The sequence below is a fragment of the Paenibacillus sp. VTT E-133291 genome (assembly GCF_002264395.1).
Lineage (GTDB): Bacteria > Bacillota > Bacilli > Paenibacillales > Paenibacillaceae > Paenibacillus_AQ > Paenibacillus_AQ nitricinens.
The window spans coordinates 1-57,671 of sequence record NZ_NFVA01000033.1; the positions used below are offsets into that span (position 1 = coordinate 1).

A 57,671-nucleotide genomic window follows, 5' to 3' on the forward strand; every position below is an offset into this window, starting at 1 on the left:
CCAGGGTTCGAGCCCCTGAGAGTCCATCCTAAAGAAAACGGCAGAAATGCCGTTTTTTTTGTTGTTTAGGGACGGAGTGGCTTTTTATACTTTGGGTAGAAAAAACGTTCATTGCAAGGAGAGCCGTGCGGAAACATAGCTCTCGGTGCAAAAGCCGCTTTTATGGGAAGCGGCTTTCGCATGATCAGTCAGGAAATAGACCGTATTCATTGGACAAGGGAGGTCTATTTTTTTTGCGCTGAAGTAAGATCCAGTGCTCTCTCCCGGTACATCGACGACCTCAAGACCAGGTAATGCTTCATCAAGTCAACAATAAACTCTAGTCGGGACGAGCGACTTAGGTTATTATGAAAGCGCAAACATATTTTCTGAGAAGTCATGAAAGCTACAATTTAGCTACAGAGCATAAAGGCAATCTGAACGGAGGATACGATGGAAAACTGGTTGGGTAAATCGTTAAAGCAGAAGCTGAGCTTGTTGATTATTATTTCGGTATTGGTACCGGTGTTGTCTCTGGGACTGTTCTCCTATTATATCGCTGAAAGCTTAACGGAGGAGAAAGCGAAAAGTTCAGGCATGAACACGCTTAGGCAAATTGGGGCCTATTTGGAAAATATGGTGAGCGATGTTGAGAATCTATCACTATTCCTCATCGGCCACCCGGATGTCCAAAGCTATTTGAAAACACCGGAATATGATTTGTTAAAGCAAACCTCCATCGTTAATTTACTTACAACATTATCGATTTCCAAACCATATATCGCCAATGTCATGATCGAATCGAATAAAGATAATAAGCCGTCGGTTTCCTTCAGATCCGTGCTCGAATCAGAATGGGCCGATATTCAGAGCGAATATCCCGGTTACTATGAGGAATATCCCAAGTGGTGGTCTCCGGTGCATCATTTCGTTACGTCGGACGGTAAGGAGGATGTCATTACGATGTCGCGGCCGATTCGCAGCACATCCAAATATTACAGTATCGGCATGCTTAAAATTAGCTTGACGCAATCGGTTATCTCTAACCATTTAAAGCAAGCTGGACTAGAGGGGGAAGGCGTCGCCCTGCTGTTGGACGGACAAAATCAGATATTGGCTGGGCCGGAAGGATATTCGACTAACAAGAACTTAAACGAGTATTTCCCCGGAATAGTTGATTTCAAGGGGAAAACGGGTTCGTTCGATTACCGGGAAGCGGAGGAACGGAGTACAGTACTGTACTATCAGATGCCGAATGTTAACTGGAGGCTCGTAGGGATCATTCCGGCAAAAGCTTACAGAGCGCAGAACCAGTATTTTTTAACGTTAACTGCAATTGCAGTCAGCATTTCGATGCTCTTTGTCATCGCGTTCGTACTTGTACTTATTCAAAAGGTAACGAAACCATTGTCTGCATTAACGAAGTTTCTTAGGAATTCCAGCCCGGACGAGCCGCTGCCGACACTGCCCGTCACATCAATCGATGAGGTTGGACAACTGATTATTAGCTATAATCGGATGAGCTCGCGAATTATTAATTTAACCGATGAGGTGAAGCTGAGCGAAGCGTTGAAGAAGGAAGCAGATATGTCGGCGCTTCAAGCGCAGATCAATCCGCATTTTCTATATAATACGTTGTCGTCAGTCCACTGGATGGCGCTAATGAAGGGAGAAGAAAGAATCGCGGATATGGTTGGCTCATTGAGTGATTTTCTTCGGTTCAGTTTAAATAAGGGACAGGAATATTGTGCAATCAGCCAAGAAATTCTGCATGTAGATCATTATGTGAAGATTCAGTCCATTCGATATCCAGATAAATTCGATTACGAGGCGGATATTCCGGCGGAGCTGCTGGATCTGAGAATGCTGAAGCTGCTGCTCCAGCCGCTAATTGAAAATGCGATGCTTCATGGCATTTTGAAAAGAGAGGGTAAAGGAAGCATTATTGTTAAAGCGTTGTCTGCGGGAGAGCGTATAACATTTATTGTTCAGGATGATGGTGTCGGCATGAGTAAGGAAAGAGTGGAGCTGCTAAGGGAGAAGATAAGCGCAAATTTGGGCATTGATCCGCTGAAGAATAATGACTCGGCAGGCAGCAGCTACGGATTGCGTAATGTGCATAATCGGCTACAGCTTCATTATGGGCACGAAGCTGGCTTGCGGATTGAAAGTGCAGAAGGTAGCGGCACTAAAGTTAGCTTTACGATTATTCCGCTCCAATCAGAAATCAAATAGATTGCAACCTTTGTGGGGAAGAAGGAGAGTCTGCATATGAAGCTTTTAATTGTAGATGACGAAGTCATTATTAGGACCGGCATTAGCACGGTTATTAAATGGGAAGAGAATGGCATTGAGCTGCTTGTGCCGGCTGCTTCCGCAGAGGAAGCTTTGATGCGCATTCCGGTTGAGTGTCCTGACATCATTCTAACCGATATTCGGATGACGGGAATGACGGGATTGGAATTATCTCGTGAGGTTAAGCGGAATTTTCCTTACATTGAAATTGTTATATTGTCTGGATTCGATGATTTCGCATATGCACAGCAAGCGATGCGGGAAGGCATAAGTGATTATTTGCTTAAAAATAGCCGTCCTGGCGATATCATGACTGCGGTTATGCGCGTGAAGCAGCGTATCGTCAGCAGAAGGGAGGCTGATCATCAAGGCGCCATCCATCAAACGGCATTCCGTTGGAAGCAGCTAGATCGGTTTCTTCGCGGGGACAATCTCCTGACGGAGCGTGAAAGTGAGGAACTGTTGATCTATTATCCTGAGCTGAGGCTCGGATCGGATATGGAGAAGCTAGAGCTATGGCTAGTGACATCAGCGTCTCCACTGACCATGAAGGAGGAGACGGAAAGTGAAATGAATGAGGCGGCTGCGATGATTAGGGATTCACTTGGCTGTGTCATTCTGGATTGGGAATATGGATGGCTGCTTATTTTCCGCAGGGGGCAGCCGGGCGCGAAGCGATTGGTTAAGGCGTCGATGGAGCGGGCGGAGCGCGTTTATCGCCAGCCTTTTTTTGCAGCATGCGGTGTATGGGCCAGCAATGTGGCAGAATTGAGGGAGTCCCTTCGTACCGCCGAACATACCACCTCTTTCCGATGGTTAGCAGAGGAAGCAAGGCTGCTGGTTTATGAGGATATTAAAGACCGGAAAGGAATGCGGACCGTTTGTACGGAAGAAGTGGAGAGTAAGTTAACCGCCGTTCTGAGAAGCGGAAGCCGAGAAGTCGTCCAGCAGTGGATTAAAGGTGAACTGGCGGGCATTAGGCAGGATACGGAAGCGACGCCTAGTTCGGTTCAAGCGTATTTGCATTCGTTGATCGTTGGGGGATACCGCTGGTTAGAGCGTGCAGCGGCATCCGTGGGTCAATCGATGCCGAAGCTTCCGCAGCTTGAACAGCTGGATATGAAGCTGCTTTCAACGAATCCAGAAGAAATACTGCAGCAGATGCTGCTTGCAATCCATGCGCAGTATGAACGATTAAATGGGAGCAGAAATGAAGCCATAAACCGAACTGTGGCTTATATACGCGAGCATCTTGCTGACAGCTTGTCTTTGGCACAGGTAGCGGCAAGCGTACATATGAATCCAAACTATTTTAGCAAGCTGTTTAAACAGGAAACAGGTAAAAACTATATTGAGTATGTAACGGAAGCGAGAATGGAATGGGCTAGCCGTTTGTTGAAGGAAACGCCGGCGAAGGTAAGCGAGATCGCTAGGCGGGTAGGTTACGAGGATATGAAGCATTTTAACCAGCTTTTTAAGCGGTACAGTGGTGAAACACCTTCGCAATATCGATCAAGATGAATGGCCGAAGGTGAAAATATCCCCCGTAAGCGCTTAATTATCCCCCCTACGACTTATCGTCTGTCTTATCTATACTAGGGTTATCACTAAAGGGGGAATATTCGAATGAAGAAGAGATTTGCGTTTGTAACGACAATTATCTTGATGATTGCCCTTTTGGCAACCGCTTGCAACAATGGCGGAAAAACGGAGCAGGGCAATGAAGGCAACAAAGGCTCTGAAGAAAAGACGAAAATTTCAATATGGCATAACTTCGCGGGTGATGACCTTCGTGCCAAAGCGGTTAGAGACCTGATCGACAAGTATAAAGCGGAACATCCAGATGTTGAGGTAGACGCGCAAGCGATCCCGGTTGACGGTTATCGTCAACGCCTAAGCACAGTGGCTGCAGCAAATGAAATGCCAGACGTATTTTTCGTCTATGCGGGCAGCCAATCCCAAGAGTTCTATGATGCCGGGAAGCTTCAACCGATTACAGAGTTGATGGATAAATACCCAGAATGGAAGAACAATTTCTTGGCAGGGGCATTCGACCGCTATGCGTTTGAAAAAGGACAAATTTTCACAGCACCGCTCGGGATGTCAGCAACTTCGTTCATGTATTACAATAAAGATCTTTTCGAGAAGCATAGTGTAAAAGTGCCGACGACTTGGGAAGAGATGATGACTGCGATCAAAACGTTCAACGACAACGGCATTACGCCGATTGCCCTCGGCAATAAAGCGCCATGGGTTGCACAATCGACGATTATCGGTTCGTTGGCTGACCGCGTGACAGGCACGGAATGGTTTTTGAAAGCTGCAGCTCAAGATGGAGCGTCTTTTACAGATTCTGTGTTCATTGATGCATTGGGTAAGTACAAAGAGCTCGTTGACAATAAAGCGTTTCAAGATGGCGCAAACAGCATCGACAACACACAGGCAGAGCAATACTTCATTCAAGGCAAGGCAGCCATGATGATTAACGGTGCATGGTCACTTACGAATCTTGCAGCATCCTCAACACCTGAGCAATTAGCACCTATCGAAGTCACAACTATGCCTGGCATCGAAGGTGGAGCAGGCAAAGCGAATACACTTTCGGGCGGCGCTGGCGCTGGCTTCGCGCTTAACAAAAATACAAAAGGTGCACAAAAGCAGGCAGCACTTGATCTGATCTACGCAGTAAGCGGACCGGACGGCCAAAAGGCGATTGCAGAAAGCAACTCGATGGTTATGTACAAAGTAGAACTGGATAAGTCGAAAGTAAGCCCGCTTTACTTCAAAGCTTACGAATTGGCTGTGAATTCTGAAATTACACCGGTATATGACGCCTATTTATCTGCTGAAGCAGGCGAGGTGATTAACAACGGTCTTCAAGAGCTTATGATGGGTGGTAAGCCGGAGGATGTTGCTAAAAAACTGCAGGATGCGCAAGCGCGTTCGACTAAAAAGTAATCAGACAAAAGCAAGTAAAGGAGGCTGCCGCCATGCCTGCATCATTGCGCAGCAGAAGCTTCGTCATCATGGCGCTGCTTCCTGCACTACTCATTTTTATCATCTTTGCGATCGTCCCGATTTTTTGGTCAGCGTACTACGGGTTCTTTGAGTGGAAGGGACTCGGTGCTGCCAAGCTTATCGGGTTGGATAATTATCGAATGATATTAGAGGACCCTGTATTCTGGAGAGCGCTGAAAAACAATCTGATCCTTGTTGTCTCGGCAGTAATAGGTCAAGTATCGGTCGCATTGCTGCTGTCATTGCTCCTGCTTAAGAACACGATGTTCAATCGCTTGATGCGCTCCGCCGTATTTCTCCCGATGGTGCTGTCTACAGTCGTCGTCGGTCTTATCTGGGGTTATATTTATCACCCGCAAATTGGTTTACTGAATCAATTATTGGAGACGCTGGGACTGGAATCTTGGACTCGAACTTGGCTAGACGACCCTAAAATCAATATGTTTGCCGTATCGATTCCGATTAACTGGGCAAATATCGGGCCATATCTTATCATTTTCATCGCTGCACTCCAAAATATTTCTTCAGAAATTAATGATGCTTCGAAGATCGATGGGGCGATTGGTTGGAGGAAGCTATTTTTCGTAACGCTCCCGATGATTTGGGGAACGGTTGTTGTAACCATCGTACTGTGCATATCTGGGAGCTTAAAGGCATTCGACCATGTTATCGTCATGACGCGTGGCGGACCTGCACAATCTACAGAATTGCTCGCCACATATATGTACAATAACACCTTTACGGTATACCGTTACGGCTACGGCTCTGCGGTATCCACAATGATTATTCTGATTAGCGCCGTGCTCATTGGCCTAAATCACATCATCACGAAGAGACGCGGGTAATGGGCGGTCGGCTAATGTCAGCCCGGCCGATGAAGGAGTGAATCGCTATGCAAGTAATGATAAACGCTCGGTCGGAGAAGATGAGAGGCTCGCTGTTACGTAAGCCGATTTCCGGAATTGCGAAAATCATTCTGTTATTTTATGCCATAATTACATTGTATCCGCTATACTGGTTAGGAATAAGCGCATTCAAGTCGAATCAGGAATTTTTCAATCGTCCTTATTCCTGGCCGCAGCATTGGCAGCTCGACAACATAACCCGGGCATGGGATCTCGGAAATATGGGCCGGGCGTTGCTCAACTCCACAGTAGTTACTATGTCAGCGCTACTGCTAACTATTGTGCTCGGCATGCTTGCTGCTTATGTGCTTGCCCGATTCCCATTCAAGTGGAGTGGAGCTGTAAAAGGATTGTTCTTGCTCGGCATGCTCATTCCAATTCATAGCACACTCGTTCCATTGTTTATTTTCATGAACAAGCTCGGGATGCTGAATACGTACTGGTCACTCATTCTGCCTTATACGGCATTTGAATTACCAATTGCAATCTTCCTCGGAATGGCCTACATCGTATCTATTCCAAGAGAAGTAGAGGAAGCGGCGATGATCGACGGCAATGGCTGGTGGGGAATCTTCGGACGCATCATTTTCCCGCTGTCTCTGCCAATCGTGGCTACGATTACAATTCTTGCATTTTTAAGGTTTTGGAATGACTTCTCCTTCGCGCTCGTCTTTATTAATTCTCAAGCGCTGAAGACGCTGCCCCTCAGCTTGTCGCTCTTCTCCGACGGATTCGGAACGGACTACAGCTTAACAATGGGAGCGATGTTTATTGCTGCAATACCAACCATCGTCATCTTTTTGATCTTTCAAGAGCAAATTATGAAAGGTATGGTAGCAGGCTCGGTCAAAGGTTAACACCCTTGATCGAGTTTTTGGTGTAATTTTATACATATTTCATTCATGTGGAGGGATTGATAGTGAAATTACATTTTATGGGAGAATTGAGCGAGCTTCAATCAGGGCTTCAGTTGCTGCTTGCCGAACTTAAGTCAGAATCGTCGGAGGACGGAATTCCCGTGTGGATAGAATCGTCTTCAGGAAAACTGGAAGTTGGCTATGATGGTAAAAGCGCATATATTCGTTACGGCGCTAAACATCAATTTTTCCGCGGCTTGGGATTGTTGATTCAGAAGTTTAGTGGTGGAGAGAAGTTTCAAATTATAGAGCAACAACAATTCGATGCGATTGGTCCGATGTTTGATTTGTCGCGCAATGGAGTGCTGACCGTTGAAAGTTTCAAGTTTATGCTGCGCAAAATGGCGCTGATGGGCTTGAATAGCGTCATGCTCTATTTGGAAGACACTTACGAGATAGAAGATGAGCCTTATTTCGGCTATATGCGCGGCCGCTACTCTGCTGCGGAGTTGAAGGAAATCGACGATTACGCCGATCAATTCGGCATTGAAGCGTTCCCGAGCATTCAGACACTGGCTCATTTGGAGGAGTTTCTGAAATGGGAGCCGGTAAAGGAATATAAAGATACAAAAGGCGCGTTGCTAGTTGGAGCGGAGAAGACTGATCGTCTGGTCGAAAATATGATTGTCAGCATTAGCGCACCGTTCCGCAGCCGGAAAATCCACATCGGCATGGATGAAGCGGAAGAGCTTGGACGGGGTAAATTTTTGGATCGCAATGGACATATGAGCCGTTTTGATATTATGACAGGTCATCTGGAACGGGTGCTCGCAGTAACTCGACGCTTAGGGCTGAAAGCGATGATGTGGAGCGATATGTTCCTGAAGCTGGCTTCGGCGAACGGTGAAGATTATTACGGCCATGAGACGCAAATATCAGAGGACATGTCGAGCCGCATTCCGAAGGACATAGATATGGTTTACTGGGACTATAACCACGTCGAGGAGAGGGACTACGAAACATTGATCGCCAAACACCGGCCGCTCGGCAATAATCTTATTTTTGCGGGTGCGGTGTGGGTATTCAATACGTTCGGTGTCAATTACGGGCTATCCTTGCCGGCGACCGATGCAGCGCTGACGGTATGCAAGAAGGAAGGCATTCGCGAAGTTTATGCGACGATGTGGGGTGACGATGGAATGGAGAGCAATCCGTACATCGCTTTGCTCGGCTTGCAGTTTTATGCGGAGCATGCCTATTCTTCGTCCACGCCGACTGACGAGGTACTGGCTGAGCGCGTTCGGTTCTGCACCGGCATCGAGGCAGATGCTTACATGGGGCTGAAGTATTTGGACGAGACACCAGGAGCTGCACCAAATAATCAGAAGCAGAGCAATCCGTCTAAGTTTCTGTTGTATCAGGATGTACTGCTGGGGCTGTTCGACAAACAGATTGATGGGTTAGATATGACGGCACATTATGCATGGACAGAAAGTGAAATTGCAAGCCGCAGAAAGCCTGAGGCAGAGCTGGATTACTTGTTCGAGGTGCCGCAAAAGCTATGTGCGGTGCTGAAGCAGAAGAGTGAAATCGGGCTTGAGCTGAAGCGGGCTTATGACAGTGGCGACAAGGCATTGCTTAGACGGATTGCTGAGGACGTTTTGCCCGAAATCTCGCAGTCAGTACTAAAGCTTCGCGCCGCACACCGGAAGCAATGGCTATCGATGTTCAAGCCGTTTGGCTGGGAGGTGCTCGATATTCGTTACGGGGGCGTCGTAAGCCGGCTGGATACAGCGAGCATGAGGCTGTTAGAATATGCGGACGGAAAGCTCGAGCGGATCGAGGAGCTGGAGCAGGAACGATTGCTGTATAGCACGACAAACCGCTTCACCGACAAAGGTGCAGGCTGGTGCAGCTATTATTACCGCATGGCATCGCCTAACGTCTTTTTCCATGTGATCAATCCATTCTAGGTTGAAGATTTCGACTGAGAAAAAAGAAACAGACCATCCTTTAGACGGTCTGTTTCTTTTTCAGTTTACCAACCCACTAGTAGCTTGTTTTTCTTTCCATACCATTGTGATTAGAAGTCCAATAAACATAATGACAGCCGCAAAGAGATACGGATAGTTGATGTTTACATCAAATAATACTCCGCCTAATGCAGGTCCGATGATATTACCAAGGCTAGTATAGGTTGAGTTCATGCCAGCGACAAAGCCTTGCTCTTTTTCAGCCGTTTTTGATAAATAGGTCGTTAATGCTGGACGGAGTAGGTCAAAAGCGAGAAAGATGAAGCAGGTAACTAGCAGAACAGTTAAATAGTTATTGATCATGGTGGAGGCTACTGCTAAGGCTACGCCAGCAATTAAGCAGATTTGAATGAGTTTTTTTTCACCGAGCTTATCTACCATTTTACCGAATAAAAAGACCTGCACAACCACCCCGAAGATTGAGCTTATTGTAATGATGGTTGCAATATCCCGTGGAGTGAAGCCAAATTTATGATCAGAAAACAGGCTAAACACAGTTTCATATGCCGATAAACCAAAGGCGAGGACAAACACAATAATAAACGCAATAATATATACTGGGTGAAACGAGCGTTTCAGATCACTGATAAAGTTGGTGTCTTTTTTAAGTTTACTGATTTCCAAAAGCTGCTCTTTGGATAGTGGCTCTTTCAGAATAAATATCGACGAAATACAAGTGATTAAGGCGAAGCCAGCAGCAAAATAGAATGGAGCACGTATACCTAGTTCAGTAATAAATCCTCCGATTCCTGGGCCAATAATAAAACCAATACTAATGGCGGCAGAAACATAACCCATTGCCTTAGGTCTTTCCTCTACTGAGGTGATGTCCGCAACATAAGCAGTGACGGCAGGCATAATGAATGCACCAGCAATCCCTCCAAGAATTCTGGCAAAATAAAGAACGGATACATGTGTGCCTAAACCAAAGATTAATTCCGACGCGCTGAAGAGTACTAAGCCGATTACGATCATTTTTTTTCTGCCGTAAGTGTCAATCCATCGTCCAGCCAGAGGAGACATGAGTAATTGCGCGAACGCAAATGCTGCTACAAGATACCCCATCGTTTTACCTGACAAATGCATAATGTTCATAAAGGATGGCATAACAGGGACAATCAGTCCAACACCTAGAAAAACAATGAATATATTACTTAGCAAAATGAGTAAGACTGTTTTTTGTTCTTTCAATGGTTTCTTCATGAAGTAAATACCTCTCTTTGTAGAATCACAGCTGTGAAATACCTCTCCAAAATACGGTCCATGAGGCATTTAGTTTTTCATTTAAACGGATCTCATTATTGCCATACACAAGCTCTAGCATGATCGAATCAACTACACCTAAAAAGGCAAGCGTTGGGATTGAGGCTGCATCTTCCATGATGACTTTGGCATCGATCCAAGCTTGGAATTTACTTTCAAGTACAGGTTGAATCTTTTTCTCTGTGTCGATTACTTCTTCATCAATCGCTGTAGAAAGATGGGGCGGTGGAAAAAAAGAGATACGCAGCCAAAACTTTAACTGCTCATTCTTTTGAAACATATCAATGACCAATTGCAGATATCCTAATAAATCCGTTTTAGGATTCTGAGTCCCTACCTTACTCAAATATTGTAGTTTGGATGAGATTTCTGTCTCTTTGGCATCTTGTAAAACTTGCAGGAAAAGATCATCCTTCCCTTTGAAATGGGCATAAAGAGATTGTTTTTTCATCCCGACTTGCTCAGCAATTTGAGACAAAGAAGCCCCTTCATATCCATGAGTTGTGAAACATTTCAAAGCAATGTCTTTAATTTCTTTACTTTTCAAAAAAAATCACCTCGATATTAACGAACGTTCGTCAGTTATACTATCAAATTAAATTATTTTATGCAAATGAAAATTAACTCCACAATGCATAGTATGGCTAAAATCCATTGAATTCCTTAAGCATTTCGGTAAAGGTCTCAAGCTGCTGGTTATCCCATTGAGCAATACGCTCGTAAAATACGAACTCCTTATCCTGCAGCGCAGCAAAGGTTTGTTGTCGTCCAAGCTCTGTGAGCGCAAGAAGTACAGCTCGACGATCATGTGGAGAGTCTTCCCTTTTAACATACCCTAAATTCTCAAGCTGTTTGAGAAGACGACTAACCGAACTACGATCCATAGCTGTTGCTTCCGCCAAAGCAGAGGCGCTAGTCGGACCATAGGAATACAGCCAACGGACGATATGGAAAGCAGCAGGTTGTATAGAAGAATCGAAAGCGGCGGCAGTTCTGACATTCAGTGCATGTGAGGCACTAATAAGCGCATTAATTTGTTCGCCGAGCTTTAGCTCGAGTTGTCCTCTTAACGTATCTTTGCGTTCGACATTCATTGGTTGAACCACCTAACGTAGATTATTATTCAAAAATTTTATACTTTTAATTAGTTGACATATATCAATCACTTGAATATAGTTGACATATATCAATTATATGTTTTCGATAACATCCTGTCAAAATGAACTTGCAGCTGTTTTAGTCCTATATAAAGGAGAATGAAGATGACGACAAAACCGATTATTGTAATTACTGGAGCTACAAGTGGTTTGGGACAACTCGTTGCCATTGAAATGGCAAAGCGTGGTTCTCATCTTGTTCTGACTGCTAGGAGTGAAAGTCGCGCAGAAGCTACTCAGAAAATGATTAAAGAGAGCGTACCTGCTGCCGAAATAAATTTTTTCTATGGGGACTTATCCTTAATGAAGGATGTCAGTCGTTTGGGGCAAGAAATATCTGACGCATATCCGAAGATAGACGTGTTATTAAATAACGCAGGACTTCATGCGTTTGAACAGCGGATCACTTCTGAAGGAATATCAGAAATGATGGCCGTGAACTATTTTGCCCCATGGATATTGACTCATACTTTACAGCTTTCTTTGAAGGCAGCGGGAAGTGCAAGAATTATAAATGTAGCTTCTGAAGCTTCACGCAATCATGGAGAACTTAAGCTTCCTGAGGATTTGATAAATACATCTGATTTTTCGGCTAGAGGTTCGTCAGAGATATATGGAAAAACTAAGCTGCTTAATATCATGTTTACCGCTGAACTTGCTCGCCAATTCAAAGGAACCGGAGTTATTGTTCACGCATTAAATCCTGGTTTTAATGTAACGGGTTTGGGGCGTGAGTTATGGTTTGCACCTATACTTGAACGGGTATTGAAATTTCTTCATATTGGGAATCCACGTAAGGGAGCTGATATCATTACTCGTTTAATGATCGATCCAAAATATCAGGAGACCACAGGGGGATATTTTAATGTTGGAACAGGCAATCCAATAGTGCCCGTACATCCAGGTGGAGATAAGGAAATGGAAAATAAATTATGGAATGATACGCGATTAGTAATACATCAGATAACTCAATGACAAAAGGAGCTGATCCTAAAGTAGAACTTTCTACAATAGTGTCGGCTCTTTTTCATTTTGAATCAGCTCGTAAGCGATGTCGAAAGATGAAAATAAACTCGGATTTATTTGTGAAGTAAATTTGAATGTGTAATATTCTGAGTACTTTTGTCACCATGCAGGAAGTAGAACAAATTTAAGGGAATATGTTTCTTCAATATTCATGGTGAGGTGGAAGTGAGCGTTTATAAGTTATCTTTTTAAGGGGAGTGAACTTATGAGAAAAAATTGGCGGATGTCTAGCACTTTAAGGCTTTTTTTTATACTTGTAGTCATTCTGCCGATCATCTTATTCTCCATCATTATTCTAAATATTTATAAGCGAGATATTCTTCAGCAAAATACATCACGATCTCTACAAACAGCTCAAGCGATCTCCTATTCCGTTAGTCAGGAAATAAGGAGGTTGACGGGTCTATTTGCTTCCATCGGTATGGACAGGGATGTGATGGCAAAACTTTATGAAATTAATCGTAAGCGTGGAGTCGAGAAACAGCAGGCTTACTATGAACTAAAGGTCTTAATAGAGAAGTACACGGCATCTATCTCAGGACGAGTACTGTCGGTGAACTTCCTATTTAAAGACCATAAATCCTATTCGTACTTAAAGAATTTGAATTTGGATGATTCTTATTTTCGCCAAAAAACGTGGTATGGGCAGGTGCTGAATAATCCCGATAGCGTTCATTTTCTGGGGATGATGCCCAATATTTTATATGGTAACTACAATCCTTACAATATGGTTGCTGCCCTATCTCCAAGTGTAATCAATCCTTTATCCCAGCTAGAAATGATTCTTTTTACGTTTGAGAGTAGTGCCTTTGATCATATTTTGCAGTCACGTGATAATACGGAATCCAGCCTTTTCATCGTCACAGAGGAAGGTCAAATTATCTCATCCAATACCCTTGCCTCTAGAGGGGGGGAATTCCAAATGCATTGGTTTGAAAATCGTGGGCCGGAGGAAAAAGGGTACGTTGTGGATGTTCATGGTGATGATAGAAATCTGATAACCTACGCCAAGATTGATCAGACCGGATGGTGGCTAGTACAGTCTATTCCATATGCTGATCTAACAGCCAATTACCTTAGTGTGAATTATATCGTCTGGGTGTTTGCATTGATGATCATCTTAGCGTTTATTCTTGTTTCATTTTACTTTGTATCTAATGTTACTAAGCCGTTAAATGAGCTTCTCCGGCAAATGGATCTGGTGACTGAAGGTGATTTAAACGCTAAATTTATGAGAACAGGCAGCCTGGAGCTAATTAAGCTTGGGCATTCTTTTAATCATATGACGGAGCGTATTCAGGATTTACTCTATCATCATGAAAGGCAAGAGGTGGAGAAGCGAAAGGCGGAGTTTGCGGCACTTCAGTCGCAGATTAATCCACACTTTTTAATAAATACGCTCAATTCAATCAAGTTTATGGCTTTAATCAGTAAAGCAGATAACATACGGAATATGACACATGCCCTAACTCGTCTGCTGGCTTCTTCTTTTAATCGAGGTGGAATTCTGACTACGATTGATGAGGAAATAGATCATTTAAAGAATTATTTGTATATCATGGAGATTCGTTTTGGTAGACCGATTCAGACGAGATGGGAAGTCGATGAGGATTTAGCAGGTTATTATATATTGAAATTGCTACTACAACCTATTTTAGAAAATAGTATTATTCATGGACTAAAGAATGTTGACTATCCTGGTATCATCGAAATCATAGTGAGCAAACAAGCGGAAGATCTTCTTATAACCATAGCTGATAATGGGGTAGGTATGTTGGATATGAATGCTCAGGAATATGATAGCGATGGTATTCGCCATCAACATTCTTTCAGTGGTATGGGAAACAGTAACGTTAATAAGCGAATTCAGCTACATTACGGGAGGCGTTTCGGCTTAAAGTACGAGAAGAATAAACCTCAGGGAACGATAGTATCGATAAGACTACCGTTGATCGACACGCCGGAGGAAGAGATGCAGGATCAGTTGTTAGGGGAGGGAGGATGAAGAACGCTGCGGAGGAGCATAAAAGATCATAGTCCAGAGGGAAAACATCATTCATGTGTAATCTCAGAGGAGGTATGATGGTATAAACTTTTTTTCGAAGGCTGTGATTAATAGAAGTGAAAATAATACTCCGTTTGTCCTTAATAGGGATCATTTCTCTTATTTTTGTAGGTGGCTTCTTCTCTTTAAGTAAGTTCAGTTCCAAAGGAGGGGCAATAGAGCAACAACAGGAAAAGGTGAATCTGGATCAACCGATTAAAATAAAATTTGGCATGTGGGAAGCGAAAACAGATATCAAATTTTGGACGGAAAAGGTAAGAGACTACTCTAAAATTAAGCCTAATGTAACAGTTGAAGTAGAGACGATTCCTGATAATAGCGGTCAGTATTTAAAGGTTCGATTAGCAGCCAATGATTTGCCGGATATTTTTTACCTGAAGCCAGATGACCTAATCACTTACAAAGCAGTACTTCTTCCACTGGATGGATTAGCCGCAGCAAAAAACAATAAATATCCCGCTAGAATAGATCATTCCATTCTTGGTTTGCCGCTTGTATCCTTCTCTGAATATGTCTATTACCATCCAAGTATCTTTCAAGAGGTCGGCGTAGAGATACCGCAAACGATGGATGAATTTATGGATGTGATGATGAAGATCAAAGCGGATGGTAAATATATTCCGATTGCGATTGGCGGGAAAGAGAATTGGACGTTTTATCCTTTCACTGAGTTCGGGCCGCCTCTACTATCCAAGGATGAGAATTATTTATCCTCAATTGCACAAACGAAACGTCCTTTCGGAAAAGGTTCTCCCTTTGAGAAAGCAGCAGTGATGATCAAGAAAATAGCAGAGAATGAACTAGCTGGGCCCGATGCACTCAACATTGGTGTGGATCAGGCAACGCAGCTGTTTCAAAATAATGAAGCGGCCATGCTTGCACTCGGCCAGTGGTACCTTAGAGATCATTTGTCCAAAATGAAGGATGATAAAGATTTAGATGCGTTCACCTTACCCTGGAGAGAGACTGCTTCAGAACGTTTGCAGGCAATCACTATGCCAGATCAATATATGGCGATCAATAAAAATTCCAAAAATACGGAAGAGGTTAAAGCATTTTTGGAATGGGTATTTAGCCGAGACGTTTACCAAGTGTATATTAACTATTCGCAAAATTCATCGACAGTGATCAATATTGAATCATTCCTGCCGTTCTTCAACAATGTTCAAGAAAAGCACCCCTTTGAGCCGTTTATGTACCTGGGAATCGATGAGAAATTTGAAAAAGTAAAAAATGCTATACAGTTCGATGAGAAGAAGGCTGCACAAGAAATTTTTTCAGGTGCTGAGGTGTCCGATATTCAAGAAAAATTGAATGATGATTGGGAGATAGCGGTTGAGGCTTTGAGGTAATCCTATAGATCAATTATGGAGGGATTTATGATGAAATTCAAAGCTCTCATTGTTGATGATGAACCATTAGCTAGATTAGCTCTTCGGGAGTATATATCCATTGCTTCGACCGATTTTGAGATTGCAGGGGAAGCAGGAGATGGTAAGGAGGCATTAAATATGCTGAAAATCCATCAGGATGTGGATCTAGTTCTGGCGGATATTCAAATGCCAAATATGAATGGAGTAGAACTACTCGAAGCACTGAATAACACTACTTTTTCGAATCAACCGTTAACCATCATGCTTAGCGCATACGGAGATTATTCTTTTGTAAGAGATTCCTTTGTGCTCGGTGCCTTTGATTACATTGTTAAAGCCAAGTTAGATGAAACTTATATTGCACCGGTACTGACTAAGACTGTGGATGAATTGAAGCGGCGGCAAAGCTCCTCAAAGTCAGCATCAAACTTAGAGGACGTAGAAGCCTCGATCTGTTCTATTTTGCATCGACTGTGCCTATCGGATTCTTTAGAAGTGACAGACGATGATATAACGTCTTCGTTGGAGCTTGTTCGAAAGCATATGGGGGAAAAAAATCTGGAGGTTGCACTTCTTAGGCTATCAGATACCGTTCAATTTGAAGATTCACACCGTATGATCATGCAGACGATACGAACAGTAACGAATCGGAGTAGAAGTGAAGGGATCTGCAAAGTATGCAGATATGATGACAGGCATTACGTATTGTTCTTCTCTTTTCCAGAGCAATGCAGCATTATTGCCGTTCGTAGATTGACAGACATCATCTTGTCAGAAGTGAGCATGAGATTAAAGCAATTTATTAATTTGAAGCTGTCTATGGGCATCAGTGACATTGTAGATGGTCTTCACCAGTGGAACCGATTATTCCGCCAAGCGGAACGATTAGCAGGCTTGAGTTTCTACCAAGGGTACAATCGATTATATTATCCGGAAGCTGAAAGGCGTCCATCTATTAAGGAAAGTGACTGGAAAGAAGTATGGTATTTGGCTAGAACCGAAATGCTGAAGTCATTAAGTGATCCGGATTTAATGAAATGGCAGGAGGTCTATGAACACTGCTGTAACTTGTTGATTCAGCGATACCCTTGTTCACCTGAGCTTATTAAATCAGATGTAGTCGATATGACTTGGGAGGCAAGCGCATTAATTTATCAAAAAGGCGTTTCTTGGGAAAAGCTTCATGATAAGCTGCCATATCCCATCACGGATCATATTTATAAGCAGGAAACCTGGGAGACTACGGTGCATTGGTGCCGACTGTTCTTGGAACATCTGCATCAAAAGCTGCATCCGAAAGACCAACCTAAGGAATGCTTTCTCAGCCCTGTTGTTGCTAAAACGAAAGAGCTATTAGAGAAAAACTTTAACGAAGATGTCCATTTGTCAAATATTAGTCAGATCGTCGGTGTAAGCGAGAGCTATTTAAGCAAACAATTCTCCAAAGAAATAGGTGTTAATTTCATTCAATTTCTGACGAATCTGCGAATCGAAAAGGCTAAAAAGGCGCTGGAGAGCGGAATGAAAATATATGAGGTTTCTGAGCAAGTAGGATACGTGAATCCGGAACATTTCAGTCGTATTTTTAAAAAAATCACAGGAATTAGCCCCTTAGCTTATCGCAGAGAGAAAGAATAACAAAAATAATCATTTTTGAACAAAATAAATCATGTGTATCCGGTTTCAAAATCCATATGATAGGGGGGAGTTAAAATTCACGGGTGAAGGGATGTTCTTATGAGACGCAAACGATTCACGTTCGCACTAATCTGTACGTTATGTTCTTCCATGTGGTTAAGTACAGTCCATGCTGAAAAAGTCTCTGACTTCGAGATGCAGACATCAGCTACTGAATCTGCTAATTCTACGTTCACCGTTACATTAAAGGGTAAAGATATTCAAGATTTATACGCATATGAAGCTAAATTTAATTTTGACCCGAAAGTGCTTGAGATTGTAAAAGCAGAAACGAAGATCAAAGGCTTTTCTGTATCTCCAATCGTTAAAAACAATGAAATTACGATTGCCCATACCAAAATTGGAAATGTGAATGGTGATAAGGGTAATTTGGACATTGCCACGATTACCTTTAAAGCTAAAAGGGCTGGTACAACTGCAGTAAAATGGACCGCATTAAAAGTTCTTGATCGTAATTTGAAAGATCAGGAATTCACCCCGAATCAATCCTCAACCTTTACCAAGATTTTCAGCGACATCGTCTCACATTGGGCGAAGCAAGATATCATGGAAATGGTCACTAAAGGAATTGTTGAAGGCATGGATGCCGACAGCTTTGCTCCGAATAATAACATCACTCGTGCACAATTTGCAGCTCTAATAGCTAGAGCATTAGATCTTACAGAAGGTTCTGGAAGTAATCCGTTTACGGATGTGAAATCAGGGGTTTGGTACGAAGATACGGTAAAGAAGGCTTATGCGGCCGGAATTATTAGTGGTTTGTCCAAGACGAAATTTGCTCCGGAAAAAAGCATTACTCGTGAAGAAATGACAACGATGCTGATGCGAGCGAAAGCTTATGCTTCCGGCGTAAAGGTCGAAAGTATGGTCTCAGATTCCACTACTACATTTAAAGATGATAGTAAAATAAGCCCGTGGGCTAAAGCGTCGGTGGGGTTTGCCTTGAAATCTGGATTAATGAAAGGTAGGACTCAGACTACATTTGCACCAAAAGAATCTGCTACAAGAGCGGAATCAGCCGCAGTTATCAAGCGATTGTTAAATTCCAAGTAATACAAAAAAACATATAATGACGCACCTTCTTATGGAAGGAGGGCTCATTATGACCTTTCGATGTTAAAAACATACAATTAAAGGAAATATGTGAATTTAAAATGTTCATTCTACTTATATTTAAGTGAAAAGAGGTCGTAGAGATGAGAAAACGTTACAAAGCGTTTAGCTTACTATTGACGTTGTTGCTAGGGGTACAGATTGGCTTGCCATCGGCAGCCGTATTTGCAGCTCAAGAATCGGATGTGTATTTCAGAGATTATAATGATGGCAACATCAGCGGATGGACTCCAGCTAAGGGGACAACTACTTTTTCGGCGGATCAAGGTGCTGTTAAGGCGGTGACACAAGGGGTTGTTATTATAGCAGACCAAGATTCACCTCAGGTAGCTAACGCTGAATATGAGGTGAAGTTAAAGTTTAGCCAGCCTGCCACTCGATTTGGACTGGTCTACCGATTCGTCGATAGCAATAACTACAATGTTATCCAATATGATGCGGGTACTTGGGGCTGGGATGCAATGAAAGGAGGAACGGAATCGTATGGAAATATTACGGCTCCTAGTTTTACTTTTGCTGCGGACCAACAGTATACCCTCAAATTGCGATATGAGAAGGATAGCATAAGTTTATCAATCGATGGCAACAACGTGCTTACGACGAGTCTTCCCTCTTTATCGACAAGTGCAGGAAAGATTGGACTTCGCAGCTGGTTTAATAACAAGACCCTATGGATTGACGATGTGAAGGTAACTCCAATTGTATCCACGGATCCAGTACCAAGGCCGATTACGATTACAGAAACTTTAAGCTCGGATACGATGAAGGTCGAAATCGATAAAGAATTCCCACGGGTTAAACAATACACATGGTTAGACAGCGGCGCGGAAATGTATGGACAGTTAAATGGATTTAATGAAATAAAAATCAACGAGAAGTCTTATTTCGTTGTCGCTTCTGATTTTAGTAAAAAAGCAGCAGATGCCACACATGGTGAGATTGCAGCCTACACAATTCAGATTCCAGAAATTAAAGTGAACCTCAAAGTTGAAATGGAGGTTCAGGATAACATTCTTCAGTTCAAAGTGGCCAGCATCGAAGAGAATGGTACCGAAAAAGTGAAGACCATTGGCTTCCCGAATCATGACCTTGTTTCTGTCATTGGAACTCAGCCTACAGCGCAGGAAACGGCCGTTCGCATAACTGGTGGCTGGAACATTGTACAGGACGAATTTAACAACATTAAGACGCAAGTAGCAGACGTTAGTGGGAGCCGTACCTATGCCTTCGTTAACTCTGACGTCTTAGCTGCGAGTGTAATTACGAATGTAGTAAACGGCTATGATAAGGTGCGTGTTAAGGTAGGCGATGATACGGCGCTCCATACGAAAAAAGCAACAATATCGGGAGGATCATGGGTTTATCGTGGAATTGCAGTGCTCGATCCGGAACCTCTGCCTTGGGCTAAAGTTGTACTGACACCAGATGCGAATGGAGACAACGTTGTGGACTGGCAAGATGGGGCCATTGTATATCGTCAGAATACGGATGCTCCAACCGGCAGTGAAATGATAAGGGACAATATCTCTTATATCAGCATGAATATCGGATCTACTACAACTTCACCGTTCTTGCGTGCTTTTGATAATGCGAAGAAGATCTCTAATCTCACGGATGGCTTTGGACAGCTGATTCTATTCAAAGGATATCAAGCGGAAGGTCATGATGACTCTCACCCGGATTACGGCGGTCATATCGGTATTCGTCAGGGTGGAGAGAAGGATTTTAATTATATTTTGAGTGAAGGAAAGAAATACAATATCCGCGGCGGTGTACACATTAACGCAACAGAATACGCGCTGGATGCTTTCGGCACCAAAATGGAAAATATGAATCAGCCTTTGAGTAAAGGCTGGGGCTGGCTGGATCAAACATTCTATGTTAACAAAACCAAAGATGTGGAATCCGGTGAATTAAAAAGACGTCTGGATATGCTGAAAAGCGACACAGGCGACAACCTTTCCTTTGTATATGTGGATGTATATGACGGTGCCGATTATAATGCGAAGAAACTCGCAGATTATATCAACGGTAACGGCTGGATGCTCGGAACAGAATTTGCAGGACCTCTGTTTGAGCAGGCCTCTTGGGTTCACTGGGGAACAGATCCGGGGTACCCGAACCAAGGTGACGATAGTAAAGTTACCCGTTTCCTGCGGAATCAATCGCTGGATGGCTTCTTAACAACCCCTTTACTGAAAGGGAATAAGCAGGTAGGCGTGGGTTACTGGCAAAACAGTGCTCCATTCTACAGCTACCAATCAACAAGTGCGGCATTCTTCAATCACAATCTACCAACAAAATATATGCAGCATTTCCCGATTATCAAGATGACCGATAACCGCATTGACTTTGCAGAGAAGGTTGTAGTTGAACGTAAGCAGGACGGTAAGATTCATTTAAGTAAGGATGGACTTGAAATCGCTATCATGACAGATAGCAGCAACATTAGTGACAGTACGGTCTTTATTCCATGGAGTCCTGAGACAGAGGATAAAATCTATCACTGGAATCCAGCGGGTGGCCAAACGACTTGGAGTCTTCCAGAATCATGGAGTAACGTAACGTCGGCACAGTTATATAAGCTGACAGATTTGGGACGTGAGCATGTTGGCAGTGTAGAAGTAACTGGAGGTAAGGTCACACTTACAGCGCAGCCGGGGATTGGTTATGCCCTGTATAAGACAACAGCTGCTGAAGAGCCGGAAATGGTATGGGGCGAAGGGAGTTCGGTTAAAGATCCGGGCTTTGACAGCCAAACATTCGGAAACTGGAAGAAATCTTCCACAGCTGCAAGTGATGATCACATTAAATTTGTGAAGAACAGTAACGCCGATGACCAGCTTCAAGTGAAGGGTCCTGGTGATGCAGTAATTCAGCAGGAGATGACCGGACTTACACCGGGCAAGACGTATTCTGCATCAGTATGGGTGAAAGTAGATGGAAAACGCACTGTGGAAATCGCTGTGAAGCAAGGGGCTGACAAGGTTGTCAATACACTGGATAACACGGAGCATGGCTTTTTAGCCCAGCAGCATAAATATGTGAGCACGAATTTCCAGCGGATTAAGGTTACCTTTGATGCGGTAAGTGAGACCGCCAATCTCTATTTAAATGTAGAAGATGGAAGTTCGACTGTAACCTTTGACGATGTGAGAGTATGGGAGAATCCAACCAAAACTGACGCAGGTAATTCTGTATTGTTCGAGGATTTCGAGAACGTTGATGAGGGCTGGGGTCCCTTCGTTTATTCTAAAATAGGTCCGGTTCGTACGCATTTAGTTGAAAAAGGCGACAATCAGATCATGACTTATGTTCTGGATGGTAATTGGTCGCTTAAAACGAATGAAGATGCAACAGGTGAATGGCTACGTACATTGCCTCACACGCTCCGAATGAAGGAGGATAACCGCTACCATCTGACGATGGACTACAATTCAGATGAGACGGATATGTACACAGTGGCTGTTCGAGTGAAGGAGAATGGGGTAGTTCGTGATCTGGTTAGTGAGAATTTGAAAGAAGGACGCGACACGCTGGATCTATCTTTTACAACCGAAGGGGTGAAAGATGCCTATCTGGCTATTATCAAAAACAAGCTGAATAGTCAGAAGGAGTTAACCGGTACGCTGGTGGTCGATAACATTCGCGTCGATGATGAGGGTGCGATCATTCCGGAGGAAGGTGTACTTGTTTCGACTATTACATTAACGCCAAATAAGATGGATCTGAACAAAGGAGAGTCTAGTTCCGTTAGCGCTCTGGTTAAACCAGCAAATGCGCATGACCGGACACTGCTCTGGACTTCTGACCACCCGGAAATTGTATCCGTGGATCAGGCCGGAAAAGTTACTGCACTTCAAGCCGGTACGGCGGTCATTACTGCTACCGCAAAAGATGGAAGTAAAAAAAGTGCAACCTTGACGATTAATGTGTATATGCCTAACACGCAAATTCCACAATCACAAATGACTGCAACGGCGAGTAGCTTCCAGCCTGGAGGTGAAGCGAGTCTTGCACTCGATGGAGATATGTCTACAATCTGGCATACGAAATGGACCCCGGCACACTTACCGGAATCCATTACTTTGGACCTCGGAGGCAAATATAACATTAATCAATTCAATTATTCACCTAGAGTATCTGGAACCAATGGAACGATTACAAGCTATAACCTGTACACGAGTGTTGACGGAACGAATTTCACAAAAATGGCAGAAGGATCATGGTCACTCGATCAGACCACAAAAATTGATCGCTTTACAGCTGTAGAAGCAACACATTTGAGACTTGAGGCTATAGAAGGCGTGGGTACCTTCGCATCTGCTGCAGAACTCAATGTGTTCAAGACGGAGGATGAGGCAGAGGCAGTAAAAGTCACAGGCGTCGTTATGGATAAAGAACGGCTGGAGATTAAAGTAGGCAGCACGGGCGAATTGAACGCTGCGATAAAGCCTCTGAATGCTTCGAATAAAAAAGTGCTCTGGAGCAGCAGTGATGAAGCTGTAGCAACCGTTGAACAGCAAGACGATCATGCTCTTGTTAGGGGATTGAAAGCAGGCGAAGCCGTAATTACGGCAACAACAATGGATGGGGGCTTCGCTGCAACCAGCCGGGTTATCGTATCTGAAACAGATGGCGAGTTAAAATCTTCCTCCACTTTGACAGCGCCAAGTCAAGTTCAGCCAGGAGAAGTGTTCAAAGTCCAATATGGACTACGGAATCTGTCTGATAAGATTTTTGCGCAGGACATCGCCCTAGAATATGCCGCGGATGTTATGGATTTCGTTGAGGCACGTTCGTTAATTAGTGGGGTAAGCGTTATTGATTCAATCAACAGCACGCCAGGTAAACTTCGCTTTATTGTAGCAAGTGAAGGTGCGACCCATGGAGTTAGTAACAGTGCAGACGTGCTCGAATTAATCTTTAAAGCGAAGGAAGTTAGCCAAACGGTGAATGGGGCAATTGCTGTTAAGAGTGCAATTATTTCAGATGATCAGGGTAAAGAAATTTCGGCAGCGAACTCTTCCGTAAATATCGAGATTGGTAAGAAAGGAACGCAAGGAGACATCAACGGTGACGGTAAAATAACGATCGGGGATCTGGCAATGGTTGCAGCGCAGTATGGCAAGACTACAGCAAGCCCTGATTGGGAGAAAGCGAAGAAAGCAGATATGGACGGTGACGGCAAAGTAGGATTGGAAGATTTGGTTATTGTAGCTCGCAAAATTGTAGAGTAATCAAGATCATAGGCCAGGTACATGTGTGAGTAACTAAACATGATGTACCTGGTTTTTTTCAAAAGGGATGATTTGACTCGTAGGAGGATGAAGATGAAAAAATGGTTGTACGGCTTTACAGTTTTTTGTCTAGTGCTTTACTCTATTCCACTACAATTTGCAGCAGCGGCTGAAGCTGAGAACGCTAAACCAAAAGTGATACCAAGTTTACAAGAGTGGACTGGCGGTAGTGGTTCCTTCAAGATGACTGACAATTCCAGAATCGTAATCCCCACGAGTGAATGTTTATGTGAACTACCAGCTACCGCAGAGGTCTTTCAAGAGGATCTTAAAGAATTAACTGGATACGATTTACCAATTGTTCAAAATAAGCCTGCTTCTAAAGGGGACTTCCTGCTTAGGCTCGATAAGACAGCTGATGATTCGATTGGCAAGGAGGGCTACTACTTTGAAGTAGGAGATTATGTGGAAATACATGCAAACACCGAGACCGGTGTGTTCTATGGAACAAGAACGGCACTACAGATTTTGGAGCAAGATCCTGAGAAGACCAGCATTGTAAAAGGGGTAGCGAAGGATTTTCCTAAGTATGGAGAACGCGGTTTTATGCTTGATGTAGGACGCAAGTTTTTCACGTTAGACTTCCTGAAGGATTACGCTAAATTTATGTCCTATTACAAAATGAATGATTTCCAGCTTCATTTGAACGATAACGAAATTTTTAAGGATAACAGCCGGGAGCATTGGAACAAATATACGGCTTTTCGTTTAGAAAGTACCAAATACCCGGAATTAACGGCAAAGGATGGTTACTACACGAAACAGGATATGCGTGAATTGCAGGACATCGCCAAAATACGGGGACTTAACATCACACCGGAAATTGATACCCCCAGTCATGCTCTTTCATTTACAAAGGTTAGACCAGATCTGGTTAAGGATAATTTGCCTGTCGATCATCTGGATATTACACGTCAGGAAACGGTCGATTTCATCAAGGATGTGTGGGACGAATATTTAGATGGGGAATGGTTTGATTCAGAAACGGTTCATTTTGGAGGCGATGAATTCGCACCTAATGATCGGACTACTTTTGAGAAGTATCGCGAGTTTCTGAACACGATGAATGAACACATGAAGAGTAAGGGGAAGAAATCAAGAATGTGGGGCAGCTTGAGTGCATTCCCAGGTACAACGGTTGTTGATAAGGATATTGCTGTAAACGCCTGGAATAACGGATGGCAAGATCCAGTGGCATCGGTGAGAGATGGATTCAAAATTATTAATACGGTTGATTCCACGCTCTACATTGTACCGAAAGCTGGATATTACCATGATTATCTGGATTCACAATGGTTGTTTAATAACTGGGACCCTACGAACTTTGGTGGAAGCACGAAGCTGCAGGAGGGTGATCCGAACCTGCTCGGTGCGATGTTCGGGACTTGGAACGATATGATGGGCAAGAAAGTCAGTGAGGCGGATGTCCACGACCGTGTGAAGAAAGCGATGCCTGTCCTTGCGGAAAAAATGTGGAGAGGCCAGTCCACGGACAGCACATTCACCGAGTTCCAGCAGTTGTCAGTGAAGCTAGGTGAGGGTCCTGGAACGAATTTATTACATGAAGTGAATACGGTCGGTGATCTTGTTGTTCATTATCCATTTGAAGACGGCGCGCTGACGGTTCCTGATCAGTCCGGAAATTCTTATGATGCTACATTAGGAAATGGCGTTACTCGAGTGGCTGAAGGAAAGACAGGAAAAAGCGTGCGGTTTGCAGGGGCCACAGATCATATTCAAACACCGCTCTCAATAAAGGGCTTCCCTTGGACGGTCTCCACATGGGTTAAGCTTGATGATCAACAAGAAGCGGATGAGAAGATTCTGATGGAATCCGAATATGGTGCACTTAAGCTGAAGCAGAAAGGGACACCAAATGCCGGATTCACCCGAGAGGGCTATGATTACAGCTTTAACGCAGCGATTCCTGTTGGGCGGTGGGTTCATGTTGCCTTCAGAGGAGATCTAAATGGAACCTCCCTGTATATCGACGGGGATTTAAAAGGTTCTGTTGCTGTAACGAGCATGCTACCTGCGGCTATAATCGGCAGCTCATCCAAAGCATTCACTGGACGATTGGATGAATTTAAGATTTTTAATCGGGTGCTGTCCGGTAAAAAAATTGCGGAGGAAGCAGGATCACCCGCTTGGACCATCAATTTAGCTGCGCACAAAACAGCAGTAGCTTCTTCCGTCGAGGTACCTCAATTTCCGGCTAGTCTTGTAGTGGATGAGGTTGATACGGGTGCTTCACGCTGGTCCTCTAAATATACCGACAACGAGTGGATCTATATTGATTTAGGCCAAAGTACAGACATTAGCAAGGTTATTTTCAAGTGGGAAAGTGCTTATGCCAAAGGCTATAAAGTTCAAGTATCCGATAATGCGGAGAATTGGCGGGACGTTTATACGACTAACGCAGGCGTTGGCGGAGTAGAGATTGTCAAATTCCCAACTGAACAAGCGAGATATGTTCGAATGTTAGGTACGAAGCGAGCGGGAACCTACGGTTACTCCATGTATGAATTTGAAGTCTACGCTCCTAACCCAGATGATCCTGTAGAAGTTCCAGCGCCTGTGAGATATTCAGCAAGCTTTGAGAATAACTCGCTCGAAGGTTGGGAGCATGTCATCGGTAAAGGTGTTGGACGTATGGAGCTTGTGGAAGCACCTGATCAAGCAGGTGAGCATGCCGTTAAGTTCACCTCGAATAGTGTAAATAATCTGTTTATCGATCAGCAATCTCCGATCATTGGAGATGGTGAGCTCGAGTTTAAGATTACACCGCAGAGTGATGTTATCCGAACGGGTGTTATTTTACGCTATCTCAATAATGACGCTTGGGCTTCTATAGGCTTTGATCAAGGGGCTTGGTATTGGGTGAACGCTCAGGATTCCTATGGTTTATTAACCAATGCCCAGGACGCACAATTGAAAAAAGGTAAGACATCGACCGTAAAAGTGAAGTTTGAAGGGAAACATGTAACGCTGATTGTCAATGGAACGACCTATTTTGAGGCATCAATTGCGCAGATCCCAACAGATGCAGGGAAAATGGGAGCTAGAGTATTTGGTCCATCAGTTACCGTGTTTGATAATTTTATGTACAGCAATAACGTTCCTGAAGTTCCGGTAACCGGTATCAAGCTGGATAAAGCTGAGCTTTCGATGAAGACCGGAGAAACACAAACGTTAAGCGCGACACTTCAACCGGGAAATGCAACGAATAAACAGGTGACTTGGAGCAGCAGCGATGAAGCTGTTGCGACTGTTCAAGTTCAAGGCGGGAAAGCAGTCGTAACTGCGTTAAAGGCAGGAACTGCTGATATTACTGCAAGTACCGTATCCGGAGGATATAAAGCGGTGAGTAAGATTACAGTGGTAAGGGAGGTTTTAGATGAAGCAGCAACAAGCTTAGCTGCTCTGCAAACCGTTCCTTATGGTCAGAATTTCGATATAACGTTAGGCCTACACAATGTTACAGAGGCGGTGTATGCACAAGATATCACGATTGCATTCGACGCTTCACTAATGGATTATGTATCCGCTAATGCGTTGGTGGACGGCGTGGGTATCCTTGAGACGAAGAATACTGAAGGCATTGTGCGTCTGATTCTGGCTAGTCAAGGTTCAGGGAGTGCGATTAAAGGGAATGTTGAAGTAGCAAAGATTACCTTTAAAGCTAAGGATCTGACAGAACCCCAAACCGGACAGATTGCTGTAAAGCGTGCAACGCTTGGGGATAGCGAAGGACAGGAAATAAGCGCAGCCACTTCCTCGGTTCAGGTGAAGTTCACCACATCAACAGTGCCAGAGCTTTCTAAGGATTTGAATGGTGATGGCAAAGTCAGCATCGGCGATCTGGCTATTGTCGCCGCTAACTACGGTAAGACTTCAGCCGACCCAGATTGGGATAAGGCGAAACGGGCAGACATCAATAGTGACGGCAAGGTCGATCTGACGGACCTGGTGCTTATAGCTAAAGACATTGTTATTGAATAAAGGTTGTATTATCTCTCTTATTAAATGAAGTGGACGGTGAAAAATCATATGAAGCTAAAGCGGGCTATGCTGTGCTTATTATTCATATTCATGATTTCCACGAGCTTTACCGGACTTCAAGCGAATGCGGCTGACTCGGCAGATGATCCGGAATGGAATAACAATCCGGATGTCTTCCAGATCAACCGTGAATCCGCTCATGCTTCATTTATTCCATATGGTGACGCCGGCTCCGCACTGAAAGGCGCGGATATGATATCGGCTATGCTGGAGAACCCTTCGCCGTATTACCAATCCTTGAATGGACAATGGAAATTTAACATGGCGAAGAATCCAGCTTCCAGGCCGGTAGATTTTTACAAAGAAACTTATGACACAAGCGCATGGGAGGAAATAAAAGTTCCTGGGGATTGGCAGCTCCAGGGATACGATTTTCCGATTTATACGAACGTTACCTATCCTTTCTGGGGCAATGGCAATAGCACAAATGTTCAACCGCCATATGCTCCAACGGAATACAACCCGGTAGGTTCATATCAGCTGACATTTAAAGTGCCTGATCATTGGGACGACAGACAGGTATTCCTCTCCTTTCAGGGAGTGGAAAGTGCATTTTATGTCTGGGTAAATGGCCAAAAGGTCGGTTACAGCGAGGATAGCTTTACAGCCAAGGACTTTAACATTACCCCTTATTTGAAGGCAGGAGAGAATAAACTGTCGGTTGAGGTGTATCGTTGGTCAGACGGAAGTTGGCTTGAAGATCAGGATTTCCTTCGTCTTAGCGGTATCATTCGGGATGTGTTCATGTATAGCACTCCATCCGTTCAGATCAGAGATTTTACGGTAGTGACTGATTTGGATGCACAGTATAAAGACGCTTCTCTGAATGTAAAGGTAGATGTTCGTAATTTAATTAATGCAGTACCGGGTAGTCATACCGTTGAAGCAATGCTATTCGATTCGAACGAACAACCTGTGTTTCAAGAGCCAATCACAATGGATGCCAAATTGAATGGAAAGTCTGAGATGGAGGTTAGTGGATCGAAACAAGTGAAGAATCCGCTGAAATGGTCCGCCGAAGCTCCGAATCTATATACTCTTGTCTTCAGTCTAAAAGATTCAAGTGGACGTGTGATCGAAGCTGCTGGAACAAAAGTTGGGTTTAGAGAGTTTGAAATTGAGGTTGAGGAAGGCGGTAGCGGTAAGCAGCAGATGAAGCTGAATGGTAAGCCGATCTTGCTCAAAGGTGTGAATCGTCATGAAACAAGTCCAGACACGGGGCGGACGCTCGATCTGGATCTCATGATTAAAGACATCGAATTAATGAAACAGTTCAATGTGAATGCTGTGCGGACGTCCCATTACCCGAACCATCCGTTTTGGTATGATCTTGCTAACCGTTATGGCATTTATATTTTAAACGAAGTGAACCTTGAAACACATGGGGTCTGGAATTCAGTTCCGACGAATAGACCGGAATGGTTAGAGAATGTCAAGGATCGTTCTGCGAGTCTGGTAGAGCGCGATAAGAATCATCCATCCGTTCTGATCTGGTCACTTGGTAATGAATCTGGTTCGGGATCTAACTTTATCGCACAATCTGAATACATTCGCAGTCTGGATCCCACTCGGCCCATTCATTATGAGGGTTATAACGATCCGAGAGTTACCGATATGGTCAGCCAGATGTACTCTCCGGTTACGACGGTAGAGACGTATGCGAAAGGCAGTGATCCACGACCATACATTTTGTGTGAATATGCTCACGCAATGGGGAACAGCGTTGGAAATCTGCAAGAATACTGGGATCTTATACGCAAATATCCGAACTTGCAAGGTGGATATATTTGGGACTGGGTAGATCAAGCGGTTCGGGTAAGTACACCATCTGAGCGAACCTATCTAACTGATGCTACTCATTCTTACGAAGCGGATTATACCGGCGTGGTCGCCTCTAATGAGAGTGATGTAGTTGGTGTATTAAAACCTGGCAAAAGTGCTGCGCCTTCTGTGACACTACCTAATGACTCCAAGTTTAATCTTACAGGGCCGTTAACGTTGGAAGCATGGGTGAAGCCGCTTGCCAACATTGCGAACAGTCCGGTTGTGGCAAAAGGGGATACACAGTTTGCATTAAAAATGAACGGGAATAACAAGCTCGAATTTTTTGTTTACCGAAACGGTGTATGGACAGCTGCTACTGCGGATTTGCCCACGAATTGGCTGAACAATTGGCATCATGTGGCTGGCACGTATAACGGAACAGATCTGAAGCTTTTTGTAGACGGAAAAATTGTTGCTACAAGGGCATTTACAGGCAATATCGCAGCAAGCACCTATCCGCTTGCAATTGGTAAAGATACGGAAATGGGCAGGTCTTCTAACATGATGTTTGACAAGGTTCGTATCTACAACAGGGGACTAACCCTTGAAGAGCTGAATAATAATGGACGGACTGCGGATAGCAGCACGGTTCTCTGGATGGATTTTAATCCGGAGGATGCTAAATCAGAGACACTTGAATCGACGGAGTATCTTGCCTACGGGGGAGACTTTGGAGATTCCCCTAATGACGGTAATTTCATGGCGAATGGTCTGATTACAGCTGACCGGGTTGTTCAGCCTGAGCTATGGGAAGTAAAGCAGGTGTATCAAGATATTTTGGTAAAGGCCATTGATTTGAGTGCTGGAACGATCGAGCTTAAAAATGAGTTCTTGTTCACAAATCTTAATGCGTACGAAGGAACCTGGGAAGTTAGAGCGGATAATCAGGTGATTGAACAGGGAGTTATCGATGCGTTATCCCTGAATGTACCGGGACTTTCCTCGAAACAGGTGACCCTTCCGTATAAGCTGCCTTCCTCTAAGCTTGGTGTGGAGTACTGGATGAATATTAGCTTTAAATTGAAGAAGGACACACTTTGGGCGAAAAAAGGGCATGAAATTGCTAAACAGCAGTTTAAACTTCCAGTGGATTCAGACCATTCATCGGCACTTGATCTTTCAACAATGTCAGATTTGAAAGTGGATGAGACTACGGAACGTGTAAGCGTATCTGCGGAAGATATGGAGATTGTATTTAATAAAACAACAGGCACGCTTGATTCATTCCGCTACGACGGGACTGAACTGATTAATAATGGACCTGTGCCGAATTTTTGGAGAGCCCCTATCGACAATGATAAAGGGAATGGCCATCCGGGCAGAACGGCAACCTGGAAAAATGCAGGAAAGAATAGATCTGTCACCCGTGTTGAGGTATTCAAAATCGGAGAAAAGGCTGTGCGAATCGATGTTGAAGAAACACTCCCTACATCAACCGTATCTACGTATAAGACCTCTTATACAATTTTTGGAAATGGAGATATCAAGGTAGCCAGCGAACTGAAGCCTGGTGGTGCAAGCCTGCCTGAAATTCCTGAAGTCGGTAATCTCATGACGATTCCGGGACAATTTGAGCAGATGACATGGTACGGACGCGGTCCACAAGAGAATTATCAGGACCGTAATTCAGGTTCGGATGTTGGTCAATATAGCGGTAAAGTTAAAGATCAGTTTTTTCCTTATATTGAGCCTTCAGAAACAGGTAATAAAACGGATGTACGCTGGGTTGCATTGACCAATAACGATGGAGCAGGACTTATGGCCATTGGAAGTCCTACCATCGAAGCCAATGCTTTGCATCATACACCAGAGGACCTTGACGGTCCAAAGCATCCACATGAAGTGCCATATCGAGAAGATATTACACTTCGACTGAATTATAAGCAGATGGGACTCGGAGGAGACAACAGCTGGGGAGCTAAACCTCATGCTCCGTATATGCTTCTAGCTAATAAGACCTATAACTACAGCTATACGCTTAGACCTATTCCGTCTAACACAACCGATCTCATGAGCTTGAGTAAGGGGGTCTCCACAGTCCATCTTGTTGGGGCGATTAAAATAGACGGGAAAGCTTTAGCGGGATTTGATCCAGAGAAGACCAGTTATACCTACAATGTGCTTCGTGGCACAACGAAGGTGCCTGTAGTTACGGCTGATGCTGCAGGTGAAAGCGTTGTGATTGGTATCAAACCGGCTAAAGATCTAACCGGAACAACTGTAGTTACTGCAACCTCTGCCGACGGAAAGACTACTGAAACCTATGAAATTGAGTTTAATGTGGTGGATTACTACCTCAGCGATATGGATTGGAAAAGTGCAACGTCAGGATGGATGACTGTACAGAAGGATAAGAGCGTGGAAGGCCAGCCGATCCGCCTCATGGGATCCTCTGGAGTCGACACTTACGAAAAAGGTATGGGTACGCATGCGAACTCAGAAATCATTTACGATCTGAGCGGAAAACATTTCACAGCCTTCGAAACTATTGTCGGGGTTGACCAAGAAATCGGCAGCACGGCTGCTGGTAAGAACACGATCGTATTCCAGGTGTTTCTTGACGGGAAAAAAGCCTATGACAGTGGATTAATGAGAGCGGCTACACCAGCCAAAGAAGTTCGCTTAGACGTTAGTAAGGTCAAGGAATTAAAGCTTGTTGTCCTAGATAACGGTGACGGTAACGAGGAGGACCATGGTGACTGGGCGGACGCCAAGTTGATCAAAGAAGATGAAGCAGAACCAGAATCGGATTCTCATCTTACAGGCCCTGATGAAGTTACAGCTGGTAAGACCTTTGACTTGGTCTACAGCCTCGGCAATACACCACAGGAAGCATACGCCCAGGATTTGACTTTCACGTATGATCCAGCCCAGCTCGAGTATATATCTGCCGAAAAAGCGGGTGAGAATACGATGATCGTTAATGAATTAACAACTTTGGGTCAAGTTCGTATCATTCTTGCGAACCCGAAGGGTAACGACGCTAAGGGAGACATGTTAAGACTTCGATTTAGTGCGAGTGCAGCAGAGAAAGAAGGAGCTGCGACGATTACACTTGCTAAATTGCAGATTGCAAATAGTCTCGGTGAAGAGAAAGAGCTGTCTGGCGGTTCACATCAAGTACTGATCAAGAAAGGCTCAACAGTTAATAAAGAAGCTCTTATTAGTCTTATTTCCAATGCGAAAAGTAAACTCGATGCGGCAGAAGAAGGTACCGAGGAAGGGCAATATCCAGTTGGTTCTAAGGCAGTGCTTCAAGATGTGATTCGTAAAGCTCAAGGCATAGCTGATAATACCGGTGCTGAACAATCCGAAGTAGATCAGTCGATCCTTGATCTGACTACTGCACTGAACACATTCTTGGAATCTGTCATTAAACCTTCTGGAGAGATCGGTGATCTTAACGGAGATGGTAAATTCTCTATCGGTGACTTGTCCATTGCAGCGGCTGCTTACGGAAAAACATCAGCTGATCCGGATTGGAACAAGTTCAAGAAATCTGATGTGAACAAGGACGGTAAGGTAGACATTAGTGATCTAGCATTTATCGCACAGAAAATATTGCAGTAATAAACGAAGACCAATAGCAACATGAATCTAAGCGGCAAGACAAGGAATTTAAACTACAGTTGATGCTGTATCCTGTCTTGCCGCTTCATTTGAAGGAGGGAAGGGTTTGAGAACAATTTATAATCACTTTGGTATGTGGAGGCTTGCAATCATGATCCTTGTGATTACAGGGCTCATGATTCGCCCGGAAAGCGCCCATGGGGCTTCCGTTGGCAACATTTCTGACTTCGTAAAGAAAGATAATAAGACTTTTGAAATCACGTCAGGCTCTGACAAGATTAGAGTAATTTTTGAGCGGGAGGATATGTTCCGGATTTGGCTTGGTGTGAATGGGCAATTCAAAGAATTGGCAGGAAAAAGTGCGGAAAAGCCGATTGAGCCAATTGTCATCAAGGATAATTTCGGACCTGTTAATGTAAAGTGGTCTGATGAAGGCATGTATTACAAGATGGAAACAGGGAAATTCGTGCTGAGAGCCTACAAGAATCCGTTAAAGTTCGCCATGTACAAAAGTGACAACCAAACGGTGGTGTGGGAAGAATCTGCTGGATTGAACTATAACGGACAGTCAGCCTCACAACAGCTTATCCGGGGTGAGGATGAATATTTCTACGGCGGCGGTATGCAGAATGGATTCTTCAACCATCGTGATCGCAAAATTACGATCGCTAACAACTATGGGGATTGGGGAAGCGGTACAGTTTCGAATCCTGCACCATTCTATTTGAGTACTGCAGGATACGGAGTGCTTCGTAACACTTTTCAAAGCGGTACTTATGATTTTGATTCGACCGTCAAGCTGACGCATAACGAAAATCGGTTTGATGCTTATTATTTCTACGGTGAGACAATGAAAGATATTTTAAACGCTTATACAGATCTTACAGGTAAACCGTCCTTGATTCCTCGTTGGGGTATGGGACTTGGTGATGCGGATTGTTACAACAGAGATCCAGAAAAGACCTCCGATGTCGTTAACCTTATTGCCAAAAAATATCGGGAAAACGATATGCCAGGAGCCTGGATTTTACCGAATGACGGATATGGTTGCGGTTATACGAATCTAGGCAACACCGTTGACGAACTACATAAGGAAGGTTTCTATACCGGATTATGGACTCAAAATGGTGTTGATAAAATCGCACAGGAAGTTGGTGTAGAGGGTACGAGGCTGGCTAAACTCGACGTTGCCTGGGTGGGACCTGGATACGATTTCGCCCTGGGTGCCAGCAAACAGGCGTTTACAGGAATTGAAGATAACTCTGATGACAGAGGTTATGTCTGGTCCGTTGGTGGCTGGGCAGGTACCCAGCGATATTCTACCGTATGGTCCGGAGATCAGTCGGGCAGCTGGGAATACATTCGATTCCATATCCCGTCGATGATCGGGGCAGGGCTATCTGGGATGCCATACTCAACCGGTGATATTGATGGGATATTCGGAGGTAGTGCTAAAACCTACGTACGAGACTTGCAGTGGAAGATTTTTACTCCAATCCTGATGAACATGTCTGGTTGGGCAGCCAAAGATAAGCAGCCTTGGGTATGGGGGGAACCTTATACGAGCTATAACAGAGAGGCATTGAAGCTCAGACAGCAATTGACACCATACTTTTATACCTATCTCAATGAGTCTTACGAATCCGGAGCCCCGATCATGCGGGGAATGATCTATTCTTATCCGAATGATCTGAACTCGAAGGGAACGTTAACACAATATCAATTCATGTCCGGGGAATCGTTCCTGGTTGCACCAGTTTATACCGACACGACAATGCGAAACGGAATATATCTTCCGAAAGGAAAATGGATCGATTACTGGACAGGAGAAGAACATTACGGTTCAAAAATGTTAGACGAATACAATGCTCCACTGGATCGTTTGCCGCTTCTAGTAAAGGGTGGAGCAATCATCCCGATGTATCCTGAATCGTTATACGATGGTCAGGTTCCTCCTGATCCAATTACTTATGAAATATATCCTTATAAATCCTCAAGCTTTACGATGTATGAAGATGATGGTACATCGAAGGAGCATCGTACAGGCAAATTTGCAAAAACATTAATAACCTCCACCGCTCCTGAGCAAGGGAGTGGAGACTTGATTATCAAGGTTGGAGCAAGCGTAGGTGACTATAAAGGCAAATTGGAGTCACGTAAGAATCAGTTTACAATCCATATGCCAGATCACCCGGAGGCTGTTTCTGTAGATGGAACATCCTATCCTGAATTGCAGTCCAAAGCAGCATGGGATGGAGCAACAAGTGGCTGGTACTATGCTAAGCAAGACAAAGGCGGCATCCTGTACATTAAAACACCATCCATATCCACTGATAAGGAATTTGTTGTGAAAGTCGCAGGATTTACAGCAGATACGACTCCACTAGTAGATGCTGTCAAAATTGAGCTGCCTCAGGTGGACACAGACCCAAGTCGTATTCCACAGGAAGATATGATTGCAACTGCAACGAATGCGGCTTCTTATACGCCAGCAGCTAATGTGCTGGATGGCAGCTATGAATCGATATGGCTTTCTTCAGCAAATGCTGGAAGTAAGCAGAGCATCACTTTAGACCTGGGGATTAAACAGTATGTGAATAAAATAAAATACTTGCCAAGACAGTATGGTGGCAAAGACGGCATAATTACAGGTTACAAGCTGTATACGAGTAAGGATGGAACTAACTATACGCTCGTAAGCAGTGGACAATGGAATGAAGACAAACTAGAGAAGACGGTGAATTTTGATACAGTAGAAGCTATTTTTGTGAAGCTTGAAGCGACAGAAGCTGTTGGGGGTGTCGTATCTGCTGCAGAGATCAATCTGTACCGTGATCTATCACAGCCTTCACCGACAGCGATACCTAAAAATGAGATGACAGCCTCAGCGAAAAGCTTCCAGCCTGGTGCGGAAGCAGCTAAAGCGATTGATGGGGACCGGAATTCCGCATGGCATACGAAATGGGATGGATCCGATAAGCTCCCGCAATCCATCATTCTCGATTTAGGTAAGGTTCGCAATGTTAGCCAATTCCGGTATGCACCACGTCTGGATGCTGGGAACGGAACCATTACCTCATACAACCTTTACGTCAGCACGGATGGAGAATTATATACGAAGGTATCCAGTGGTACATGGCTCAGAAACAACTTGAAAAAATACATCCTTTTCGATAGTGTTTCCGCCCGCTATGTGAAGCTTGAAGCAGCTGTTGCACTTGGAGGATTCGCTTCGGCTTCGGAGGTCGATGTCTACGAGGCGCCGAAGGCAGCACCTGAAGTCCGTTTGATTTCAGAAGGCAAACCTGCTACAGCAGACAGTACGGATCAAGCGCATCCGGCTGGCCTTGCTAATGATGGGGATATGGACACATTCTGGTCAGCGGCGGATACGAACAATGGTACTAGCTGGACGGTTGATCTTGGTATGATGCATTCCATTAAATCCTCCGAGGTTTCTTTTGAGCATAGTAACAAGGCTTATCAGTACAAAATTGAAGTTCGGGAAACCGCGAACTCCAATTGGATTACGGTAACGAATCGAACGAATAATCAGGAAACTGGCACCATTCAGGATACATTTGGAAGCCAGGGTAGATTCGCTAGAATTACGATCACCGGACGGCCTGATGCTCAATCAAAGGCTGCTGTTCGTGAATTTAAACTGTTCGGCATCCCACTGGAAGACGGACAGAAGGTTACTGGCATAAAGCTTGACCGTGAGGCCCTCTCACTTAAGGCGTTGGATGCCCCGGTTCAATTGAAAGCGGTCATTGAGCCTGAGAATGCTGGTAATAAGACAGTTAAGTGGGTAAGCAGCGATCCTGGTGTTGCCAGCGTGGACAGTAAGGGATTGGTCACACCAAAAGGGCAGGGCACGACATCGATTACCGCGACGACGGAAGAAGGCGGATTTACAGCAACAAGTGTGGTGACGGTCACTGGACAGAGCAACCTAACCGAAATTCCGCAAAGTCAAATGAGTGCAGAAGCTACGAGCTATGAAGCAGGCGAAAACGATCCGAATTTGGCATTGGATGGCGATCCGGATACACATTGGCATACGAAGTGGTTTAACGTTGATCCACTTCCGCAGTCGATAATGGTGAATCTGGGCGGAAAGTATACCATCAGCAAGCTAGGATACTTACCTCGGCCGGATGAAGGTAATGGCACAATTACTGCTTACAACGTGTACACAAGCACCGATGGTGTGAATTACACGCTCATGACAAGCGGGAACTGGCTGCGAAACAAACAGCTTAAGGAAGTGAATTTCGCTCCGGTGAAAGCGACTCACATTAAGCTGGAAGCTGTAAAAGGCGCGGGTGAATTCGCATCCGCAGCTGAGATTACGGTGTATCAAGTGAAGCAGGAATCGGCTCAAGTCCAAGCCGTATTGAGTGCTGATGCATCCGTTACTGCCGGCAAGCCTTTTGTTGTCCGGTATGATGTGAACAATATCTCCGGGAAGGTATTTGCACAGGACCTCACCATTCAGTACGATGCTGACCGTATGGATTATGTATCTGCTAAATCACTGATCCAAGGTGTTGCGATTGTTGAAGAGACAACTAAAACACCTGGAAAGCTTCGTTTGATTATGGCGAGTGAAGGTGCGGAACACGGATTAAGCGGAAATCAACAAATTGCCGAGCTGACATTCCAGGCAAAAGAAGTATCGGAGACGGTTACCGTTAATATCAGTGTGTCAGAAGTACTGCTAGGTGATGAAGACGGAACAGAAACCACAACTGCACCAGCCACAATCTCTGTAAAAGTGAAACCAGAGCAAACAGGAGTATCAGGCGATCTTAACGGCGACGGAAAAGTCAGTATTGGTGACTTGGGTATCGTTGCTGCACACTACGGCAAAGATTCATCAAGTCCTGATTGGCAGCAAGCGAAGCGTGCGGATATGAATGGTGACGGTAAGATCGATATTACAGATCTTGCTCAATTAGCGAAACAAATCGTAAATCTCTAACAGAGGCTGACATCCTGAACAAAATTATAAAAATGAGGTGAGAAGAATTTGAACAGTAATCGATGGTACAAAAAGGCGGTAATAATGACCATGATCGCCGTGATTTTAAGCTGTGTATCTTTTACGAACCCTGTAGTGAATGCAGATGCATCCAATGCTACGCCTTCAGCTACTTTAGCAGGGAGTAAGAAGGTTGTTGCGCCGGGAGAGTCTTTTACCGTGAAGTATGGCATCACCAGTGTCTCCAGTGATGTGTATGCACAGGATATTACCTTTGAATTTGATCCGGCTGTCATGGAATACCTTCCAGATTCAATCCGCTCTCTGCAGGAAGGCGTAATTATTATCAATGAACCAACTACAAGTACTCCCGGTAAGCTACGGGTTCTCTTGGCAAGTTTGGGTAGTCAGTATCCGATTACTAGCGATGCTGAAATTGTTGAACTTGGTTTCAAAGCAGCAGATGTAATACAAGACACAGCGGGAGTTATCCGGCTTACTCAAGCGATAATAAGTGACAGTCAAGGGGAAGAATCCGTGCTCCAACCGGCAACCTTAACCATTCAGATCAGAGTAAATACGGAATTATCTATAGACGTGAATGGTGATGGCAAAGTGAGTATTGGTGACTTAGCGATTATCGCAGCGAAGTATGGCATAGATTCGAGCAGTTCGGAGTGGGATGCTGTGAAACGACTTGACCTCGATAGAAGCGGTACGATTGATGTTGCTGATTTGGCAATAGTAGCGAAGAAAATAGTTGAACAAGAGTAGTCAAGGCGAGTAGATACATGGTTATCCAAACCTAAGGAGGACTAATATTTTGAAGAAATTCGCAATCATTATTCTTTCGATCCTGATGGTGGCCATTATGTTTCCATTCACTGCGCTAGCCAATCCAGCAGAACAAGACAAACAGACCGATCCAAGACTTGTGCTTAGAGTAGAGAATAAACAAATTCACAATGCTAATTTTACGAATCTGGATGATAAGGTAGATGCGCTTAAAGCCTTAGATGAAGGGACTATCATTGTCCGGTTCCGCTACACGGGTTCTACAATTATGTCGTTATTCTCCTTAAGTAATAATACGTTGCCGAATGGTCACTTCCATCTATATATCACACCTTCTGCCATCGGAAGTGAGAACCGGTATGAAGAGCCTGGGAAGACAGCGTCTAATACACATGTTAAAGCTGATGTTACGGTGAAAGAGAATGAAGTGCATACCGTAGCCATGGTTGTAGATAAAGTAGAAGGTTATAAATATTTCCTTGATGGGAAACTCCTCAAGCAAGACACAACTACAGCAAAAAAGTTTCTCAATAATATTTATGCACCAAACCGTGCCGAGTTAGGTAGAACAGAGAGAAAATCCGGTTCTAATAACTATCCGTTTAATGGAGAGATTGACTTTGCTGAAGTGTATAGCGAACCGCTGGCGGATCAAGATTTGATTGCTGTAACGGGTGTAACAAGTAAGACTCCGGTTCAAAATCCGTTGCCTGAGCAGGCTTTAATCACTGATCCGTATAACGTTTATTATCCAGGACTGTACGGATCGGATGCATACCGCATTCCGTCACTTCTGTACACGGAGGATGGAACGCTGATCGCAGGAATTGATAAGCGGATCAATCATGGAGGAGATTCACCAGCTAATATTGACATGATGGTAAGACGAAGTCTGGATAACGGAAAGACTTGGGAAAGTAACGGAATTCTAATTAATAACTATCCCGGCAACGCCTCAAACATAGACCAGTCCTTACTGCAGGATAAGGAAACGAAGAGGATTTTCTCTTTAGTTCTTGGATTTCCCGAGGGTGGAGGATTTCCTACCTCGCAAAGAGGTACCGGATACAAGACGATCAATGGAGAAAAATATTTACTTTTGAAAGATTCGAGCAATCAGGAATTTACCGTTCGGGAAAATGGAGAAGTCTATAACAGCTCAAATGTAAAAACTGCCTACAGCGTGGACGCCTTGAGAAATTTATATAACAACAATACAAATATCGGGAATATCTTTCTTAGCAATTCGCCACTTAAACCGCTTGTTACTTCTTATCTTGAGCTATGGCACAGTGATGATGAAGGAGCGACTTGGGAGGGGCCTGTAACTTTAAACCCTTCGGTGAAAGAAGAATGGATGGTATTTCTGGGGGCAGGTCCGGGCACCGGCATTCAATTGGCGAAAGGTCCTCATGCTGGAAGACTGGTGTTCCCCGTGTACTTTACGAATGAAAATAACAGGCAAGCAAGTGCAACCATCTACAGCGATGATCATGGTGAAACATGGCATCGTGGAGAGTCTCCTAATCATGGGCGGGTCGTAGACGGGGTTACCCTTGATGAGAGAACCTTTAATGGCTCTAATAATGAACTTACAGAAGCGCAAGTAGTGGAGTTGCCAGATGGACAGCTAAAGATGTTCATGCGGAATTATTCAGGGTTTGCCCAAATCGCGACCAGCTTTGATGGTGGAGAGACTTGGGCTGCTGAAGTTGTGACAGAACGTGATCTGATTGCTGCTTACTGCCAAATGACGGCGATTCGATACGACGGCCAGATAGATGGGCAGGAAGCTGTTATTTTCGCAAGCCCTGCTAACTCGACCAGTAGAATTAACGGGACGGTGAAGGTAGGTTTAATTAAGGAAGACGGAACCTACGCAAACGGCAGAACGAAGTATAAGTTTGATTGGAAGTATTCCCAGCTGGTCAAAGAAGGCTATTATGCCTATTCAAGTTTGTCTAATCTGGGCAATGGTGAAATCGGTCTTTTCTATGAAGGAACGGGTAGTGAAGCCATGAGTTTTATTAAATTCAATACGGAATATCTCAAATGGCAGCGTCAAGGAGAAATTCAAGATCCTAAGTTGACCTCTATCAAACTTGAATCTGTACAACCGGCAGGGTATGCAGCTAAGGATAAAGTCCAGATTAAAGCTGTCTTTAATCACTATGTCATGCTTAATGGTGATCAGACTTTGAAAGGTAAGATTGGGGATAGAGATGTTGTATTTAAATTGAAGAGTTCAAGTACAGCGGGCACAGAATATGTCTTTGAAGCAGAGTTCCCGGAGCTTACTTCAGGCGAATATCCGTTGGTAGCGGGCTTCGGGACAAATCTGGACATTAGAAATGCTTATGGAATAGCACTAGACACGCAGTCCAGTGAGAATAAGCTGAATTCGGTTATAAAGTCCAAAGCTTCTGAAGACCAAGGTACCTTAGCAACTCTGACAGGTCCAAATCAAGTGAGCGCTGGTGAAGAGTTTAAAGTTCAACTGAGCTTGAAACAGATCAAGGATCCTGTATATGCACAAGACATTACAGTTCAATTTAATACAGACATTGTGGATTTTATATCTGGAATTTCATTAGTGGATGGTGTGCAGGTAGTGGAAACCGTAACTACAGCTCCTGGACAGAGCCGTTTTCTCCTCGCCAGCGAGGGTGCAGACCACGGGGTATTAGGTAACATTCAGCTAATGGAGCTTAACTTCAAAGCAAAGCCATTACTTGAGGCTAAGTCTGGTGAAATTCGGATATCTGATGTTACGATGGGTGATGTGAATGGTATTGAGACAAAGGTTACGGGCTCCGCTTTGACAGTTGTAGTTGCCCCTGAGGATACTGGTCTTACGGGAGATCTTAACGGCGATGGCAAAGTGAGTATCGGCGATTTAGGAATCATGGCCGCGCATTACGGTAAGGATTCCTCCAGTCCAGATTGGAGTAAGATTAAGCACGCAGATCTGAACAAGGACGGCAAAATAGATATTTCTGATCTTGCTGCAATTGCGAAAAAGATTGTGGAGTAGTTGGCTGCCTCATTTTTACAATCAGTGGGTGTTATTATGAGAGGGGATCAACGCATGCCAAACGGTAAAAGTAGATTAGTCAGAAGGACTGCAATTCTACTATCTGTATGGATCGCTTGCTCGCAGCTACTTATCAGCATACTTCCGTCTAATGGGGTCTTAGGTCCAAAAGTGTATGCAGATGATCAGTCGGCAGTTGAAACTGCGGCTGCGGCAGATCAGAATTTGTCATTATGGTATCAAGCGCCGGCCACGAACTGGGAGACGCAGGCGCTCCCTATTGGAAATGGTTATATGGGTGGCATGGTATTTGGTGGTGTTGAGCAGGAGCGAATTCAATTTAATGAAAAAACACTGTGGAGCGGTGGGCCTGGAGCAGATTCAAATTACCAATATGGTATTAAAGACGGTGCTCAGCAACATGTTGAGACCATAAGACAGCTTCTAAAAGAAGGGAAAATTAATGAAGCTAAGGCTCTTGTAGGGAAGATTACTGGTGTTATGGGTGCTGGTGATAGTTCTTTCGGAGCGTATCAAGCATTTGGTGATGTGTTCTTAGATTTTAACCGTCAGTCAGCGTATACGGTAACAGCGAGCTCGGATAATCCACAATACGGCGAGCCTATTTCCAATTTAACCGACGGTTCGGAAAATACGAAATGGTATTCAGGGGATGGAGCACCACCTTTTTGGGTGCAGTGGGCATATGAAGAGGCTAAGGTAATTACCGGCTATTCATTCACTTCAGGGAATGATGTGCCTGATCGGGATCCGAAGAGCTGGACGCTGAAAGGCTCGAATGACGGGCAGCAGTGGTCCCCACTAGATAACAGATCCAATGAAGAGTTTGCGAGCCGCAAGCTGAAGAAATCATATACTTTTTCCAATACTACAGCTTATAAATTCTATAAATTCGATCTTGTAAGCAAGGGCGGAACGAAAATTCAATTGTCCGAGATGGAGATGACAAGCGAAGCAGGTAACAGCGGTGCTCAGTCGTACTCTGATTATCGGCGTGAATTGAATCTTAATGATGCCATGGCAAGAGTGTCCTATACTTCGGGCAATGTAAAATACAAGCGTGAGTATTTCATCAGTTATCCGGATAAGGTCATGGTGATGAGACTCACAACGGATGAGCATCAGCCGATGACCTTCGATGTTCGCCTTAGTGGTGCTCAGCCGTCTAATACGGTGAAGGGTGAAGGAAATAAACTGACGCTAAGTGGGAAGGTACCGAGTAATAAGATGGCATATGAAGCGCAGCTTCAAGTACAGCATGAAGGAGGAACTGTAACAGCGAAAGATGGGAAACTTACGGTGAACGGTGCGAGTGTTGTCACGATCCTGATGACCGCTGCAACAGATTATGCTAATAATTATCCTACGTATAAGAGTGACAAGACGCCAAAAGAAATTGTAGAAGCGAACCTAAATGCAGCATACGCTAAATCATTTAATCAGTTGCGCGCAGCTCATTTGGCAGATTACAAAGAACTGTTCGATAGAGTTTCTCTTGATCTTGGTGGGGTTGCTACAAATCTCCCTACGAATGAGCTTTTGAATGGTTATAAAACGAATGCTAGTGACGGAGAGAAAAGAAGCTTGGAGGCATTATTTTTTCAATATGGTCGTTATTTGCTTATTGCATCCTCCCGGGAAGGCTCACTGCCTGCTAACCTACAAGGCGTATGGAATCAAGTAAATAATCCACCCTGGAATAGTGACTATCATACGAATATCAATGTACAGATGAATTATTGGCCATCCGAGGTGGTTAACTTAGCGGAAACCGATATTCCGTACATTGATTATATTGATTCTCTGCGCGAGCCGGGTAGGGAAACAGCCCAAAGACATCATGGAATTGAAGGGGAAGGTTGGGCGATTCATACCGTCAACAACCCATTTGGTTATACTGCGCCAGGCTCTGATTTCTATTGGGGCTGGTCACCGGCTGCCAACGCCTTCATGGTGCAGCAGGTGTGGGATCACTATGCTTTTAGTGGAGATAAAGATCTTTTAAGAGGCCAAGTGTATGACATTATCAAGGAAACAACACAATTCTGGGTTAAATACCTGGTCGAAGATTCAGACGGAAGTCTAGTATCATCTCCTTCCTACTCTCCAGAGCAAGGGGATATATCGATCGGTGTGTCTTATGATCAGGAATTAGTCTGGGAGTTGTTCACACAGTTCATCAAGGCTAGTGAAATCTTGGGTGTGGATGAACAGCTGCGTATCGAGGTCATGGAGAAACGAAGCAGGCTATGGATGCCGCAGGTCGGAAGCTGGGGGCAGGTGCAGGAGTGGAAGAATGATATCGATAGTCCATCAGATCAGCACCGCCATATCTCGCATCTGATTGGCTTGTATCCAGGTACGCTTATTAATGAAGTGAATAATCCGGAGTTATTTGCAGCAGCAAGAGTCACCTTGAATTCTCGTGGCGATGGTGGAACCGGGTGGAGTAAAGCGAATAAGATCAATTTATGGGCACGTCTGCTTGATGGTAACCGTGCACATAAACTGTTAGGTGAGCAGCTTAGAGGCAGCACGCTTGACAATTTGTTTGATACACATCCACCATTCCAAATCGACGGTAACTTCGGAGCAACTTCAGGAATTGCAGAAATGCTTCTACAAAGCCAAACTGGAGGTATTGATTTATTAGCTGCTTTACCCGATGCATGGGCTACCGGAAACGTTAAAGGGCTTGTGGCAAGAGGTGGATTTGAAGTGGATATGCGCTGGGAAGGTACAATCTTGAAAGAAGCCTTGCTTACTTCTAAGCAAGGTAATAAGGCTTCAGTTAAATACCCTGGATTTGTACAATCCAATAAATTCAAGGTCATTCGTGTAGGAAGTGGGGAATCTATCAACTTCACTGCGAATGGGAACTTGATTGAATTTCCAACGGTAAAAGGACAGCAATATAAGATTGTGTCTAGTGTAAAACCTTCTGTGCTGCCAATAAAAGTAGATGATAAAGATCCTTCGATTATATATACCGGAACGTGGAGTCCTTATAGTGACGCAGGCGATTACAAAGGCACAGAAAGCTATAGTAATCAGCAAGGGGCTTCAGCGTCGCTCACGTTTACAGGAACAGCGATTAAATTCATCAGCGCTTTGCAGGCAAACCACGGATATTTCGATGTGTATCTCGATGGGGAGCTAGTCGCTGAGGGTGTTGATGGATATGGTTCATCGACGATGAAGCAGCAAGTATTATTCCAACAATCCGATCTCTCAAAAGGGGAACATACGATTAAGATTGTCGTGAAAGGAACGAAGAATAATACCTCTTCGAATACTATTGCAATGATTGATGCTTTTGAATATGTTCCTGTTGAACGGAATGAACCTACTGCGATAACTTTAAGTGGACCTAAGTCTATAAATCAAGGTCAGACCTTTACAGTTGACATGGGCGTTAGCAATGTCACGGATGCGACCTATGCGCAAGACATTCGATTGAAGTACGACGAGAATCTTCTAGAGTACATCTCGGGCGAATCGGTGAACGATGGGATACAGGTGTTAGAATCAAAGAATGATCCAAGCGGAACCATTCGCTTAATCACTGCTAGTACGGGAACTGGTCTAACCGGTGATGCCAAGTTGCTTGAACTAAGCTTCAAAGCAAAGTCAGTGACAAAGTCCGAGTTAGCGAGCATAGAGTTAAGTAGTGCTGTATTTGGTGATGCGAATGGACTGGAGACTGAAGCCGATCTCTCAAACATTGAGGTCGAGATTAAGGCAGATGAAACGCCACCAGAAAAATCCGGAGACTTAAATGAGGATGGTAAAGTGAGCATCGGTGACTTGGCGATTGCAGCTTCGCACTATGGTAAAGATCAGAATAGTGTAGATTGGCAGACGGCTAAGCGAGCAGATCTTAACAATGACGGAAAGATCGACATTATGGACTTAGCAGCAATTGCTCAAAAAATACTGAATTGAGAGAAGGACACTTGAGTTTTTACTCAGGTGTCCTTTTTTTGTAATAAAAAAAGGTTCTATAGGACAAAAAGTATCAACTCCACATCAAAAGAGATCATGTGGTTACGTTTTTATAGCCTATATAATGGAAAAGCGTTAATAGAATTACATTCAGAATTACAAAATCAAGTGTTTACAGAAGTCAGGCAAGTTTATTCGAGGGGGATAGCCAATGAAAAGCAAGGGTAAAAAGAAAGCGGCATTAAGTCTAGTTATGATGTCCATTGTATTGTCTCTGGCAGGATGTGGTGGCGGGGGGACAAATGGGGCTGAAGCTCCAGCTCCTGAGAAAACAACAGCTGCGACGCAGACTGAGCCAGCGAAGACAGACGAACCCAAGCCCGAAGAGCCGAAAGTAGCGGGAGACCTCGAAATCCAATATTTTGTCGGTGGTTATGGAGACGGTTGGTGGAAAGAAGTCATTGGTGAATTCAAGAAGAAGTACCCGGATGTCAACATTAAAGAGTCCGCAGGTTCACAAATCAACGAGCAAATGAAGCCCCGCTGGATCCAAGGTAATCCCCCAGATGTTGTATACATCGATGGAGCAGGCTCGAACGAAACGCAAATGGTGCTGGACGATCAATTAATGGATATTACAGATTGGGTTAAAGATGCAAAAAATGTGGACGGAGAGCCGCTTACGAGTAACTTGATCGCACCTCCACAAGACTACAGTGGCAAAAACTATACGATTCCACTCGTTTTCGGATCATGGGGAACCTTCTATGATGAAACCCTGTTTACTGAAAAGGGATGGGATGTTCCGAAAGATTGGGATAGCTTCCTCGCCACTAGTGAAAAAATCAAAGCGGATGGCGTATATCCTTACATTCATACCGGTAAATACCCATACTACATCGTGGGAGGTCTCTTAAATACAGGTTTTGTATCTGAGAATGGAGACAATCCGCAGATCTTAAAGGATCAAGAAGCTGCTAAAGAAGGTTCTTTCAAAAATGATGCTGTAGCGAATACCTTGAAAAAGATCGTTGATATGAGGGACAAAGGGTATTTCGATAACGCATCGTTCGGTATGAGTCATACAGACTCCCAAATGCTCTTCTTGCAGCATAAAGATGCAATGATTCCTAATGGCTTGTGGCTCGAAAATGAAATGAAAAAAGATGTTCCAGAAGGCTTCAAATTTGGATTCATTCCTTCCGTTATGCAGAAGCCAGGCGGTAAATTTGTGGCTATTCCTTACACTAGTAACATTGCAATTGCAAAGAAGGCTAAAAATCCAGATGCAGCAAAAGCATTTATTGAATTTATCTTTACGAAACAAGCCGCAGTTCGTTGGGCTGAGCTGACAGGCGCTTTGATGAATGTCAAAGCAGATCTGGAATCTTCAGGCGCAAGTGATGTTGTTAAAACAGCAATGAAATATTTCAACGGTAGTGACACGATTGTTGCTCCTGTATTTAAATTGGCTGCGGACATTGAGCAGGCAGAGAATGATGCAACCATTGCGTTGCTGCAAGGTTCCATTACACCAGAAGAATGGATGGACCGTATGGAGAAGGCGGCAGCCAAAATCCGGAAGTAAGTTCATGACTCTTCTTTCTAAACAATCAGAGGACATAGGTGCCTCTGATTGTTCTTTCAAATTTAAGGGGAGGATGGCTTACGCCCATGAAGAACAATAAATTGTGGAAACGTAATTTGTTTATTGCGAGTTTCTTGCTGCCTACGTTTGCTATCTTTTGTTTATTCACTATTTATCCGCTGTTTCGAGGTTTGTACTTAAGCTTCTTCGATTGGTCAGGTGGGTCCGAATCGATGAATTTTATCGGTATTGATAATTATAGACAATTATTCTCGGATGAGATCATACCAAAAGCCATTTCGAATGATTATTTCTTGATTTTTTGGAAGGTCATCTTAATCATGTTGTTTGCAACGTTTTTCGCAGTATCATTGACCCGTTTAAAATTGAAAGAATACGGTTTTTACCGAGTGGTGTTTTTCTTTCCGAATATCATTTCCGTAGCCGTTATCGGTGTATTGTGGAGTTTTATATACAATCCCCGTCTTGGATTCCTGAATGCGTTCATCTCGTTATTTACAGGAAAACCAGTGGAAACGAACTGGTTAGGTGATTCAAACCTCGCAATGTGGTCACTTCTTCCTCCAAGTGTATGGGCTGGTATCGGATTTTATATGCTGCTTATTATCGCTTCTATTCTAGGTATTCCTTCCTCGCTATATGAAGCAGCCAGTATTGACGGTGCGGGGCAATGGCAACAGTTTACTCGAATTACTTTACCCCTGATCTGGGAGCAATTCAAAACCTCGATCATTCACATCGTAATCACAACACTGAACGGCTCCTTTATTATTGTTAAGCTGATGACGGATGGTGGCCCGGATAATCAGACACAAGTTCTCGGTTATTATTTGTATCAGATGGGCTTCAAACAGTTCCATTTAAGCTACGGGGCAACCATAGGGGTGCTGATATTACTGTTATCTTTAATCACAACTCTAATTTTGCAGCGCATTCTTCACCGGGAGTCCATTGAAATGTAAGGAGGACAATACTTTGAACGATAATCCCGCCAAAAAACCACTTCTGCTGATATCAAAAATTGCAGTTCGATTTTTCCTCATCTTGTGGAGCTTGGTAGTCTTATATCCTGTTCTTTGGACATTCCTGACATCCTTAAAGGATAATCAGCAGGTTATGCTAGGGAAACCGTGGGATTTTCCATCTATTTTTCGTTTTGAAAACTATACAAATGTGTGGAGCAGAGCAAACTTTGGCGATTACTTTCTTAACTCCATAATAGTAACCGTGGCTAGTACACTGTTATCCCTTATTATGGCTGCTACAACAGCGTATATATTAGCCCGGTTTACCTTTAAATCTAGAGGTTTGTTTTATTTTGTATACGTTGCTTCAATGATGATTCCAACCACACTCGGATTGATACCGTTGTTCTTTCTTCTCGGAGATATGAATTTGTCCAACTCCTTAGTAGGGCTCACGCTTGTTTATTCTGTCGGAACTATTGGCATCCTTCCATTCGGTATCTTCTTTCTGGTTGGGTTTTTCAAGGCACTTCCCCGTGAGCTTGAAGAAGCCGCAACAATTGATGGATCTTCACTATATGGCGTTTTCTTCAAGATCATGTTGCCATTATCGAAGCCAGGATTAATCACAGTAGGAATTATGAATGCTTTAACGGTGTGGAATGAGTACATTATGGCCACAGTATTGATCAACGATCCAGCGAAATACACCATTCCTGTAGGAATAGCCATTATGCAAGGGGAAATGCAGTACAGAACAGAATGGGGGCCATTGTTTGCGGGTCTTTCCATTTCTATGATTCCCGTCATTGTGATGTATGTGTTGTATCAACGTCAAATTACGGGTGGGTTAACAGCAGGTGCGTTGAAAGGTTAATTGCTGGTATTTTAGGAGGTGCTAAGGAAATGCCGAAGAAGATTCTCAGTATCTTCATTACACTTATGATGGTGGCCGGCTTGTTCTCCAGTTTTGCAGCTGCAGCGGATGTAGCTTCTGATCTTCCGGAAAAAGATGCAAAATTAACGGAATCCTATGAAATCTATCCATTACCGCAGCAACAAACCGAAGAAGAGACAACCTTAACCATTACACAAAATGTAAACGTTGTTATTGAAGATTCGATTGACCAGCCGACAAGAAAGCTGCTTCAAAAGATACTGGATTCCAAATCACTTCAGGTTACTGAGTCAGGAGCTGTAGTGGCAGGGAAAACAAACATCTTTTTGGGAACTAAAAATTCATCAGGCTATGTAGACAACTACTTCACTCAAAATATTCCCTATGAGGCGGATCACTTCAATGAGCTGGACGCTTATGTTCTTAACGTTAGCACCAAGCAACAGAATAAAGGTGTTATTGCGATATTAGGTAAAAATACGGATGCGGCTTATTATGGCCTGGCAACGCTGAAGATGATTTTTGATCAAATTCCTGATCTGCAGGTTCGTAATCTCACTATCGAAGATTTCTCTGATACCCGCTCGCGGGGATTTATCGAAGGATTTTACGGCACACCCTGGTCACATGAAGATCGAATGAGCTTGATGCGTTTCGGTGGAGAGCTGAAGATGAACACTTATATATTTGCACCTAAAGATGACAAGTACCATAACGCAGAGTGGAGAACACCCTATCCTGCAGCTGAGCTTGCCAAGATCAAAGAACTGGTTGATGTCGGACATGAATCCAAGACGCAGTTTGTATGGGCGATTCATCCAGGGTTCAATATGATCAATTGGAACAATTATAATGCAGAACTCCAAACCTTACTTGCAAAGCTTGAACAATTGTATAGTGTGGGCGTACGGCAATTTGGACTATTCATGGATGATATCAGCACCTCACAATCATTAGTAGATAAAGATAAACATGTAAAGCTAATTACAGATGTTGCGAATTGGGTGACGTCCAAGAAAGATGTTAAATCATTAATTTATTGCCCTCCATATTACAATAAAAGTTGGACCGGAATGACTGGCAGACCCTATCTTGAAGCCTTGAGAAATGTGCCAGAGAATGTAGATATAATGTGGACCGGAAACGGTGTTGTTGCGTCTGTTAATGCGGCAGATATGCAGTGGCCGAAAGATGCACATGGAAGAGATCCGTATATGTGGTTAAACTGGCCAGTGAATGACTATAAGGATGCAAGACTGCTGCTAGGTAAAGCAGAAGTGCTCATTCCAGGGACACATAATATTTCTGGTGTGGTGACTAATCCTATGAAGCATGCGGAATTATCTAAGATTGGGATCTTCGCGGTAGCGGATTACACTTGGAATGTAGATGATTTTGATCAAGAGGAGAGCTGGCTAGATTCATTTAAGCATGTTGCCCCTGAAGTTGCCTCTGAGCTGAATACGATTGCCTATCATATGAGTGACCCATCGCCTAGCGGCCATGGACTTGTGGTAGGTGAATCGGAAAATATCAAAACGGAGCTAACGCAATTCTTAAGTCAATACTCAAGTGGTCAGCCGACAGAAACGACGGGAAATACATTGATTCAAGAATTTGATCTAATATTGGATGCTATCGCGTCATTTAGAGTAAATAACACGAATGAAAATATGGAAGAAGAAATTGATCCATGGCTCAATAGCCTGCAAAATGTCGTTCTTGCCGATAAATCGGCAGTCCTCTCTGCGATCGCGATCCAGAAAGAGAACGTTGATCAAGCATGGGAGGCACTTGCCAAAGCCACAAGCGCATTAAGCTTATCCAAAACATTCAAAATTAGTAAACTTAATTCTCCAGATGTGACGGTTGAAGCAGGAGCAAAGCGGCTGGTTCCTTTTGCTGAGCAGCTCATTAATAAATTAGATGCTCAGATTTACACTTTGGTAGACCCGGAATATGTTAAACCTCTAGCTGTAAGCTCTTACGGTTCTCCTTCCGGATTAAACCTGATGGTAGACGGAGATTTAGCAACGAACGTCTATATTCAGACCCTTCAACAGAATGGAGACTGGTATGGTGTTGATTTTGGCAAAACCATTAAAGTGGAAGAAATAGCGATCACACAAGGTAGAACGGATGCGGATCACGATATATTCCAAAGGGGAATTCTTGAGTATTCCGTGAACGGTCAAGAATGGACTGCAATCGGAGAAGAGCGTTCCGGGTATAAAATTTCTGCTTCCGGGCTTAGTGTGAATGCAAGGATGGTTCGATATCGATTGACTCATGCTGGAATACCTGGAGGTAAGCCTGATTTATGGACGGCAGTTCGTGAGTTTTCAGTAAATGCAGGTAAAGATAAGGTAGCCATTTACACCGATGTGACAGAGTTGAAGGATACTCCTGTTATGGTAGCAGATAATTCTGTGCAATTATCGAATATGAACGGAATCACATTAAAGCCATCCCAATATGTTGGGATTAATTTGAAATCCATTGAAGAAATTACACAAGTGGTGTTGGAAGCTTCAAACGGAGAAGTCCGGTTAGAATCCTCAAAGAACGGCGTGGAATGGGAACAAGTTAATAACGGGAATGGGGCGTTTGCTAGTGCTGCCTATTTCCGGATCATAAACAAGGGGAATGAGAACATCACTGTAGATCTGACAAGGCTCATGATCAAGCTGAACAAATTCTCTCCACCTATGATTACTCATAATTACGGAAGCATTTATGAAGGTTCTATCAACAACGTGTACAATGCTTCTTTAGAGAACAAGGTTTGGTTCGGTGCGATTCAAGCGAAGGGGAAATATGTCCAGATCGACATGGGCGGTGAGGTGAATGTCCAGAATGTAGCTGTTGTGATTGGAGACGGTGAAGGAGATTTCTTCCGTAAGGGAGATTTACAGCTGTCACTAGACGGACAGACATGGGATACGATCCATACGTTTACTAATCCAAGCGATCGGAGTTTGAATTTCCCAGAGCACGAGGTGCCTTACCGTTATAAGCGAGTTCAAGTTGATGGTGGCAAGCAAGCCCGATATGTAAGATTGATTTCAACAGAAACACAAGATGCCTGGCTCGCGCTCAATGAAATTTTGGTTAATGAGGGGATTGAAAGACCTGGAACTGCCAATCCGGCTATTCAGGCTGAACCTGCTGGAGTTATAGGGAATGAAGCGTCTCTGTCCGTTGACCAAAAACTCTCCACCTTCTATATGCCGGGTACTGGGAATACGGGTTCCTTAAATTATAAGTTGTCGAAGGATACCCGGGTAAAAGAAGTGATAGTTTTGCAAAATCCGTCGGATCATTCAAACGCTGCGGTGTCCGTGCGAGATGCGAGTGGATGGCATAAGGTAGGTAACCTGTCCTCCTCTTATAATACATTTGATACCTCCAAGTATAGTCATGTGTTTGAAGTGAAGATTCAGTGGGAGGGTTCGACTAAACCCAAGATCCACGAGATCATTACCGTTAAAAAAGACGGGAATGGTGAGGTTGATCCATCGGATAAGATGACTTCTGTTCTGTCTGGGGTAGACACTGTAGCTGGAGGTAAGGACTTTCAACTGGTGTTTGGGGTAAAGAGTGTAACAGATGCTGTATATGCGATGGATGTAACCATGAATTATGATCCTAAACTATTGGAATTCAAATCTGCTACTTCCTTGCGTAGTGGAATCCAGGTGCTTGAAACTGATAATCACACGCCTGGAAAACTGCGACTGCTGGTAGTGAGTGAAGGTGTGGGAAATGCTGTGACTGGCAATTTGCAGCTGTTATCCTTGGATTTTGGTACAAAGACAGTGGCGGAAGCTACAGAGAGTATTATTCAGATTGAAAAAGTGATCGTAGCAGATGCGGAAGGCAAGGAGAGCGAAACTGTCACGTCGAGCCATAAGCTCAAGATAACTGCAGAAGAGCCGGAGCCTGGCATGACTGGTGACATCAATAAAGATGGCAAAGTGTCCATTGGTGACTTAGCGATTGTCGCTGCTAATTATGGCAAGGATACCAACAGTCCGGATTGGGCTGAGGCCAAACGTGCCGATGTCAATAAAGATGGCGTAATTGATTTGAACGACTTGGCGCTGGTAGCTCGTAAAATAACAGAATGAGCTAGAATCTGCAGTTATTTCTGCTCTAGAAGTAGCAACCCAGCGATAACAATGAAATGCCTGCACATTTGCAGGATTTCTAACATCAGGTGGGTACATCATATTCAAAAAGAGGGGTGTCACAGCGGCCATTTCATGGCTAATGGGACACTCCTCTTTTGGTTTGAAAAAAGCTAGTCTAGCTATGCTCCGCTAACTGTACCTCAAAGCCGTCTGGATCCAGTATATATAAGAATCGCAGATGAGGATTTGGCGTGATCGGTCCGCGTGCGACGGGGATGCCTTGGTTTTTCAAATACGCTATGGCATCGTCGAGCGATTCCACTTCGAAACCAATAGAAACGCCGCATTCAGGCTTCAGTGCCGGATCGCTACCCTGAATAAGCTCGATCTTGGGCTGATCCACTGTGCCTAACATAACAATTTGTTTTCCTCTACTCTCAAATCTGCGGTCAATGGGAAGCCCCAGAATCCGGTTATAAAAATCAAGGGAAGCCTCCAGATCGCGCACCCTAAGCGTTACCCAATTCATGCTCAACTTCATGATTGTAATGTCCTCCTCTATCTATTTCTATAACAAAGCCGATTCTACTTAATTATACGCTTTCTTGTTCACTAAAAGTTCGTAATATTAAACCTAATTCACGAAGGAATACATAATTGTTAAACGCTACCTTGAATTCTAGAATGAAGATATTGGAAGTATATTACTTTTTCAAATCCAAAATCATTCTGGGAGGTTGTCATAATGAAGCGTAGGCTTGTTTACGTTCTTACGATCCTAGTAATCGTTCTAGGTTCCTGGTTGTTACTGCATAACCGAGAGAATATGAGCGCTTTAGAAAAAGAAGGGAAAGGAGTGGCTAATGTGAATACTACTGACAGTAGCGCAACAGCGATAAAAGTTACTGTCAACAATAAACAAATTCCGGTTCAATACTTGACTCCCGCTTATAAAGTTACAGTGAAGGGAGATATTTTGTATGCGAGTAAGAAAAATGAGACAGATGCTGTAGAACCTCTGAAGCTTGATCTATACGAGCCGTCTGATGATCATAACATGAAGAGACCTGTATTTATTTTCATTCACGGTGGAGGGTACACAGAAGGAGGGAAGTACGATGCAGCGGACTTTTCTACGGGACTGGCCAAGCGTGGATATGCGGTATTGTCCATTGATTATAGGCTGAAAAAAGATCCATTTACTAATTTCACCCGCACGCTTAATGACGCTTATGAAGATGTAAGCGATGTGATCCAATGGATCAATGATAACGCAGAGAATTATGGAATGGATGCAAGCCGTATTGTGATCGGCGGTGATTCAGCAGGGGGGCATCTAGCCATAAACTTTGTTAATCAATATGTATCACAGGAGCCTTCCATCATTAAACCTATATTTTCTATTGTTGATATTTATGGTGGTGATCTGACGAAAAGTGCGGACAGTAAGCTGCCGCCGGTGCTCATCATTCATGGAACGATAGACAAACTGGTGCCGTACCAGCAAAGTGTTGAATTGGCCGAACAGCTGAAAGAGAAGGGGGTGTATCATAATCTGCTCACCATGGAAGGTGTCGGACATGACTACAAGAATGATAAATACATCGATGAAATTATGGAGACGACAACACATTTTCTATGGAATGTCATGAACAGTTCTGATCTTGCGAAGCTACCGGAGAATTCCGGATTTTCGATTGCTTCCGGAGATGCTTTTGATATTAAGCTACCCGAGGTCTATCATACGCCTTCGAAGGAGTTGATCAACATCGATTTGCCCGAGGGATGGCAACTTCGTGAAGAGAAAGCAGACAGACTTCGGATACAGGTTCCGGAAGGCTTGGTGCGAGGAAATGATACGCTGTTTGTCTCACGAGGCGAAGATCCAAAAACGGAAATGAGCTTCGCTGTCAATGTTAACGTAATCGACCCGTTGACGGTGAAATATGAGACATTTTATGATGAAGCTGCCAAGGAAATAAGAACTCATATGGATGTTACTAATCAGTCTTCGAACAATTTCAATGGTTCAGTGGAAGCGGATTATGAGACAGGACGTTCTACGCAAGGTACCTTTAGTTCTTTTGTGGAGAACCTAGAACCAGGAAAGAGTGTGCGGTTAGAGATTCCTGAACTTGCTAGAGGACAACGGACGCTTAAATCTTATAATGACATAGGTAATCTATTGCAGTCGACGTTAGATTCCTTTAACGCACTGTTGTTGCCAAAACTCAGTAAGCCCGTTGAAATCAATGGTAACCTATCAGATTGGAGTGATCAGGCTCGCTTTAATGTGAAGGATATCAAAATCAGTGGTTGGAGAGGTGAGCAGGATATCAGTGCGACTGGTTCCTTAGCTTGGGATGAGGATAACCTTTATCTAGGGGTAGAAGTTATAGATGACAAGCATGAACAGTCGGCATCGGATGATGTCATTTGGAGTGGAGACAGCATCCAGATCGGCATTGGTATTGCAAACATAGATGGAACGGTACCCTCGGAGTATCATGAACTAGGCGTGGCTCGGGGAAATGCAGGGAATCTGCTGAAGTGGCGCTGGTTAACCCCAAGGGGATTCAATATAAATGATGCCCTAGAGCTAAAGTATGCGGTGAGTCGCTCAGATTCAACAACCAGCTACGAATTAGCCATACCCTGGCGTGAACTGAGCCATGACATTAACCATGTGAAGCAAGGAATGAAGCTTAAGTTTTCGCTGCTGGTCAATGATAATGACGGCGAAGGGCGTAGAGGCTGGCTGGAATACAATAGTGGCATAGGTTCTTCAAAGGATGTTAATGCCTTCGGGGACCTATTTCTGGAGAATCAACATTAAAGCTTGGAGTTTCTAGTGAGATCATACTGGGTGGATATGATTAGCGGTTTGTCGAATGGAGAAGATGTATAAATTGTAATCAGTTGGCACAGGTTATTCCTAGAAAGAATTGGGGGGATGTATGTGCCGGGAAGTCGTGGGATTCCAGTATCTCAAGGATTTATGCTGATGATGTTGACCGCAGGACTAACCAATCACGTAATGATTATCCCTGTGCTGCTGGAGAAATCGGGGAGAGACGCTTGGATCACAGTGATCCTGGGGGCTATCATATTTATTCCTTGGGTACTTTTTCTATATGCAATTATGAAAAAAATAGGGAATAGAACCTTGAAATTAGCCATAGATGAAGGCAGTGGTAAGTGGGCTAGAAGACTTGTAATGTGCATGATAAGTTTATATTTATTTTTCTTTGCCCTTTATACTTTAAAGGAAGTTATTGATTGGACCAAATCTACGTACTTACTAGAAACCCCTGTAACGGTTACAACATTAGTATTAGTTCTGCTATGTGTGGCTACAGCGTATTCAGGTATCCTAACTATAGGTACCGCTGCGGGTATTCTGCTCCCTATGGTTGTAGTATTGGGTTTTTTTGTTTCATTTTCCAATGCAAAATATAAGAATTATAATATGTTGTTACCTGTTTTAGAAGATGGAATTACACCAGTACTACATGGATTGCCAGCGATACTTGGGGGTTTTACACAATTTATATTAGTGATCTTTCTTCGCCCGCATCTTAAAAAAAATCCCAAACTGCTCACTGTTGCCGCTTTTCATTTTATTTTGGTTATGCTCACGCTTGGTCCGACCATGGCTGGAATCTCCGAATTTGGGCCCGAAGAGATGAGAATTCAACGTTACCCGGCGTATGAACAATGGAGGCTGGTGAAGCTCGGTAAATTTA

General features: G+C 43.8%; 28 protein-coding genes (1 of these 28 running past the window's edge). 24 read left to right on the top strand and 4 right to left on the bottom strand.

Annotated features, from left to right (window positions below; genetic code table 11):
- The first annotated feature begins 432 nt into the window (after positions 1–432).
- The 6 genes from CA598_RS14815 (at position 433) to CA598_RS14840 (ending at position 9,027) form a co-directional block, all read left to right on the top strand.
- On the top strand, positions 433–2,214 hold the full coding sequence (locus CA598_RS14815) for a sensor histidine kinase (RefSeq protein WP_094876994.1): 1,782 nt from the start codon (positions 433–435) through the stop codon (positions 2,212–2,214).
- 36 nt (positions 2,215–2,250) lie between these two features.
- Complete coding sequence (locus CA598_RS32310) at positions 2,251–3,795, top strand: helix-turn-helix domain-containing protein (protein ID WP_094871498.1); 1,545 nt, start codon at positions 2,251–2,253, stop codon at positions 3,793–3,795.
- 99 nt (positions 3,796–3,894) lie between these two features.
- The gene (locus CA598_RS14825) at positions 3,895–5,232 is read left to right on the top strand and encodes an extracellular solute-binding protein (RefSeq protein ID WP_373455830.1); all 1,338 of its coding nucleotides are present in this window, start codon (positions 3,895–3,897) and stop codon (positions 5,230–5,232) included.
- 32 nt (positions 5,233–5,264) lie between these two features.
- Entirely contained in the window at positions 5,265–6,137 is an 873-nt protein-coding gene (locus CA598_RS14830; protein WP_094871496.1) for a carbohydrate ABC transporter permease, read from the top strand.
- A gap of 56 nt (positions 6,138–6,193) precedes the next feature.
- Positions 6,194–7,054 carry a carbohydrate ABC transporter permease gene (locus tag CA598_RS14835; protein ID WP_373455831.1) on the top strand — a complete coding sequence of 287 codons (861 nt, stop codon included), beginning with the start codon at positions 6,194–6,196 and terminating at the stop codon, positions 7,052–7,054.
- A 62-nt stretch (positions 7,055–7,116) separates the two neighbouring features.
- Complete coding sequence (locus tag CA598_RS14840; RefSeq protein ID WP_094876997.1) at positions 7,117–9,027, top strand: beta-N-acetylhexosaminidase; 1,911 nt, start codon at positions 7,117–7,119, stop codon at positions 9,025–9,027.
- A gap of 60 nt (positions 9,028–9,087) precedes the next feature.
- Here CA598_RS14840 and CA598_RS14845 read toward each other — a convergent pair whose 3' ends face one another.
- The 3 genes from CA598_RS14845 to CA598_RS14855 form a co-directional block, all read right to left on the bottom strand.
- Complete coding sequence (locus CA598_RS14845; RefSeq protein ID WP_094876998.1) at positions 9,088–10,290, bottom strand: MFS transporter; 1,203 nt, start codon at positions 10,288–10,290, stop codon at positions 9,088–9,090.
- Positions 10,291–10,315: 25 nt separating this feature from the next.
- Complete coding sequence (locus CA598_RS14850; protein ID WP_094876999.1) at positions 10,316–10,897, bottom strand: TetR/AcrR family transcriptional regulator; 582 nt, start codon at positions 10,895–10,897, stop codon at positions 10,316–10,318.
- Between the two features lie 97 nt (positions 10,898–10,994).
- Positions 10,995–11,444, bottom strand: a complete 450-nt coding sequence (locus CA598_RS14855) for a MarR family winged helix-turn-helix transcriptional regulator (protein ID WP_094871491.1) — start codon at positions 11,442–11,444, stop codon at positions 10,995–10,997.
- A gap of 168 nt (positions 11,445–11,612) precedes the next feature.
- Here CA598_RS14855 and CA598_RS14860 point away from each other — a divergent pair, with 168 nt between their 5' ends.
- The 16 genes from CA598_RS14860 (at position 11,613) to CA598_RS14935 (ending at position 53,922) form a co-directional block, all read left to right on the top strand.
- A complete protein-coding gene (locus tag CA598_RS14860) occupies positions 11,613–12,482 on the top strand; it encodes an SDR family NAD(P)-dependent oxidoreductase (protein ID WP_094877000.1) in 870 nt (289 codons plus the stop codon).
- Between the two features lie 256 nt (positions 12,483–12,738).
- Positions 12,739–14,538 carry a cache domain-containing sensor histidine kinase gene (locus CA598_RS14865; RefSeq protein ID WP_094877001.1) on the top strand — a complete coding sequence of 600 codons (1,800 nt, stop codon included), beginning with the start codon at positions 12,739–12,741 and terminating at the stop codon, positions 14,536–14,538.
- Positions 14,539–14,654: 116 nt separating this feature from the next.
- The gene (locus tag CA598_RS14870) at positions 14,655–15,950 is read left to right on the top strand and encodes an ABC transporter substrate-binding protein (RefSeq protein WP_143812414.1); all 1,296 of its coding nucleotides are present in this window, start codon (positions 14,655–14,657) and stop codon (positions 15,948–15,950) included.
- A gap of 27 nt (positions 15,951–15,977) precedes the next feature.
- Positions 15,978–17,609, top strand: a complete 1,632-nt coding sequence (locus CA598_RS14875; RefSeq protein ID WP_179283672.1) for a response regulator transcription factor — start codon at positions 15,978–15,980, stop codon at positions 17,607–17,609.
- A gap of 99 nt (positions 17,610–17,708) precedes the next feature.
- Positions 17,709–18,722 carry an S-layer homology domain-containing protein gene (locus CA598_RS14880; RefSeq protein ID WP_094877003.1) on the top strand — a complete coding sequence of 338 codons (1,014 nt, stop codon included), beginning with the start codon at positions 17,709–17,711 and terminating at the stop codon, positions 18,720–18,722.
- Positions 18,723–18,865: 143 nt separating this feature from the next.
- Positions 18,866–24,022 carry an endo-alpha-N-acetylgalactosaminidase family protein gene (locus CA598_RS14885; RefSeq protein WP_094877004.1) on the top strand — a complete coding sequence of 1,719 codons (5,157 nt, stop codon included), beginning with the start codon at positions 18,866–18,868 and terminating at the stop codon, positions 24,020–24,022.
- 93 nt (positions 24,023–24,115) lie between these two features.
- Entirely contained in the window at positions 24,116–28,084 is a 3,969-nt protein-coding gene (locus CA598_RS14890) for a family 20 glycosylhydrolase (protein WP_179283673.1), read from the top strand.
- Between the two features lie 48 nt (positions 28,085–28,132).
- Positions 28,133–33,538, top strand: a complete 5,406-nt coding sequence (locus tag CA598_RS14895) for a glycoside hydrolase family 2 TIM barrel-domain containing protein (RefSeq protein WP_094877006.1) — start codon at positions 28,133–28,135, stop codon at positions 33,536–33,538.
- A 106-nt stretch (positions 33,539–33,644) separates the two neighbouring features.
- Positions 33,645–38,525 carry a discoidin domain-containing protein gene (locus CA598_RS14900; RefSeq protein ID WP_094877007.1) on the top strand — a complete coding sequence of 1,627 codons (4,881 nt, stop codon included), beginning with the start codon at positions 33,645–33,647 and terminating at the stop codon, positions 38,523–38,525.
- 48 nt (positions 38,526–38,573) lie between these two features.
- Positions 38,574–39,299: a cohesin domain-containing protein gene (locus CA598_RS14905; RefSeq protein ID WP_143812415.1), complete on the top strand. Its 726-nt coding sequence runs from the start codon at positions 38,574–38,576 to the stop codon at positions 39,297–39,299.
- Positions 39,300–39,348: 49 nt separating this feature from the next.
- Positions 39,349–42,354 carry a sialidase domain-containing protein gene (locus CA598_RS14910; RefSeq protein ID WP_094877009.1) on the top strand — a complete coding sequence of 1,002 codons (3,006 nt, stop codon included), beginning with the start codon at positions 39,349–39,351 and terminating at the stop codon, positions 42,352–42,354.
- A 54-nt stretch (positions 42,355–42,408) separates the two neighbouring features.
- Positions 42,409–46,320: a glycosyl hydrolase family 95 catalytic domain-containing protein gene (locus CA598_RS14915; protein WP_094877010.1), complete on the top strand. Its 3,912-nt coding sequence runs from the start codon at positions 42,409–42,411 to the stop codon at positions 46,318–46,320.
- A 211-nt stretch (positions 46,321–46,531) separates the two neighbouring features.
- Positions 46,532–47,908 (top strand): extracellular solute-binding protein, encoded by a 1,377-nt coding sequence (locus tag CA598_RS14920; RefSeq protein ID WP_094877011.1) that lies wholly within the window; start codon positions 46,532–46,534, stop codon positions 47,906–47,908.
- 86 nt (positions 47,909–47,994) lie between these two features.
- Positions 47,995–48,891 (top strand): carbohydrate ABC transporter permease, encoded by an 897-nt coding sequence (locus tag CA598_RS14925; protein ID WP_042186594.1) that lies wholly within the window; start codon positions 47,995–47,997, stop codon positions 48,889–48,891.
- A gap of 13 nt (positions 48,892–48,904) precedes the next feature.
- Positions 48,905–49,771, top strand: a complete 867-nt coding sequence (locus CA598_RS14930; protein ID WP_042186596.1) for a carbohydrate ABC transporter permease — start codon at positions 48,905–48,907, stop codon at positions 49,769–49,771.
- 29 nt (positions 49,772–49,800) lie between these two features.
- Positions 49,801–53,922 (top strand): beta-N-acetylglucosaminidase domain-containing protein, encoded by a 4,122-nt coding sequence (locus CA598_RS14935; RefSeq protein ID WP_179283674.1) that lies wholly within the window; start codon positions 49,801–49,803, stop codon positions 53,920–53,922.
- A 178-nt stretch (positions 53,923–54,100) separates the two neighbouring features.
- Here CA598_RS14935 and CA598_RS14940 read toward each other — a convergent pair whose 3' ends face one another.
- Positions 54,101–54,466 carry a VOC family protein gene (locus tag CA598_RS14940; protein ID WP_094877012.1) on the bottom strand — a complete coding sequence of 122 codons (366 nt, stop codon included), beginning with the start codon at positions 54,464–54,466 and terminating at the stop codon, positions 54,101–54,103.
- Positions 54,467–54,670: 204 nt separating this feature from the next.
- On the opposite strand from CA598_RS14940, the gene CA598_RS14945 reads away from it, so the two are divergent.
- Positions 54,671–56,761 carry an alpha/beta hydrolase fold domain-containing protein gene (locus tag CA598_RS14945; protein ID WP_094877013.1) on the top strand — a complete coding sequence of 697 codons (2,091 nt, stop codon included), beginning with the start codon at positions 54,671–54,673 and terminating at the stop codon, positions 56,759–56,761.
- Positions 56,762–56,878: 117 nt separating this feature from the next.
- Positions 56,879–57,671: the 5' portion of a GerAB/ArcD/ProY family transporter gene (locus CA598_RS14950; protein WP_373455829.1), read on the top strand. Its footprint extends 311 nt past the window's final position; the window shows 793 of its 1,104 coding nt (coding positions 1–793); it begins with the start codon at positions 56,879–56,881; the stop codon falls past the right edge of the window.

Bases quoted from the DNA above. Each gene is read 5' to 3' on its own strand.
- CA598_RS14815 (WP_094876994.1), top strand. From the start codon at position 433: ATGGAAAACTGGTTGGGTAAATCGTTAAAGCAGAAGCTGAGCTTGTTG.
- CA598_RS32310 (WP_094871498.1), top strand. From the start codon at position 2,251: ATGAAGCTTTTAATTGTAGATGACGAAGTCATTATTAGGACCGGCATT.
- CA598_RS14830 (WP_094871496.1), top strand. From the start codon at position 5,265: ATGCCTGCATCATTGCGCAGCAGAAGCTTCGTCATCATGGCGCTGCTT.
- CA598_RS14835 (WP_373455831.1), top strand. From the start codon at position 6,194: ATGATAAACGCTCGGTCGGAGAAGATGAGAGGCTCGCTGTTACGTAAG.
- CA598_RS14845 (WP_094876998.1), bottom strand. From the start codon at position 10,290: ATGAAGAAACCATTGAAAGAACAAAAAACAGTCTTACTCATTTTGCTA.
- CA598_RS14855 (WP_094871491.1), bottom strand. From the start codon at position 11,444: ATGAATGTCGAACGCAAAGATACGTTAAGAGGACAACTCGAGCTAAAG.
- CA598_RS14860 (WP_094877000.1), top strand. From the start codon at position 11,613: ATGACGACAAAACCGATTATTGTAATTACTGGAGCTACAAGTGGTTTG.
- CA598_RS14865 (WP_094877001.1), top strand. From the start codon at position 12,739: ATGAGAAAAAATTGGCGGATGTCTAGCACTTTAAGGCTTTTTTTTATA.
- CA598_RS14875 (WP_179283672.1), top strand. From the start codon at position 15,978: ATGATGAAATTCAAAGCTCTCATTGTTGATGATGAACCATTAGCTAGA.
- CA598_RS14880 (WP_094877003.1), top strand. From the start codon at position 17,709: ATGAGACGCAAACGATTCACGTTCGCACTAATCTGTACGTTATGTTCT.
- CA598_RS14885 (WP_094877004.1), top strand. From the start codon at position 18,866: ATGAGAAAACGTTACAAAGCGTTTAGCTTACTATTGACGTTGTTGCTA.
- CA598_RS14890 (WP_179283673.1), top strand. From the start codon at position 24,116: ATGAAAAAATGGTTGTACGGCTTTACAGTTTTTTGTCTAGTGCTTTAC.
- CA598_RS14895 (WP_094877006.1), top strand. From the start codon at position 28,133: ATGAAGCTAAAGCGGGCTATGCTGTGCTTATTATTCATATTCATGATT.
- CA598_RS14915 (WP_094877010.1), top strand. From the start codon at position 42,409: ATGCCAAACGGTAAAAGTAGATTAGTCAGAAGGACTGCAATTCTACTA.
- CA598_RS14920 (WP_094877011.1), top strand. From the start codon at position 46,532: ATGAAAAGCAAGGGTAAAAAGAAAGCGGCATTAAGTCTAGTTATGATG.
- CA598_RS14925 (WP_042186594.1), top strand. From the start codon at position 47,995: ATGAAGAACAATAAATTGTGGAAACGTAATTTGTTTATTGCGAGTTTC.
- CA598_RS14935 (WP_179283674.1), top strand. From the start codon at position 49,801: ATGCCGAAGAAGATTCTCAGTATCTTCATTACACTTATGATGGTGGCC.
- CA598_RS14940 (WP_094877012.1), bottom strand. From the start codon at position 54,466: ATGAAGTTGAGCATGAATTGGGTAACGCTTAGGGTGCGCGATCTGGAG.
- CA598_RS14945 (WP_094877013.1), top strand. From the start codon at position 54,671: ATGAAGCGTAGGCTTGTTTACGTTCTTACGATCCTAGTAATCGTTCTA.